Origin of the sequence: Nocardioides sp. TF02-7 (genome assembly GCF_022437945.1) — a bacterium.
Taxonomy (GTDB): domain Bacteria; phylum Actinomycetota; class Actinomycetes; order Propionibacteriales; family Nocardioidaceae; genus Nocardioides.
In genome coordinates this window covers 3,871,800-3,926,968 of the sequence record NZ_CP092535.1, presented here as the reverse complement: position 1 = coordinate 3,926,968, position 55,169 = coordinate 3,871,800, and the positions used below count along the sequence as shown (strand labels likewise).

Genomic DNA, 55,169 nt, shown 5'->3' with positions numbered 1-55,169 from the left:
GGCGGCTCTGCCGGTGGCGGTTCCGGCGGAACAGCGGCGGCAGGCGGCTCGAGCGGCGCAGCGGCCGCGGGCGGCGTCATCGCCGCGGGCGCAGTCGTGGCAAAGGAAGCGGCGGCGGCCGGGCCGCGTCTCGGAGGCTTCGTCGCGGCGCAGGCCAATGGTCAAGCCCAAGCCCACGAATCAGCGGCACCATCTGCAGTGCCGCCGCCGGTCGCGGACTCGACGCTTGCCGAGCCCGCAGGACGGAACTGACCGGCAGTGAGTACGTCGACCAGCGCCGAACCCTCGCTGACACCGATCAAGTTCTCGCGGCTCTCCAAGCGCGGGATCCTCCTCGGGTTGTCAGGTCCGCAACTCGTGATGGCGAGCCTCGCCGCCGCCGCCCTGATCCTGGGCCTTTACCTGGGTGCAGTCGTCATGACCTTCCCGATCATCCTCGTCTTCGCCGTACTCGGATTCGTCGGCGTCGGTGGCCGGAAGATCATCGAGTGGGCGCCGATCGGAGCGCAGTGGCTCTGGCGCTCCGCCGGAGGCCAGCTGCTGTACCGCCGCCGATTGGTCAAGCCGCGCCCGGCAGGAACGCTCGCCCTTCCGGGCGACTCCGCTCGGCTCAGGCAATGGATCGACCCCGAGACCAGCGCCGTCATGGTTCACGACCCGCACGCCGCGACCCTGACCGCGATCGTCGGCGTCTCCCCACCCCGCCTTCGTGCTCCTCGACCCGGCTGAGCAGGAGCGTCGGGTCGTCAGCTGGGGACGCGTGCTCGCGACCGCCTGCCGATCCGGACGCCTGGCCTCGGTCCAGGTCATGGAGCGCACTCTGCCGGACTCCGGCAAGGGCCTCGCGGACTGGTGGGAGCAGCACGGGAACCGGACCGAGTCCTGGGCGTCGAGGACTTACGGCGAACTCGTCGACCGCGCAGGCCCCGCTGGCGAGCGTCACGCGAGCACCATCTCGATCTCCCTCGACATCAAGACCGCTGGCCGCGCAATCCGTGCCGCAGGTGGGGGAACCGCGGTGCGGCCGCGGTACTGCGGCAGGAGATGGCGACGATGCTCGCGGCCCTTCGGTCCGCGGACCTCTCCCCCAGTGACTGGCTCACGCCCGGCGACCTCGCACTCGTCCTTCGATCGGCATACGACCCAGCTGTCGCCGGCGCCCTGGAGCGGCACGGGGCCGTAGGCCGCGACCTGGCCACTGCCGGCCCAGTCGCCGTCACCGAGTGCTGGGGCAGCCTCCGCAGCGACTCGGCACACCACTGTGTCCTCTGGATCAGCGAATGGCCGCGCTCACTGGTCTTCCCCGGGTTCCTCGCGCCGCTCCTCCTCTCCTCTGGGATCCGGCGGACGTTCTCGCTTCTCTACACGCCGATGCGTACCGACAGAGCGGCTCGGGACATCCGCAAGAAGAAGACGGAGTACATCTCCGACGCCGCCCAGCGACAGAAGATCGGGCAGATCGAGGACGCGCAGCAGACGGCGGAGTACCAGGACGTCCTCCAGCAGGAGGCGGACCTGACCGCCGGCCATGGCGTGCTCAGGGCCACCGGCTTCGTCACCGTCAGCGCGACCGATCCTGACGAGCTCGAGCGCGCTGTCGCCGCAATCGAGCAGGCGGCCATCCAGGCATCGTGTGAGACCCGCCGGCTCTGGGGACAGCAAGCTCAGGGTTTCGCCGTTGCTGCCTTGCCGCTCGGCCGCGTTGTGTAGCACGCAAGGCGGTGCAAGTGCCTTCAGCGGCACTGGCGATCACGGGCGCACTCGATCAACTCGGCGTTGGATCCGTCTCCTGGCGAACGAACGTGCGAGTAGTCACCTCACGCACTGCGCGGTGAGTACATGATCACGGCGACACCAACAAGACAGATGAGCGCTCCGGCGATGTCGTAGCGGTCGGGTTTGAATCCGTCGAGCGCCATGCCCCAGGCCAGCGAGCCGGCCACAAACACGCCACCGTAGGCGGCGAGGATCCGGCCGAAGTGCGCGTCGGGTTGCAGCGTAGCCACGAAACCGTAGATGCCGAGGGCGATGATGCCGGCGCCGATCCAGATCCAGCCCTTGTGCTCGCGGACGCCCTGCCAGACCAGCCAGGCACCGCCGATCTCGGCCACGGCAGCGGCGACGAACAGGGCTATCGACCTCAAAGTGTCCACCGAGCGATTGTGGCACCGCCGGTCCCCTGGGCCGTGCGGGTGCCAGCGGCACGGATCCGGCGCCAGGCTCGGCACCCCGGTGTGTTGTTCGAGTCCTCCGCGAGGGTGTCGCCACCGGCGGCGTCCCCCGGGTGTGCCGACTCTGGGGCTGACGAGCTCCACCCGATCCAGGCACAGCGCACGGTCAGCGGGGATCGCGCGAGGCGACCGTGATCCCTACATCGACGGGTCCTTCCTCGACGCACGAGGCCTCGGTGCCTTGACTGCGGCGGCGTGCCCAAACACCGAGGAGCGTGGCGGCCAGGACGACGGCGGCGAAGGTTAACCCGGCGAATACGGCGGTCGCCAGCGTCGCGGCAAGTCCGGCGCCCGCGATGCCTAAGAGCGCCAGGAGGGGTGGGGCGCAGCAGATAACGCAGGCGGCAGCGCCGGCACCGAGGAGGTGCCGGTCCTTGAGCTTCCGGTTCACGCGTCGGCCTTCCGGGTGGTGATCTCGACAAAGGGCAGGGGGCAGCAGTCGCTGGTGGCGCACTGATGGAGGTCGTTACACCCGGCATCAAGCGCGGCGCGAAGGTTGTCGCGGATCGCGGCCAGGTCAGCCATCCGTTCCTCCACCTCAACCAGCTTGGCGCGAGCGCGGGCCTGCAGCCCGGAGTCACGCCCCCGACGGCGGCCAACCTCGATCAGGTCGGCCACCTCGTCGAGAGTGAAGCCGAGACGTTGCGCGGCTTTGATGATCCGCAGCGTCTGCACTGCACGCTCGTCGTACAGCCGGTGGCCCCCAGGGCTACGGTCGGGCTGCTCAAGGAGACCCCGGCGCTCGTAGTAGCGCAGCGTCTCCCGGTTCACCCCAGCCGCCTGTGCGACCTCGTTGATCCGCAGGCTCACGACGAGAGCTCCTCAGCGCGAGCGGCCAGCGCGTCGAGGATCTCCTGCCGAGCCGGTGGCACCGAGATGTCGAGCACGAGGTCGACATCGGTGCCCTCAACCGTGAAGGTGAAGAACGAGCAGCACTCGGTCTCCCGTGCGGCGAGGTCGCGGACCCGGTCGGCCAGGCCCTCAGCGCCGGTCAGATGCATCCGAACACCGCCGTAGTGGCGATCGACGGCACGAACGGCGGTGGCGAACAGGTCGTCGAACTCCGAGAGCCGCAGCGGTCGCTTCGCGGTGGGCATCGTGCAGGCGTCGGTGTTCAGCAAGGTCTCCATGGGACGACGGTAAACCCGTACCCACGTACAAGTTGCAAGACCAGCGCAGCCAGGAGATAGCCACAGTTCTCGGATTTCCAGGACAAGCCATGGATGTGTGCATCAGGATTCTGCCCAGACCCCGCAGGTGACCCGAGACGCCTGCGGGGTCTTTCGCTCCCCTGAGGGTGTCGGACGTCCGGCGTAGCCTTCCTCCATGGCCCCGATCGCGCACCAACCCCGCCCTCCGTGGCGGGTGTTGTTCACGGATCGGAGTCGTCGACATGGCGAACTCGCCTCACCGGCAGCGCAAGGGCTGCCAGCTCTGTAAGCCTCACAAGAACCGTCGCCACGGTCGTGCTGTGCGCGAGCCTTGGCCCGTGCTTCGCAAGACCGGCAAGCGCCGCCGTGTCCGCCGCCGGGACATCGGCGACGCCGCCGACGAGTAGGCCGGCTCAGTTACACGGAGCACCCTCACAGCAGGGCCGGATGTAACCGCAGCCGTCGCAGCGCTCGTGAGAGGTCTCCCAGCGCATCAGGGTGTCGCAGTTCGGGCAAGGCTCCGTCAGATCGGCCACCGCCACAGGGTAGGTCGGCCGGCGAACGCCACCACGGCGACACGGCGGACTCACCCGCGCACCTCACCGATGAGAAGCCATCGACCGAGGAGCCAGCGATGCCTATCTTCGACGACCCGGTCGCCGACGCTGACGAACTCCGGGAAGCAGTCCGCGGCCTCGCCCACGCGACGCGCTCGATCGAGGACCCGACCGCGATCTATGCCGTACTCGGGTCCATCAGCTCCGCGCTCGCCTCGCTGAGCCAGTCCCTGCACCAGCTCGGCCAGTTCCACGATGGGCCGATTCGCAGGCAGGCGTGGATGAACGGCGATGTCGACGCCGGGCGAGCAGCGTCGTACAGGGGAGTCCTGGGAGCTTCACCGCGCCGCCGAGATGATTCACCAGGTTGGCGAATGCGTGAACCGGGCGCACGAGATCGAGGCGACGATCGCCTACGACACCCGCGACTATCCGTCGCTCGAGCTGGTCCAGCGCTCATCGCGTCAACCAGGGATGTCGCTGTGACCGGCTGGCAGGACGGTCGCCTCCACTCAGCCGTGCTTGTCTCCCCGGCCGGGAGCGTCGGCACGATCGCAAGGTCCGCAAGTCTGCCGCGCGAGAGCTCCTGTCCGCGGACCGGGCAGCCCGGCGTACCGCAGCGAAGCACAAGGTTGCGCAGGTCTCCGCGGAGAAGCGGGCCACCGTGACACTCCCCGCGCCGGCGAAGCCGGCCCGGCCGCCCTCCGCACGCCCGGACGATTCCGAGTCCCACGCCATCAGGACACCTCAGCAACCCTGGCGGGCGCGTACCCGTTCCTTGCCGAAGGCGGTCTGGGGAAGTGAGGGCGTCTTCGTCGGCCAGGACCTGTACTCCGGCAGTTCGTTCGTCTACGACCCCTGGATCCTCTACGCCCGCGGGCTCATCACCGCCCCGAACCTCGTCCTTGCCGGCATCGTCGGTTCCGGCAAGTCCTGCCTCGCCAAGAGTCTCTACACGCGATCCATCCCCTTCGGCCGGCGGGTGTACGTGCCCGGTGACCCCAAGGGCGAGCACACCGCTGTAGCGGAGGCCGTAGGTGGCCGAGCCATCGCGCTCGGCCACGGCATGCCCAACCGCCTCAACCCGCTCGATGAGGGCCACCGCCCCACCGGTCTCGACGACGCTCAATGGGGCAGTCAGATCGCCTCCCGCCGCCGCGACCTCGTCGGCGCGCTCGCCGAGACCGTGCTCGACCGCCGCCTCAGCCCGCTGGAGCACACCGCGGTGGACATCGCGATCGACCGAACGGTCCGTGGCACTGACGTACCCGTCCTACCGATGGTCGTCGACAGGCTGCTCACGCCCGACCGCACCGACGACCCAGACGGACGGCTGACCGAGGACGGGCGCCTCGTCGGGCACGCCCTTCGTCGGCTCGTCGCTGGCGACCTCGCGGGTCTCTTCGACGGGCCGTCCACGGTGACGTTCGACCCGACTCTCCCGATGATCTCGCTCGACCTCTCCCGCGTCACCGAGAACGCGACCCTCATCTCGGTCCTGATGACCTGCGCGTCGGCGTGGATGGAGTCAGCACTCCTGGACCCCGCCGGAGGCCAGCGCTGGGTGGTGTACGACGAGGCATGGCGGCTCATGTCGCACCCAGCGCTGTTGCGGCGGATGGATGCTCACTGGCGGCTCGCTCGCCACTACGGCATCGCGAACATGCTGATCTTCCACAAGCTCACCGACCTCGACAACGTCGGTGACCAGGGCTCGGCGATGCGCGCCCTCGCCTCCTCCCTGCTGGCCAACGCCGAGACCCGGATCGTCTACCGCCAGGAGTCCGACCAGCTCGGCGCCACCTCCGCGGCCCTCGGGCTCACCGGCACCGAGCAGTCCCTCATCCCCACGCTCGGCACCGGCCAGGGCTTGTGGCGGATCAAGCACCGGTCATTCGTCGTACAGCACCAGATGCACCCAGCGGAGCTCGAGGTCTTCGACACCACTGCGCGGATGACAGGAGCTCTTTAGAAGTTCGCGCGAATCTTGACGGTTCTGCGACGAACCTGAGCATACGCAACGTCCTCGAGTGTGTGCGGACACTCAGGTTCGGAGAAGCCGGGGACGTGGCATGTCGTGTGCCAGATCTGGAGCCGTCACCGAGAAGGAGTAGCGGCGATCGGGTCGGCCCCGCGGGTTCACCGTTGGCGGTTCCCTATGCGGTGATGGGGCCCTCACCTCCGAGGGCAGGCGTCCCCGCGAGTACGTCGTAGAGCGGAACCCAGATGCCGCGCCGCGACCGCGAGCATGTTGGGCGCGCTTGCACTGCACAGTGACCGGCCAAGTGTGCGGCGGAGGCCGCGACGCGGGCCCGGTCAGCCGGGGCCCGCGTCGTCGATCATGATTCCGGTTCTCGGTGAGACAGTGCTGTATGTCGTAGTTTGGACTGCCTGACCCACGCTGACCTACGGGTGGACCCCTTGTGCCAGCTTGGAACGAACGCACCCGGCCGTGGAGCTATGGCCACGAGGGTCACCGGACCGACCTCTACGCCAGATTGGCGAGGAGGTCGCGGCAGGCTTGTTCGCAGCGTCGGCAGGCTTCGGCGCAGATACGGCAGTGCTCGTGCATGTCGGCATGGCTTTCGCACTCGTCGCCGCATGCCTTGCAGGCGGTCGCGCAGGCTTCCAGGAACGCTCGGGTCACATTCGCGTCGTACCCGGTGTGGCGTGACAACGCGTTCCCGGTGGCGACGCAGATGTCGGCGCAGTCGAGATCAGTACGAATGCACTTGGTCAATTCGGCGACCATGTCCTCCGACAGACACGCGTCGGCACACGCGGTACAAATCTGTGCGCACTCGAAACAGGCCGCGATGCACTCGGCCAGCTTTTCCTTGTCGATGTTGCCCAAGTCCTTCGGGTAAGCCTCCAGCATCTTGGTGTGAGCCACGGTTCCTCCTCTAGTTACGGCGGCGAGGTCATCCCGGCATGGTGCTCTTGATCCGCCGCTCTCCTGACGTCTGTACCCAACCGGACGAGCATCATCCGCATAGCCGCACGGATATCGGGTACTTCCGCGGGGTGACTGACGACCATCCGGTCCGCGCTCGCGTAGACGCGCCCGACCAGAACACCGGTGGCGGCGACCGGCACCAGCACCCGGTCGATCCGAGACGGGTTGCCTTGGCCCGCGAGCGCCTGCCGTCGGCAGAGGAGGGAGACCGGCTCACCAGCGTGCTCTCGTTGATGGCCGATCCCACCCGGGCACGACTGTTGTACGCGCTTGACGTGGTCGAGGAGCTTTGTGTGGGCGACCTCGCCATTGCGTTGTCGGTGAGCGAGGACGCAGTCTCCTACGGACTTCGGGTGCTGCGTACCGCCGGGCTGGTGAGACGACGCAAGGAGGGCCGGATCGTGTACTACCGGCTCGCAGAGGGCTTTCCCGAGCCGCTTCGTCAGCACTGTCTACGTCAGCTCATCGAGATGTCTCGCGCTCCAATCGAGGACGACGACGTCTGACGCCGAGCTGAGCGACATCAACCACCGCAACTGACCCCCATCGGAAAGGGCAATCCCCATGTCATCGCCTCATACGCAGAAGCCGTCCGGTGCCAGCGAGCCCAGTGACCGGGAGAAGCCCGAGCAGCAGAAGGGGGACAAGGCCCATGAGCGGCGGATGTACGTACGTTTCGGACTGATGATCGCCACCTCCACGGTGGTGATGTTCGTCTTGATGTACTCCAACGTCTTCGCCTTTGACCACGTGCGGTGGAGCGAGGAGCGCTTCTACATGGCGCTGTTGATGGGCGGCGCCATGGCGCTGGTGATGTTCGCGTTCATGCGCAGCATGATGTACAAGAACCGCGCCTACAATCTCGTGCTCGTGGCGGTGGCGCTGCTGCTCGGTGCAGGTGGGCTGTACCTCTCGCGTTCCCAGGCGTTGGTCGACGACCAGGCGTACATGAAGGGCATGATCCCGCACCACTCGATCGCCATCTTGACCAGCGAGCGGGCCGACATCGATGACGTTCGCGTTCGAGAACTCGCCGACGAGATCATCAAGGCCCAGCGCAAGGAGATTAAGGAGATGGACTGGCTGATCGAGGATATCGAGAAGAACGGCCCGGCCACCACTCAGGAGGAAGCCGATCAGCGTCCCGTCCCGAGCTTCGAGGGAACCGCCGCCAGCAGCCTCGATGATGTCAGTGATGCCCTTGCCATGTTGGCCCTGTTCGGCGTCGAACTGCCTTGACCGTATACCCTAGGGGGGTATAGTGAAGTCATGAATGCGCACACCCATCGTCCCGACGCCGCCACGATGGACCAGGTCACCGACCCGGTGTGCGGCATGAAGGTCGATCCGTCCGTGGCCGAGCACGCGGTCGACCACCGCGGTGAGCAGTTCTACTTCTGCTCAGCCGGCTGCAAGGGCAAGTTCCTCGCCGACCCCGGCCAGTACACCGGCCATGGCTTCCCGGACCGTGCCGCAGGCGGCCGCGCCGGGCATGCAACCGAGCCAGGACATGGGCAGCCGACCCCGAGTGAGGGCGAGTCGGTCGAGTACACCTGCCCGATGCACCCCGAGATCCGCCAGGACGGCCCTGGCACCTGCCCCATCTGCGGGATGGCCCTCGAGCCCGTGATCGTCACCGCGGACACCGGCCCGTCCGAGGAACTGCGCGACATGACCCGCCGCTTCTGGGTTGGAGTCGTCCTGTCTATCCCGGTCGTGACCCTTGGCATGGGCCGCGATCTCGTCCCGTGGCTGCACGACAACATCTCCGCTACCGCGTCGGCGTGGACCCAGCTCGTGCTCGCGACCCCGGTGGTGCTGTGGGCCGGGTGGCCGTTCTTCGTCCGCGGCTGGGCGTCGGTGCGGACCCGGAACCTCAACATGTTCACGCTCATCGCGATGGGCACGGGCGTTGCGTGGCTGTTCTCCGTCGTCGCCACCGTCGCGCCGGGCATCTTCCCTGCCGCTTTCCGTGAGGACCGGGCCGTCGAGGTGTACTTCGAGGCCGCAGCCGTCATCACCACCCTCGTCCTGCTCGGGCAGGTCCTCGAGCTTCGCGCGCGCGAAGCGACCTCCGGCGCCATCAAGGCCCTCCTGGACCTGTCCCCCAAGACCGCGCGCCGCGTCGGTGAGGACGGCACCGAGGAGGAAGTCACTCTCGACCAGGTTGAGATCGGGGACATGCTGCGCGTCCGCCCCGGCGAGAAGGTCCCGGTCGACGGGCTCGTTGAGGACGGCAAGTCCGCTGTCGACGAGTCCCTCGTCACTGGCGAGTCCATGCCCATCACCAAGAACGTCGGCGACAACGCCATCGGCGGCACCCTCAACCAGACCGGCGCCTTGCTGGTGCGCGCCAACGCGGTCGGCCGCGACACCATGCTTGCCCGCATCGTGAACATGGTGGCCGAAGCCCAACGCTCCCGCGCACCCATCCAGCGCACCGTCGACCGAGTCTCAGCAGTCTTCGTACCCGCCGTCATCGGCGTCGCCGTGCTCGCATTCATCATCTGGGCGCTCCTAGGCCCCGATCCGAAGCTGGCTCACGCGCTCGTCGTCGCGGTCAGCGTCCTGATCATCGCCTGCCCGTGTGCCCTGGGCCTGGCCACACCCATGTCCATCATGGTCGGCGTCGGACGCGGCGCCCAGATGGGCGTCCTCATCAAGAACGCCGAAGCGCTCGAGCTGATGGAGAAGGTCGACACCGTGGTCGTCGACAAGACCGGCACCCTGACCGAGGGCAAACCCGCCGTCGTCGCCGTCGAGCTCGCCGAGGGCTTCCACACGCACACCGCCGACGAACTGCTGTGGCTCGCGGCCGCGGTCGAGAACGCCTCGGAGCACCCGCTGGCTCGCGCCATCGTCGACAAGGCCCAATCCTCCCTGGCAGCCGGGACCGAGTCCAGCGCAGGCAGGCTGCCCGAGGTCGCTGACTTCGACGCACCCGCCGGCAAGGGTGTCCTCGGCATTGTCGAGGGCCGCGAGGTGCTTATCGGGACCGCCGGGTTCCTCACGAGCCAGGACATCGACCCCGCGCCCCTGGCCGACAAGGCCGACAAGCTGCGCCGCACCGGCGCGACCGCCGTCCTCGTCGCCATCGACGGCACCCCAGCCGGCGTCATCGGCATCGCCGACCAGGTCAAGGACACCACCCCGGCCGCGCTCACGGCGCTGCGCAAGGAGGGCATCGAGGTCATCATGCTCACCGGTGACAACCAGGTCACCGCCGCCGCGGTCGCCGCCGACCTCGGCATCGACCGGGTCGAAGCCGAGGTGCTGCCCGACCACAAGGCCGACGTCGTCAACCGACTCCGTGCCGAGGGCCGCGTCGTCGCGTTCGCCGGAGACGGCGTCAACGACGCCCCTGCGCTCGCCGCAGCCGACGTCGGACTGGCGATGGGCACCGGCACCGACGTCGCCATCGAATCTGCCGGAGTCACCCTGCTCCGCGGCGACCTCAACGGCATAGCCCACGCCCGACAGCTCTCACATGCCGTCATGTCCAACGTCCGACGCGGTCTGGTCCTGGCGTTCGGGTACAACACCGCCGGCATCCCCATCGCCGCCGGAGTGCTGTACCCGGTGTTCGGGTGGCTGCTGTCCCCGGTCATCGCCGCGGCCGCGATGGCTCTCTCGTCGGTCAGCGTCATCATCAACGCCCTGAGGTTGCGAACCCAGCGGCTGCCCTGATTCCTGTGTTTCCGTACCATCGAAGCCGATGAGCCCCGTGCCCGCGACCAGCCGCCGCACCCGCAACTCCCTGTGGGCGCGGACGGCTGCGCGGCTGACCGGCCGCAGCGCAGTGGCCGCCCTCGTAGCGGCCCTGGTCGTCGGCATCCTCGGCATGCATGCCCTGGCCAGCCACGGCGCTTCGCCAGCCGCCACGGTCCCAACGCCCTCAAGCACGATGAGCATGACGAGTACGGCGGCCATGACTTCTGCCCATGAGGCGGCGATGGCCTCGGGGGACTCGCACGACGGACACGCGCACTCCGCCGCGACGCAGTCCTCGATGGCAGCCCCCGAGGCCAGCGTTGAGGTCAGTGCTGACGCTGGTTCCGGCTCGGGTCACGGCATGGCGAGCATGGTGATGCTGTGCGTCGTCATGCTCGCCGCTGCAGCGCTCACGCTGCTGGCGCTCCTCGCCAAGGGCTTCCTCCGGCCGCTGCAGTCGGAGGCGTTCATGCCCGCAGCCGTCCGCGTACGGGCGCTGCGGTGGGTGCGTTGCACCGGGCCACCCCATGAGTGGCAGTTCTCCGTCATCAGGTGCTGACAGGCCCTGCGACCGCCCGCCACCGCTGACCTCGACCGTCAGAGTTCGACACCAGCGTCCCGGCCGGGTGCCGCTTCCGCCTGCCCGCAACACCCCACCTGACTACCTGACTTCCAGGAGAACTCGCATGCAAATCAAGACCAAGACCCGTACGCGCGCCCTCGGCGCCGTCGCGCTCACCCTTGTCCTCGGCGCCGGCGTCACCGCCTGCGGCGACGACACCTCCGACGCGGGCGGCCAGTCCGAGGTCAGCGCCACCGAGCACAACGACGCCGACGTCGCGTTCGCGAGCGACATGATCGCCCACCACGCCCAGGCGCTGTCGATGGTTGACCTGACCATTAAGCGCGACCTCGACCCCGAGGTCCAGGCCCTCGCCGAGGACATCCGCGACGCCCAGGGCCCGGAGATTGAGACCATGGCCGACTGGCTCACCCAGTGGGGCGAAGACGTCCCCGAGACCATGCGCGACCACGTCAACTCCGGCCACGACATGGGCGACATGTCCGACAACATGGACGACATGGACCACGACGACATGCCCGGAATGATGACCTCCGAGGACATGGACGCCCTCGAGAACGCCTCCGACGCCGAGTTCCAGGACATGTGGCTCGAGATGATGATCGAGCACCACGAAGGCGCCATTGAGATGGCCGAGACTGAGCAGGAAGACGGCCAATTCAAGGACGCCGTCGACCTCGCCGGACAGATCATCGACGCCCAGCAGCAGGAGATCGACATCATGCGGGGCCTCCTCGACTCCTGAACCCGCAGCGCAGGTGGACGCCACCGTGGCGGTGGCGTCCGCCCTGTTCGTGTGCCCCACGTCCCGCACGCCGCCGGCGACCCAACCGAGGCACGCCACCACAGCAAAGGGAACACCTCCATGAAGACACCCACCCCCGCTCAGCTGGCGGCCGCCGCCGTCGCAGCAATCCTCACCCTCATCGCCGCCGGATGCGGCACGGACCCGGCGGCCACCGATGCCACTAGCGAGACCAGATCGAGTTCGTCGAGCTCCGCCGGCGTTGAGCCCGATGACATCTCGCTCCCGCCATGGCCAGCACCCGGCGACGTTCCTGCGCGGGTCGCCGCCGCCGGCCTCGACCTCGGCCCGATGGGCACCGCCGAGCACTACCACCCCACGCTGGCCATCACCATCAACGATCAGCCGGTCCCCGTCCCGCCCAACATCGGCGTCGACCCCGATACCGGCGCCATGTCCGCGGTCCACACCCACGAAGGTGACGGCACCATTCACATCGAAGCCCACACCGTCGGGGGAGAAGTTCACCCTCGGCCAGCTGTTCACCCAGTGGGGCGTCGCCCTGACGCCGACCCAGATCGGTGGCGTCAAGGCGAACGCCGGTGAGGAGGTGAGGGTGACCAGCAACGGTGCCCCCGTGACCGGCGACCCCGGCGACCTCGAGCTCGAACCCGAGCAGGAGATCGAGCTGACCCTTCCATGACCCGCGCCCACGCCGAAGTGGTCCGCGACCTCGCTGGAGGGACCGTTGAGGGTGGTTGTCCCCAGTGGCACCGCACGTACGCTCTCCGGCCTGGACGTTCCGAGAGCAGAACCGCCAGTGGCGATCTGGTCCGCTCGGATCTTCTGTGGCGAGGTCGTCCCGGCAGGGGATCCTGCTGGGCACGCTCCGCGAGTCGATTCGCTTGCGGCCACGGTGCACCACATCCGCTTGCCGTCAAGCGGACGTGACCACAGCCGGACCGTCGCTCGGAGCGTGCCACCACAAGGCCCTACTTCGGTGCCCCGGGCCGGAACGACGCACTCAAACCATGGATCCGAGATCGGACCCCACGGTCGGGTACGCAGCGGTGGTCGACTTGAGTTGACGGGTGGTGAGCCCGAGCTTGATGGCTAGGCCGAAAAATGTTGATGAGCTCCCCGTACTCGGGTCCCAGCAGATGGGCGCCCACGACCCGGTCCGTGGACCGGTCGATGAGTACCTTCGCGGCCGCGGTGGTCTCGCCGACGCGGTAGTTGGAGTACCAGCCGCTGGTGTCGTTATGACGGACGCTCAGGTCGATGCCTTGCTCGAGAGCCTCCGTTTCGAGCATGCCGACGCGGGCGAGCTCGGGGATGGTGAACACCGCCGCAGGGATGCCGCTGTAGTTGGGAGCGGCCGTGGTGCCCTTGATCATGTTGGAGGCGGCGACCTTGGCCTCGATGACCGCCACCGGTGTCAGCGGCATCCCCGCGGTGTCCGCGGAGTCCCCGGCAGCCCACACGGCTGCGTTCGTGGTGCTCTGGAGATGATCCGAGACGCTCACGCCACGCTCGCCCCATTCCACCCCGGCGGCGTCGAGGGCAAGACCGGCGAGGTCCGCGACACGACCCGCGCCGTGGACGACGAGGTCGGTCTCGATGCTCTCGCGGACTCCGGCCCGGTCCAGAGTGACGATGTAGCCGCGGCCGTTCGGCTCGACAGCCACTACTTCGGTGAAGCGTCGCAGGTCGACACCGACCTCGGCGCCACGGGCGACCAGCAGCTCGACGAGGTCGGGGTCGAATCCCTTCAAGGGTCGTTCGCCGCGGTCCACGATGACCGGTGACGCGCCGGCACGGGCGGCGATGTGGGCGAACTCGAAAGAGATGAAGCCGCCTCCGACGAACAGGATCCGTGGCGGCAGGTCGTCGAAGTCGAGGAAGCCGGTGCTGTCGATCAGGTGTTCGTGCCCCGGGAAGTCCAAGGGGCGGGGCCTGGCGCCGGTGGCGATCAGGAAGCGGTCGGCGTCGTAGCGGGTGCCGTCGACGTCGATCTGTCGCTCGGAGGTGAAGCGCGCCGGGCCGTGGAGGGTCTCGACGCCGTGGCGGCTCAGGCCGGCCTCCATGTTCTCCGGCACCGGGTCGGTGAAGCCGTGCTTGTGCTTCATCAGGTCGCCCCAGTTGATCGACAGGCCGCCCGCGTCGATGCCCTTGCCCTCCATCAAACGTGCGCTGTCGATGATCTCCGCGCCGCGGCGAAGGATCTTCTTCGGGTCGCACCCCCGCAGCGCGCACGTGCCGCCGTAGGGCAGCGGGTCGACGATCGCGACGCGCCACCCCTGGCTGGCGGACTTGTTCGCAGAGGCCACACCGGCCATCCCGGCGCCAAGGACGATCAGGTCATAACTTTCGCTCATCGGTGGTTCTCCTTCAGCGGGTTGTTGGTGGTCTCGTTGACGTCTGACGCGGGACATCTCCGGCGCCGCACCCGCGTCACCCATCCGAGGACGACGAGCACGAGGCCGACACCGATCAGGGCCCAGCTCTGGAGGGGACATGCCGGCCACCGCACCTAGCAGCCCCAGCGACAGCAGCACCGGCAGTCCGCAACAGATGCCGACTGCGCCGACGACGGCGACCACTGGTCCGACAGTGCCCATCCGGTCACGCATCGGCGAGCGCCCCGCGGAGCTGGTCGAGTGTCGGTGCGCCTTCGTGGCCACCGGGGACCGGGTATCTCCGGCAAGCCAGCCCGATGGGTGCGCCGGGCTCGGCGAACAGGTCGACGCCGTCGATTTGGATGCTGGGTGAGCCCAGGAATCCGACGCGCTCGGCGTCCTCCGGGGTCTCAACCAGCCGGTGGGTCACCGTCACGTCGCCGCGCTCGGCTGCGATCAGGGCCAGGCGCTCGTCCGCGACTTTCCAGTTCGGGCAGTCCTCGAAGTAGAGCAGCGTGATGTCCATGCCCCGACGCTAAACCTTGAACCGCGGTACAAGGTCAAGCGGTACAGTGAGATCATGCGCATCGGAGAAGTCGCCGAGGCCGTCGGGGTCCCGACCGCCACCATCCGCTTTTACGAGCGCAAGGGACTGCTGCCGCAGCCGCATCGAGGCCCCAACGGCTACCGCGAGTACGACAACTCGACACTCGCCACGCTCGCTTTCATCCGCAACGCTCAAGCCGCCGGTCTCACCCTGGTCGAGATCGCGACGATCCTCGACCTGCGCCGCGAAGGCGCCACTCCGTGCGGACACGTGCAGGACCTCCTCGCTGCGAAGTTGCTCGACGTGCAGCAGCGGCAACGCGAGCTGGTCACCCTCGAGGCGGAGCTCGGCCACTTGATCAGGCTCAGCCGTCGGCTGGACCCGGCCGACTGCTCTGACGAGGCGATCTGCCACATCATCGCCCATCCGCGCTCACCATCACGCGCGGGTGCCACCGTCCAGGAGTAGCGTCGCCGCATGAGTCGCCGCATCATCATCCCGGTCACGCTCTACCTCACTGCGGCCCTGGGGAGTCGGGCCGCCGAAGCAGCGGGCTTTCAACGGTGCCACTGCTCGGCGACGTGCTGGTGCCGCAAACCCCTGCTGAGCGCATTCCGCTGGGTTCTGCCTATCGGCCACCGCTAGCGCTCGACCGCTCGAATCGCACGAGGGGCCGAACGGCGTACAACTCGTGACCGCGGTCCCGGACGCAACGGCGCCGGCCGATGACCGCCAGCGGATCCGCTTGCGGGACTCCCACCCACCGTCCGAGTGACCGGGTCTCAGAACTTTCTTGAAATTCGGGGGGACGCTGTCTGACCTGCGCAAACGTGGCGCGGGCTGCTGCGTCCCCCGAGGTTGGACGGCCCGGGGGACGGATAGGGGGACGCTGAGCCGCCACGCTGCGGCCGTGACCAAAGTCAGTGGCGTCAGAGTGTCCGATTTGTGCGCGTCACGGTTGCTTATCCGTGGCGTGAGGATGTTGCGACGACTCTCGGCCCACGCCGCGCGGGACGCAACGACATGGTCATGTCCGGTTGCCGGGGTGGTCCTTGTTCCTCAGGTCGGGGTGCTCGATCGTCTTGAGGTAGCGGGTGGCGCCTTCGACGCTGAGTCCGAAGAGGTCGTAGATGCGGCGTACGTCGCCGCCGGTGGCGTGGATCTCGTGCAGGATGCGGTCCTCTCGCAGGGCGCGCGGGCGAACGCGGCTGTCCCCTCCAGGGAAAGGACGGACCGCCGGGGACGAGACGCGGCGCGGTGCGTCGGTTGATGAGCAGGTGCGGGTTCGCGGTGGCCGGCCAAGTGCGGTTGCGGTGATCGAGCCAGGCGCTCAGCCGTGTCCTCACGGGTGCGGCGAGCGGGATGTCGCGGCCGTCGAGGTGCAGCCGGCCGTCCACGATGTCGGACAACTGCAGCTCACGGACCTGCTTGCCGGTCAGGCCGTGGAAGGCCACCAGCGCGACGGCGAGAGCGAGGGCCGAATTGGGCGAGTCGAGCTCGGCGCGGATCAAAGCGGGGTCGAGCGGCAGCGGAAGGTTCGTGGCCATGCGGGTGAGGTCGAGATCCTTGATCGGGTTGGTGAAGACGAGTCGGCGACCCTTGAGGATCTTGAACAGCGACTTCAGTCCGATCTCGGCGAAGTGGCGGTGGCTGGTGCCGGCGGGCAGGGCCGTGAGGGCGGCCAGGATGTCGTCTGTGCTGATCTCGGCGAACGACTGGCGCCCGGCTTCGACCCATGCCTGCACGACGGGCGCGAGGCCCTGGATGTGGATCTCGACGGTCTCGGGTTCGCGGGGCACCTGGCGTGGTGCTTGTCGGGATCCGCCGAGCATGATCTGAAGCCACAACTGGAGGTGCCCCCGCATCGTGTCCGGGAGGGCTCCGGATTCGATGAACTTGGCGTTGAAGTACCGCTCGACCCGGGTTGGTACGTCCTCGATCAGGAGCCCGGCTTCTGCGAGGACGTCGAGGGTGGAGGTGATGGTGCCGTCGTATCGGCGCAACGCCACGACGTCACTGGCGCGGACCTTCGCGGTGGAAGTAGGCCGCAGGATCTGCAGCAGCCGCAGGGACTGGATCACGGCATTGCGCTGTCTGACGCTCCAGCCGTAGCGGCGGGCGTGGTCGGCGACGATGGCCGCGCAGTAACGGGTCAGTTCGCTGTCCTCGACCAGGAGGCGTTGGCGCAGCACCGCGGGGTCGGGGTCCATGTCGAACAGGGTCAGCTGTTCGAGCGCTTGGTCGTCGAAGCTGGTGCCGGGTTCGTAGGGCAGCTGGTTCTTGGTCTTCGTCGACCATCGGCGATCTCTGCGGACGTAGTCAGGCACCGGTGTCGCGCGCCGCTTAAAGACCATGTTGGCGAAGAACAGCTGCTGGCTGTGCTGGTTCGCCGCGGCGACATCGGGTGCTCGGCCGGGTTCTTGGTCGAGGCGGGCGTTCTCAAGGCACAGCCGACAGGCTTGCCGGTCGCTGACGTGGCTGGTGCGGCCGCAGGAGGCGCAGGTGCCCTTCGGGTGGTGGCTCTGCCACCAGCGACAGGACCAGCAGGTCCAGTTGTAGCGGGGGTAGACACCCCAGGCCAGACAGCCCTTGCACGATCCGACGTGTTCGGAGCTGCGGGGATGGCACCGACTGCACAGCCCCTGACTGAAGTAGTCCGTGCGGGAGCGGCAGCGGTTGCACGGTGGAGCCGCGAATGGGCCGCCGGGCAGGCACTGATAGCAGAAGTCGACCCGGGGGCGGGTCCACGCGACGCGGTTGCTCTGGCACGCGTTGCACTTGGGCGGCAACCGCAACGCCGCGTTGGGGCCGGGCGCAGGCATGCGGTGCTCGTCGTTTCGGTGGGCGATCGGGGTGCGGGCTACAGCGGTGGGGTCGAGCGGGGCTTGCCGAGCCGCGGTGTGACCGCCGGTGGCGCGCCGCCGCTGCCGTTCGAATCGTCGCCGCCATTTCCGCCGTTGTTGTTGGCGGCGTCGGTGTTGCGGGGACGGCGCGCGGCGACCTTGTCCGGCTCGGGTGTCATCAGGTCGTTCGGGGTGCATTCGAGCACGAAGCAGAGCACGTCGAGCTCTTCGAGGCGCATCGTCGGCGGGGTCCCGGCCCACCACGACGACATCTTTCCGGCGGAGATCTCGAGCCCGGCATCGGACAGCATCCTGCGCAACTGCGCGGACTTCCAGATCCCTCGTTCGGCGGCCCGCAGCCGCAGGCTCCACTGCATCTGGATCAGCTCCTTCGGTTCTTCGGTCTCGTTAGTCGGTACGGAGGCCCAGGCGGACTTCGATGCGGTCGCTCGCGCTGTTCCACGCGCGTTCGATGTGGTCACTGCGGACATGCAGATACCCCGAGGTCGTCGCCAGCCACTGGTGGCCGAGCAGTTCTTGGAGCGCCTTGATATCCATCCCGGCCGCGTACAGCGACGAGGCGCAGTAGTGCCGCAGCACGTGTGGCGTCATCCGACCCGACCACGCCGGCAACCACTCCTCGACCTGGATTCCCAGGGCGCGGCGCAGCGCGTTCGCGCCGACACGTCCGCACCGATCCAGATCACGATCGAACCGCTCGGATGGCAGCAGCGGCGCGTCCGGGTCGGCCCAGTCCTCGCCGTACTGCGGACGGACCTCGGCCAGCCACCAGTCGAGCAACTGGTTCGCGCCGTTGATCGCAGGCACCAACCGTGGCTTGGGTCCGCGGCCGCCCGAGCCCTTGCCGTGGCGGACGTGGAGTTTGCCGAACTCGCCCAGATCGGGGCGCCAATCGCGGATGTCGAGCATGACGGTCTCGTTGATCCGCAGCCCGAGTCGGCGCCACAACGAGGCAGCGAAGTAGTCGCGGGCCGCGGGAAGGTACTTGCGCGCCTGTGTGACCGACCCGCGCCAGGCAGTGAACAGCGAGTCGATCTCCTCATCCGACGGCGGCACCCGGACCTTGCCCAGCGATGCCCCCCGACTGGCGATTGAACTCATCGATCGGCTGCTCGACCAAGGCACCAGTCGCGCGGCGGATCGTGCCCCCGTAGCGGGTGATCACGAACTCGTAGAAGCCCGCCACCGCGCCGGCCTTCCCCGCCCGGGTCGACACGCTGAGCCCCATCCGCCGTTGCTGGGCCAAGAACGCGTCCGCGTCCGCACAGGTGGCCTCCCACAGCGGAGTCGACAGCGAGCGAGCGAACTCGATGACGATCGCCCGAGTCGCGCCGATATGGCGGTCAGTCAGACCGGCCGCCGACATCGCCAGCGCGTACTGGTCCACCAGCTCCTGCTCGAAGTCCTGGACCGCCTGCGCACCTATAAGTGCCGGATCAACAGCGCTGCCGCCCGGCAACGCCACCAGACCCATCAGTCACCGACTTCAGTGGAGGCGATCATGCGTCGATACTACAGCCAAACCGTCGTTCAGAGTGACGCTTCGTCAATGCGCGCCCTCCAGAGAGCTGAACCGACGCCACCTGCGCAAACGCAGATCGGGGCGCATGGACGTCCGATCGAACCTGAGTTCCTAGAGATTGGGCCGTCGTCATGACCACTCAGGCAGGCGCCCACGCAACTCGCGAGGCCAAGCTCGAGGCGCTCCAACAGCAGCTGACAGAGTCCGTCGCCGCCCTGGTCACTGGCGAAGACTGGAAGCGAGCGCTCACCTTCGCCGCGCAGTTCCGCTCCCGCAGCTTCAACAACACGATGCTGATCTACGCCCAGCACTACTCCGCCTTCAAGGAGGGGACGCGTGCCCGAGCCGACGCCGACGTACGTCGCCGGGTTCCACCAGTGGCTCTCCCTCGGGCGGCACGTCGTGAAGGGCCAGCACGGCTACGGGATTCTCGCGCCGGTCACTGCCAGGTTCGCCTCGGCGAACCCGTCGGACGCAGCGTCGTGGCGTCGTCTCTCGCACGGCGAGAAGCCAGGTTCCGGGGAGTCAGTGAGGTCGAAGCTCGTCGGCCTCAAGCCCGCCCACGTCTGGGACGTCTCACAGACGGCTGGCGATCCCGTTCCCGAGTTGCCCCATCCGTACCTGCTGCACGGCCAGGCGCCTGCCGGTCTCTGGGACGGTCTCGCCGATCAGATCACGGCTCTCGGATTTGAGCTCCGCCTGGTCTCCTCCGCCGCCGCGATCGGTGGCGCCAATGGGCTGACCGACTTCCTCGCCCGCGAGGTCTCGGTTCGCATCGACATGGATGACGCCGCTCAGGTGAAAACTCTGGCCCACGAGCTCGGACATGTACTTCTCCACGCTCCTCAGGAGAACGTCATCTCCACAGACCTCGCCGCTGACGCGACCCTGCACCGTGGGATCGCGGAGGTCGAAGCGGAATCGATCGCACTGATGGTCGGCGCAGCGCACGGGCTCGACACGTCGTCGTACACCGTCCCCTACGTGTCGACGTGGGCAGCGAGCGTCCCCGGCAAGACGCCGGTCGATGTCGTCCAGTCGACGGCCGAGCGGGTGAGGACCTCCGCGGTCGGGATCCTCGACAAGCTCGACACCCCCAAGGTCGGCGACGGCAATCCGCTCGGCCTCGATCGGAAGGCGCTTGACCAGCGTGGAACCGAGCCGGTCATTCGCCATGTACGACGCGACGGGGCGGCGCTCGGGCTGTGAAGATCCCAATCGTCCTCCCCACCGTTCGATTCGACATCGACACGGAGGGCCGGCTCGAGGTCAGCGTCGACGGTCAGCCGCACGTCGAAGGCCGACCCCTGACTCGCGACGACCTACGCTCGGTCCTCGACGAGATCACTGCGAGGCGACGCACTGCGGTGCGTGTCGAAGTCCACGAGGCTGACGGCACGACGTACTCGGACATCGAGACTCCCGCGGAGGGCAGTGCTCCGGACGCCATGGAGCCCGAGCCGGAGACGGCCACACCGGCCCTTGCCGGCGCCGGCTTCCGCCCAGGCGAACAGGTCGCTCTCGCCTACGTCGTGGCGCGCCAGGAAGCCGATGCCAACGGCAATGCCGCAATCAACCTCCCACCGGCGCTGCTGAGCGCAACACGCCAAGGGCTGATTCTCCTCGGTCTGACCTCGCTGACGGTCGCGCCAGTCGAGGCGCAGGCATGAACCCGAATGCTGGCAGCGCGAACGACGAGCTCGTCAACCTTGCTCTGGTGGGTCTGATCGCGCTCTTGGGCTTTGGGCTCGTCCTCGGAGTCGCCGGAGAGATCGCCGCCTTCCTGGCCGGCGTGCCGGGTCCCAGTGGCGGTAGTGCCAGCGGGCTTCGGGTCGTCACTGACCCAGGGCACCCCGGAACGGCACTCGGCACACCCGGCCTGTCGACCGAGGCGTACTGGCTTGTCGTCGCAGCCTTGCTCACGCCGATCGGCATCGTTGCGTGGCTTGCTTGGACCGTCATCGCGCGACTACGCCACCGCACCCAGCACGATCCTCACAAGATCGAGGGCATCGCCACCCGCCGCGATATCGACCTTGTCGCGTCGAAGCGAGCACTCGTACGCCGAGGCCAGACCCTCCGCCCCTCGCTCAGCCGTCCGCGTCCGGAGGATGTCGGGTACCTGATCGGGCGCAGCTGCGGCCGAGAGATCTGGGCTTCAGTGGAGGACTCGGTTCTGGTCATCGGACCGCCCCGCTCCGGCAAGGGCTTGCACCTCGTCATCAACGCGATCCTCGATGCCCCCGGAGCCGTCGTCACGACGTCCACGCGGCCGGACAACATCGTCGCCACCATCAACGCGCGTAAGGAACGCGGGCCCGTCGCGGTCTTCGACCCGCAGCACCTGACCGAGGGACTTCCGATCGTCGATGGGAGCGGGGTTCGCTGGTCCCCCCATCCGCGGCTGCGAGGAGCCACTCACCGCGATGATCCGAGCAGCCGGTCTCGCATCGACGACCGGGCTGTCGGCTGGCGGAGTCGAGTCTGGCGGCTTCTGGGAAGGCAAAGCCAGGTCAGCACTCCAGTCGCTCCTCCACGCGGCGGCGATCGAACGGCTACCCACCCGCGCACTCTTCGAGTGGTCACTGTCGCCCTCGGCTGCCACCGATGCGGTCGGCATCCTCGCCAGCCGACGCCAAGCAGCGCCAGGTTGGGCGGACGCTCTGGACGGGATGATCAACGCTGACCCGCGCACACGAGACTCGATCTGGATGGCGGTGAGCCAAGCTCTCGCGTGCCTGGCTGATCCGGCTGTGCTGGAAGCCGTGAGTCCCGACGCGGACGATGCCTTCGATCCGCGCGACTTCCTTGTGCAGAACGGGGCGCTGTACTTGCTGGCGACCGGCGCCGGCGCCGGCGCTTCGTGGCCCCTCGTGGCGGCCTTCGTGGAGGACCTCACCGAGGTAGCTCGGCACCTCGCCGCCGACTCCCCCGGCGCTCGGCTTGATCCCCCGCTCCTCTTGGCACTCGACGAGATCGGCAACCTCGCCCCGCTCCCCTCCCTGCCGGTTCTGATGGCGGAAGGCGGCGGCACCGGCATCACGACGATGCCCGTCCTGCAGTCGCTCTCGCAGGCGCGGAGCAAGTGGGGTGACCACGCGGCCAGCACGATCTGGGACGCCTCGATCGTGAAGGTCATCCTCGGCGGAACGTCAGCCTCAAAGGACCTCCAGGAACTCTCCGTCCTCATCGGCGAGCGCGACGAGCGATCAGACACCGTCACGATCGGCGACTACGGCACGCGGTCCCTCCAGCGGTCGATCAGACGCGCATCCGTGATGCCGCCAGAGCGGATCCGCATGCTCCCGTTCGGCACGGGCCTGGTGCTTCTCCGCAGCGCAGCGCCCATCGTGACGCGCCTGCGACGCTGGACCAATCGGTAAGGGGCCGGTTCACGCCAGTGCCAGGAAGAGCTTCTCCATCTTCTTGGCGTCGACGCTGTCGCGACCACCCTCGGCCAGGCACTTCTCCAAACCGGTGGCTACGAGTGCATAGCCGCCCCGGCTGATGGCCTTGTTGACGGCGGCGAGCTGGGTCAGTGCGTCCTCGCATTCGGAGCCGTCTTCGAGCATGCGGATCACCGATGCGAGATGTCCGTTCGCCCGCTTGAGGCGAGTGATGATCGCCTTGACCTCGTCAGCTTCGAGCTTCATCGCGTGGCCTCCGTTGCGCCCGTAAGGGCCGCCAGCATGCCGGTCAAACGCTGCCGGGCATCCTCGGCGACCTCGGCCACGCCATCGGTCGGGCTGAAGGAAATCATGGCGGCCGGGTCGAAGACCTCCACCCGGGTGGAGTGGCCCTCGTCGGCGACGACAACGTTGCAGGGCAGCATCGCAGCAAGGCGAGGGTCGGCCTCGAGCGCGCGGTGAGCGAGTTGGGGCCGGCAGGCGCCGAGGATCACCTGCGGCGGAATCTCGACACCCAGCTTCGCCTGCAGGGTTGCTGCGAGGTCGATCTCGGTGAGGACGCCGAACCCGGCGTCCCCGAGGAGGTCGCGGACGCGAGCCAAGGTGTCGCCGAACGGCTTCTGGACAGTGGCACTCATCGTGAAGTCGGTCATCTCTTCTCCTTCGTCACGTCGATTCTACATCCCCCCTGGGGGTTATGGTACGGTCCCTCGCGTTATCCCCCGGGGTTAGGTCGAGAGGAGTTCCGCGATGACAGAAACGCAGTACGAGCACGACGCGACGGCGTCCGTCGCGGTCAGGCGAGGGCCGCTGGGTCGGCTCGGCGTCTGGGCCACCGAACACCGGCGACTGGCCACCTGGACGTGGGTGCTGCTGGTCATCGGGCTCGGCATCTTCGCTCCGGCAGTGGAGAAGAACCTCTCCGGCGCCGGCTGGCAGGCCGATGGCTCGGAGTCGGTCGCCGTCCGCGAGCTGGCGCAGGACCACTTCGGCGGCAACGCCAGCCACGCCATCCAGGTGGTCGTGCACAGCACCGAGGGCTCGCTGGAGGAGGGAGACGGGCCGGAGGTTCTGGCCGACGTGACCCGGACTCTCGAGGACGAGCCCCGGCTGGCCGAGGTGATCGCCCCGATGCCCGGGGTCAGCATGTCCGACGACGGATCGACCGCGGTGGTGCTCGCCGGTGCCGGCGTCGACACCAACGAGATGGTCCGCGTCGCCACCGACCTCAAGGGCGACCTTCAGGACCTGTCGACGGACACCGTGCAGGTCAACCCCACGGGCTCCTCGCTGCTGTGGTCGGACTTCAACGAGGCCAACCTCGAGGCGATGCTGACCTCGGAGATGGTCTCCTGGCCGGTCACCCTTGCGATCCTCGTGCTGGCGTTCGGTGCCTTGGTCGCCGCTGGCCTCCCGCTGCTGCTCACGCTCGCCGGCCTGGTTGCGTCCGCGGGCTCCTTGGTGCTGATCAACGAGCTGGTGCCGGTCTCGATCTGGGCGATGAACTTCGCGATGATGTTCGCCCTCGCGCTCGGGATCGACTACGCGCTCTTCCTGGTCGTCCGCTACCGCGCCGCCCGCAAGTCAGGAGCCTCGCCTCGCGACGCGATCGCCGAGACGATGGACACTGCCGGGAAGGCGGTGCTCCTCTCGGGTGCGACGGTGCTCGTGTCGCTGTCCGCGGTGATGCTGGTGCCCTCGCCGTCGTTCCGTTCGATGGCCGGGGGGAATCATGCTCTCGGTCGTCTTCGTGCTCGCCGCGACCCTCACGCTGCTGCCGCTGGTGCTCTTCAAGCTCGACGACAGGATCAACAAGGTCGCCCTGCCTTGGGCGAAGGACAGCGAGCACCGCTCGCCCGCCTTCGCCGCCTGGGGCGAGCGACTGTGGCGCCGCCCGGTCGCGTGGGGCCTCGGCTCGCTGGTCGTGCTGGTGGTGCTGGCTGCCCCGATCCTCGGCCTCAAGACCGCCATGCCGTCGATCAGGGTCCTTCCCGGCGACGCCAGCGCCCGCGTCGGCTATGAGCAGGTCAAGGAGGCCTTCGGGCCCGGCGCTCCCGGAATGCTGCAGGTGGTCGTCGACGGTGACGACGCCAGCGCTGCCGCGCGCGCTCTCCAGGCCGACCCCGGCATCGGCACCGTGCTCCCGGCGATGCCGGCCGATGACGGCACCGACCACCGGATGATCCAGGCCGTACCGACCGTTGACCCGTCCGACGACCAGCTGGTGGAAACCGTCGAACGGCTCCGCGCCGCCCTGCCCGACTCCGCGCTCGTCGGCGGCGCCGCGGTGGAGAACATCGACCTCAAGGCCCAGCTCGACGAGTCGACACCCCTCGTGATCGGGGTCGTGCTCGTCCTCGGCTTCCCTGCTTCTGCTCGTCGCCCTGCAGGCGCCGCTGATCTCCCTGCTCGGCACGCTCGCGAGCCTGCTCTCGACCGCAGCCGCCTTTGGCGTCGCCAGACTGATCTTCCAGGACGGTCATGGCGCCGGGCTGCTCGGGTTCGAGAGCCAGGGCTTCCTCGATGCCTGGGCGCCGGTGTTCTTCTTCGCGATGATCTTCGCCATCGCGATGGACTACACCGTCTTCCTGCTCGCCTCCGCCAAGGAGCACTGGGAGAAGACCGGCGACCCGCGCGAGGCCATGGTCGGCGCGGTCGCGCATTCGGGTCGGGTCATCTTCGCCGCCGGGGGTGTCATGGTCGCGGTGTTCTTCACCTTCGCCCTGTCCGGCCCCCCTGCCGCCGAAGGAGATGGGCGTCATCCTCGGCGTCGCGGTCCTCCTCGACGCCTTCCTCGTCCGGCTCGTGCTGCTGCCGGTGATGCTCCGTCTCTCCGGCCGCGCCGCCTGGGCCACACCCGCATGGCTGTGCCGCGTCCTCCCGAAGATCACCTTCTCTCACGGCTGAAAGGGACCCCATGACCTCCACGAACGAGCACGGCTCATCGCACGGCAAGGCCGTCCTGCGCGAGATCGCGCCCCTCCACGGGGAGCTCCGGCGAGCGATCCCCGAGGTCTACAAGGGTTTCGGCGAGCTGTCGAAGGCGGCGTTCGCCGACGGCGCGCTCGACCGCAAGACCAAGGAGCTGATCGCCTTGGCGATCGGCGTCGTCGAGGGCTGCGACGGGTGCGTCGCGTCCCACGGCCAGGCCGCCGCCCGCGCCGGCGCCACCCCACAGGAGGCAGCCGAGGCCATCGGGGTGACTTTTCTGATGCACGGCGGCCCCGCCACCATCCACGGCGCCCGCGCCTTCGACGCCTTCTGCGAGTTCGTCGACGCCATCGACGCCGGCGAAGCCCCCGCCTGAACCGAAATCCCGAGAGGACCCACCATGTGCCACCCCAAGAAGTGCCGCGCCTGCGGCAAGACCACCTGGGCCGGCTGCGGTCAGCACATCGCCCAGGTCAAGGCCCAGGTCCCGAACGACCAGTGGTGCTCCGGCCACACCGCAGACCCCAAGGACCCCAACGGCGGCTGGCTCAGCCGCATCCTCGGCCGCTGACTCCACACGAAGGAAACCCCGATGAACATCGACCGCATCGTCCTGGCTTTCGCCGGCACCCTGACCCTGCTCAGCGCCGTCCTCGCCACACTCGTCTCCCCCTGGTGGCTCCTCCTCGCGGCGTTCGTCGGCCTCAACCAACTCCAGGCCAGCTTCACCGGCCTTTGTCCGGCCGCGACCATCCTTCGGAGGGCCGGCGTTCGTCCGGGAGCCGCGTTCGGCTGATCGGTGTGCGCCGTACGCTACGCGTCGCCTGCTTCACGCATTGATCGCTGGGCGACGTGACGCGCCGGGTCGGCCACAAGCGACGGCACGCAGTCCCGAGCAGAAGAGAAACCCCCTCGCCCTCGTATCCGAAATGGACCAACAGCATTGGGCTGATCCATGCGTATGGGCACACCCGATCAGGGTGTGTGCCTAGTCAGTAGTAGAACGAGTGAGACATCGACGAGTCCAACGGGCCCTCGTAGCGCGCAACCACAATGAACCCGAGCGATGTGGTTCGCCACACACGCGCTGTGCGCCGCCTGCGCGGTCATCTCCGTGCCCAGTACCCCGTTTTGGCACGGCGTTCCGTGCTGCGCTTCCGCGGTCGTTCCGAACACGCCATCCCGTAGCCGGCGAAGGGGCCGACCAGCGTCACCGTGGCGACGGTAGGGACGATGAATCCCGAGGTTGATCAATGTGATGGTGCGGCGCTCTGCCTGGGACACCGAAGCATGTTTTGGTCGATCAGCGGACCGGCGACAACCGCGCCTTCTGGCCCGGTGGCAAGCAGTGGGCCGGGTCGTGGTGCTCGCGAGAAGGTGTCGGCGAACGACTGGATGCTCGCGTACTATCCACCATAGTATTGAGGCAAGCGAACTAGGACGCTAATCCCGCGAGAGGCAGCCGAATGCAGCACGATCCCAAACTCCAGGGTCACGGCACAGGCCTCGCGCACGAGCAGTGGAGCATGGAGCGCGCCTCATGACGCGCAACGACGCTGGGGCGTGAGCCGAGCCGGTCGCGTGCGCCGTCGCTGATCGCCTTGGCGATCGGGTGCTCGGAGGCGTCCTCGAGGGCGCCGGCGTAGCGGAGCACCTCGTCCGCGTCCTCCCCCTTCTGCGGCGATGACCTCGCGGAGCGTCATCTGGCCGGTGGTGACGGTGCCGGTCTTGTCCAGCACGACGGTGTCGACGCGGCGGGTGGACTCGAGCACCTCAGGGCCCTTGATGAGGATGCCGAGCTGGGCGCCTCGGCCGGTGCCGACCATGAGGGCGGTCGGGGTGGCCAGGCCGAGCGCGCAGGGGCAGGCGATGATCAGGACCGCGACAGCCGCGGTGAACGCCGCCGCGAGCCCGTTGCCGGTGCCCACCCAGAACCCGAGGGTGGCCCGCGGCGAGCAGGATGACGATCGGCACGAAGATGCCGGAGATCCGGTCGGCCAGGCGCTGGACCTGGGCCTTGCCGTTCTGGGCGTCCTCCACGAGTCGCGCCATCTGGGCGAGCTGGGTGTCGGTGCCCACGCGGGTGGCCCGGACGACGAGGCGACCACCGGCGATGACGGTGGCACCGACGACCGCGTCCCCGGGCCTGACCTCGACCGGTACCGATTCCCCGGTGAGCATCGAGGCGTCCACCGCCGAGGTGCCGCGTTCGATCACTCCGTCGGTGGCGATCTTCTCGCCCCGGCGTACGACGAAGAGGTCGCCGACGGCGAGATTCTCCACCGGAATCCTGGTCTCGGTGACGCCGTCTGGCTCCAGTACGGCGACCTCCTTGGCGCCGAGCTCGAGCAGTGCCCTCAGGCCCAGCAGTGGCCTGCCGACCCGGAGTGGTTAGCCGAGTGAAGCAAGCAGGTCGCGGCACGCCTGCTCGCAGCGGCGGCATGCGTCGGCGCAGATGCGGCAGTGCTCATGCATGTCGGCGTGTCGGCCGCATTCATCTCCGCAGGCCTTGCAGGCGGCCGCACACGCTTCGAGGAACGCCCGGGTGATGTTGGCGTCGTAGCCGGTGTGCCGGGACAGGGTCTTGCCGGTCGTTTCGCAGATGTCGGCGCAATCGAGGTTCGTGCGGATGCACTTGGTCAGCTCGGCGACCATGTCCTCGCTGAGGCAGGCGTCGGCACATGCGGTGCAGGCCTGGGCGCATTCGAAACAGGCTTCGATGCATGCGGCGAGCTTGTCCTCGTCGATGTGGCCCAAGTCCTTGGGGTAGGCATTGAGCATCTCGGCGTGTGTCATGACGGGCTCCTCACGCTCTTCGCGGCGCGCCCGGCCACCCGGTGTGGTCGATCGTGGCAACGCGACCGCTATCACTGCCGTACCCCCGCGGCGGAAGAGATATCCGTGCAGCCACACGGATATCTCAGCTGCTTCGCGGGTACGGCAAGGGCCAAGCGAAGATCGCGTGTCGAGAGGTCGGCGTGACCGAGAGAGACAAGGAGCTGCCCGGCGCGGGCAAGGCGGATGACCCCCCACCCGGTGGACCCCGAGAGAGTCGCGCGGGCCCGTGACCGTCTCCCCAGCGCAGAGGAGGGAGACCGGCTCGCCAGCGTGTTGACGCTGATGGCGGACCCTACGCGTGCCCGACTGCTCTATGCCCTGGACGTCGCGGAAGAACTCTGCGTGGGCGACCTTGCCATGGCCCTGGGCGTGAGCGAGGACGCCGCCTCCTACGGCCTGCGGGTGCTGCGCACCGCCGGCCTGGTCACGCCCCGCAGGCAGGGACGGATGGTCTTCTACCGCCTCGCCGAGGGCTTTCCCGAGCCCCTCCGCGAGCACTGCCTGCGCCAGCTGATCGAGATGTCGCGCCGACCCATCGACGACGACCAGGACGACTAGGACACCCCGAGCACGACGAGGAAGGCCCGACATGGAATCCCAGCATGACGACACACAGCACCACGAGAGCACGAAGGGGCACGGTACGAAGCGGATGTACCTGCGGTTCGCGGCGATGATCCTGACGGGCATGGTCGTGATGTACGCGACGATGTTCGTCGGCACCTACGAGTGGAGCCACATCCGGCTCAGCGAAAGCCGCATCTTCATGGCCCTCACCATGGGCGGCGCCATGGGCCTGGTAATGCTCGCCTGGATGTGGAAGATGTACTCCAACACGAAGGTCAACATCGCCATCGTCGCGGCCAGCCTGCTGTTGTTGGGCGCCGGCGTGTTCCTGGACCGAAGCCAGGTCACCGTTGAGGACACCGGCTACATGAAGTCGATGATCCCGCATCACTCGCTGGCGATCACTCGCTCGGAACGCCCCGAGCTCCGCGACGTTCGGGTGTGCCGGCTGGCGGTGGAGATCAGCGAGGCACAGCGTCGGGAGATCCTGGAGATGGACTGGCTGATCGACGACATCGAACGCAACGGTCCCGCCGAGACAGTGGAAGAGGCGGAGTCGCGGCCGGTCCCCGAGTACGACGAGCGAGCGAAGCGTCGGTGCGCAACCCGATGAGTGGTGGCAGGCGGTCGACCGGATCCGCGTGAGCGCTCTTGCATCGCGTCGACGGCTGGTGAGGGGCAAGCCGACACCGGATCGCAGGCTGCCTAAGATCAGGACCATGCGGGACCTCCGAGCTGCGACCCGGGCACCCGGCGCGCGCCTTGCGCTCGCCGCCGTGGCGGTGGCCTTGTTCGGGCTCATGTCGATGCATGGCTGGGGCTCCCACACCGGCGCACACCTGGCGGCCCCGCTCCCAGGCCCGAGCGCCATCACGGCCGCGACGCACGCACACGGCGGTACCACCGATACCGGCGACGCGCGCCTCGTCATGGACGAGTCGAGCGAGCCGGCGTCCGGCCACCCGACCCAAGCCCCGGACGGCGACGGAGACGGCGGGCTCCTCGAGCTCTGCCTGGCGATCCTCGCCGGGATCCTCCTCGGCGTCGCACTGCTGCTGGGCCGACGCCGCATCCGCCTTGCTCGGGGCACGCTCCAGAAATGGTCGCTTCCGGTGTTCATCGGGCGGGACCGTGACCCGCCCGACCTGCGCAGACTCTGCGTGATCCGCTGCTGACAGGCACTCGCCACGAGACACCCACCGGGTGACTCGGACATTCGCCTGCCCAAACAACGATCACACAGATGGAGAAACACCCATGCGCAAGACCCTCACCGCCGCCCTCGTCGCGGCCTCCTTGCTCACCCTCGCGGGGTGCGGCAACGAAGATGACAGCGACTCCGCAGCCGCGCACAACGACGCCGACGTCACCTTCGCCCAACAGATGATCCCCCACCACCAGCAGGCCATCGAGATGGCCCAGCTCGCTGAGACCCGCGCCCAGAGCCCCGACGTCAAGGACCTGGCCGCCGACATCGAGGCGGCCCAGGACCCCGAGATCGAGACCATGACCGGGTGGCTGGACTCCTGGGGCGAAGAGGCACCCGGTGACGGTGAGCACGGCGGGCACGACATGTCCTCCGACGACATGGCCGGGATGATGACCGAGGAGGAGATGGCTGACCTCGAGGACTCTTCGGGATCCGCGTTCGACCAGATGTTCCTCACCATGATGATCGAGCACCACCAGGGCGCGATCGAGATGGCGCAGACCGAGCAGGCCGAGGGCGAGTTCCCCGACGCCCTCGCAATGGCCAAGCAGATCGAGAGCGCCCAGACCGAGGAGATCCAGACGATGCAGGAACTGCTCAAGCCCTGACGTCGTCCCGGTGTCGGGCAGGCGCGCCCGCGCGCGCCTGCCCGACACCCCTCACACCGGAGTCCACGCCATGAACCGAACCACCCTCGCCACCGCGACCCTCGCGCTCACCACGACCCTTCTGGCGGCCGGGTGCAGCAACAAAACCCCGACCCAGGTCCCCTCCCCCGACGCCACAGAGGTCGGCCACATCCACGGGCTCGGCATCGATCCCGCCGACGACACCCTCTACGTCGCCACCCACTTCGGACTCTTCCACGTCACGGACGACGAAGAGCCCACCCGGGTCGCCGACCGGTATCAGGACACCATGGCCTTCACCGTGGTGGGACCGGGCCACTTCCTGGGTAGCGGCCACCCCGACCTCCGCGAGGACCTGCCCCCCGCACCTCGGCCTCATCGAGTCCACCGATGCCGGCCAGACGTGGAAGCCGCTCGCCCTCCAGGGCGAGGCGGACTTCCATATCCTCGAGCCTGCCGGCGACGTGCTCTACGCCTACGACGCCACCTCCGGTCGCCTGCTGCGCACCGAGGACCGAGCAACCTTCGAAGAGGTGGTGACAGCGCCACTGCTCAGCGTCGCAGCCACGCAAGCCCGGGACCAGCTGATCGCGACCACAGACCAGGCACAGCTCGTCACCATCAATCCCGGGACCGGCGAGACGCGCAAGCTCGGCGGCCCGACCGCCATCTACCTCGACACCGCACCCGACGGCACCCTGGCCGGGATCGCTCCGGACGGGACTGTCCGCATCAGCTCCGATGACGGACAAACCTGGAAGGATGTCGGCTCGATCGATGGGCAGCCGGCCGCCTTCACGATCAGCGAGCAGGGTTGGTATGCCGCTACCGAGACCACCGTCTTCCGGTCCACCGATGCCGGTGCGACCTGGACCCGAGTTCTCTGATCCGGGGCGACAACGATGAGCAAGCACAGAGCAACGCCGCGTCACAACGGCGCCCATCGCGCACCCAGGCGACGGCCCCCGGCCTGGCTCGCCGGGCTGGCGGTGCTGCTGACATTCTCCGTGGTCGCGGTGCCCGCGCTGCTCATCGCGCAAGACGTCCCTGAGCTCGACGACGCCGATCGAGATACTGCTGTCTCACCGCCGTCCAACTTGGCGGCACCTTCCCCCGCCGCAGGCTAGCGGGCAGCCGGTCGGGGAGGTAGCGGTGGGCCGAGACCGTAGCCCGGCACCCCCCAAGCGCACTCCCCCGGCCCCACGAGTTCCCGAACAGGGCCCGGGCACCTTCCAGGTCGCGGCCGCGCCAGCCATCTCCACCGAGGGAGCCACCACCTACCGGGTCGAGGTCGAGGACGGACTGCCCTTCCCGGCGTCGCAGGTCGCGCAGTTCGTCGAAGAGACATTGACCGACCAGCGGGGCTGGGCAACCCGCCATCAGCTCGTCCGCGTCGACGGCCACGCCGACCTGCGCATCGTCGTCGCAACCCCGGAGACTGTGGACGAGCTGTGCGCCCCGCTCGACACCGGCGGCCGGCTCTCTTGCCGCAACGGCGACAACGTGGTCATCAACGCCTGGAGGTGGCAGTTCGGCGCGGAGAGCTACCCCCGGCGATTTGGAAGGGTATCGGCGCTACGTCGTCAACCACGAGACCGGCCACGCGCTCGGCTACGCCCACGTCGGCTGCCCCGGATCCGGAGAATTGGCGCCGGTCATGCTGCAACAGACCAAAGGGCTAGAGGGCTGCGAACCGAACCCGTGGCCCGCGCACGTAGACCTTGTCGGCCACTGACCACGCCGCGCGCACGACCCTCGCGGCGACGCACTTTCTCATGGGTGGCGCGCTCACCGACTGCGCATCTTGCGCGAGCCGGGAGTCATGCGGGGCGGGGCGAGTACATGATCACCGCGACTATCCGAACAGGCCCGCCGAGACATGTTTGGTCGATCAGCGGACCGGCGACAACCGCGCCTTCTGGGCCGGTGGCAATCAGTGGGCCGGGTCGTAGTGCTCACGTCAGGCGCCCGCGAGCAACTGGATACTCGCGTACTATCCGCCATAGTATTGAGGCAAGCGAGCTAGGACGCTCATCCCGCGAGAGGCAGCCGAATGCAGCACGATCCCAAACTCCAAGGTCACGGGAACAGGCCTCGTGAACGAGCAACGGAGCAGGGAGCGGCCGCCTCCATGGCGTCCAACAGCTATGGCGCCGATGCTGTACCAACTCGCGGACGTCCTTCGGTGAGTTGGGACCGGCGAGATGGGCATATCGCCGTCACCATCGTTGCCCTCGGTCTCACCGCCATCGCGGTTGGGATGGCGATCTTCGGGCTGCCGCCGTTCAGCCTCGGCTCGCCGATCCACGAGCTGGGTATCACGTGTCCGTTCTGTGGCGGCACGAGGTCCGCTCGATTGACGACTCAGGGGCACCTCGCGGAGGCCTGGCGTTACAACCCGTTGGGCATCCTCGTCGTCGCCGTCTCAGCGGTTGTCGTCGTGCGAGCAGCATTTGGAGCCGTTACGCGGCGGTGGCTCAACGTTGCTGTCCAACTTACGCCTCGAACGCGGCGGGTGCTGCTCGTCGCCGGCCTAGTGCTCTTGGTGCTTCTTGCGATCAGGCAGCAGATGCGGGCCGATCTCCTTCTGGGGGGCTGAGGCGGCCTCGGGGCCACTGGCACCATATCAGGAGGGGCGGCGGGCGATCTGCTGGATGGGGAAGCCCCGTTCGGGGATCGCGGGGAGCCTCCGGTAGTCGATGGGGGCGGCTGGCTGTCCGGGCTTGTACTCCATGTGCCTGGCCAGCTGATCCAGAGCGACGCCCATGAGGCGGGTTGAGATGGGCTCGCCCGGGCACCGATGGTGCACCGACGGATCGCCGCCACCCTGGGGCACGAACGCGAACGGGTCCGGGTCGGCTCCGAGGAACCGTTCGGGGTCGAAGCGCTCCGGGTGTTCCCACGCTCGGGGGTCCCGGTTTGTTCCGTACAGGTCGAGCAGGACCCGCCGGCCCTTGGGGAAGTGGTGACCTCGCCATTGGAAGTCATCGCGCACGATGGCGGTGACGGCCGGGAAGAACGGGTAGGTGCGCCGAACCTCCTCGATGAATGCCAAGTCTTCAGTGCCGTCGCCCTGCGCCAGGCGGTCCCGCCAAGCGCGGTGCACGTCGAGTGCGTGTGCGAGGAACGTGATGTAGACGGCCGTGGCGACGGTGGGTCGGAGGACGTTGAGCAGTTCCACGGCGGCGATCCGGAGCTCCATCGGCCGTCCGTCGGGTTCTTGGTGGCTCGCGATCACCGATGCAGCGGCTGAGTCGGGGACGGCCAGTTGATCGGAGCGGATCTGCTCGAGGACATTTGTCGTCCATCGTTCAGCTGCCTTCCGTTCCGCGCGTGACCGCAGGTGTCCCAGTCCGACGTCGCCGGCGGCGTCGAAGAGGGCGGTCAACTGCCGAGTCCGGACCTCGACCTCCGCCTCTGGAAGGGGGACGCCGGCCCATTCGCAGGCCGCTCGGGTCAGGCGCAGCTGCACCTGTGGGTACAGGTCGATCTGACCGGCCACCTCCCAGTCCCCGACCGCTCTCTGCCACTCTCGGGTGACGACCTCGGCCAAGGCTTCGACCCGGGCGGGCTGGTTGATGCGGAGGAACATTGCCTTGCGGCGTCGGTGGTGCTCCCCATCGAGGCCCTGTACTCCACCCTGGCCGAAGAGAGTCTTCTGCAGGGGTGGCGGTGCGGCTCCGGCCCGCTGGAACCGCGTCGGGTCGTAGAGGATCTCGGCGGCTTCGGCGCCGGTCATGCAGGTCGTACGGCGCAGCAGCAGCCGTGTCTCGAAGACGTCGTCGTCGAGTTCGGCGGCTCGGCGGGACACGAATCGATAGGGGTCTCGCAGGAGCGCGAGCGTGCTGTCGACGGACTTGATCGCAGAAGGTGTCACGGGTGCTCCTTCGTGGGCGGCGCTTCGACGCTATTGGCAGTTCCCGGCTCGGTGCAGCGCACACTGTTCCCATTGATCTCCCATTGTTCACGCCTCTGAGCGACGGCGACCCACGTAGTCACTTGCCAACGCAGGTGCGCCACCGGGTCCGCAGGAGCGAGTCGTGGCGGTTGTGGTGTGGCGGCCACGAGGGTCTTCACCTTCTTGAGCAGCACTGGTCAGCGCGCATTGTCGTCGGGGACGCTGGTCGCCTGCGGCGACTGCCGACCGTCCTCGATGTCAGGTGAGGGTTTCCCTGGAAGGAGCAAGCCCGTGAGTAGCGCGCTGACCCCTGCGGTGACGGCTGTCGCGATCAGAACTAGCGACATGCCGTGCAGGTAGGCGGCGTTCGCGCTTACGGCGAGGGATGGCTCACCGATCCGCGCGGCGGCGGTGAGCGCGCCGGCGATGAACTCACGTGCGGCGGCTGCCGCCTCGGCCGGCAGTCCCGCGGTGTCCACCCGGCCGGCGTAGCCCTCAGCCAGCAGGCTGCCGAGCAGTGCGACGCCGAGGGCGCCGCCGGTCTGGCGCAGAGTCATGGTGATCGCGGTGCCCGATCCGGCCTGCTCGGTCGGCAGCGCATCGAGCACGGCATCCATGGCAGGGGCGAGCGCCATCCCGATGCCGAGGCCCGCTATGGCGAGCCATGCTGCGACGAACCCGTATCCGGACGCCACGTCCGTTGTTGCACCCACTCCGGCACCCGCAGCAAGCACTGCCAGGCCAGCAGAGACCGGCACCCGGTAGCCGACACGCGCCGCGAGCCGCTCCCCCGTCGGTGCACCGACAACCAGTCCGCCGATCAGCGGTAGCAAGCGGACCCCCGTAGCGAGGGGGTCGTGACCGGCGACGAACTGCAGGTACTGCGGTACCGCGAATAGCAGGCCGAGCATGCCGAACGTCACGAGCACGCCCGCGACGCTGGCCCACAGGAACTGAGGTTGGGCGAACAGGCGCAGGTCGATCATCGGTTCGCGTACGCGCAACTCCCACGCGGTGAAGCCCGCCAGCAGTACCAGCCCGGCGCTGATGGGGCCCACGGTCACCGGATCGGACCAGCCGCGCGTGGGGGCCTCGATGACCCCATACACGAGTGAGGTCAGCCCGACGGTGGACAGGACCGCGCCGCCGATGTCAGGGCGACGGGGTGATGGGTCGCGCGATTCCGGGAGCAAGACCGCGATGGCGACGGCACCGACGAGCGCAACGGGGAGGTTGATGAGGAAAAATGGAGCCCCACCAGAAGTGCTCGAGCAGGTAGCCGCCGATGATCGGCCCCAGTGGGATGCCCACGCCGAGACCCATCACCAGGATGGAGACGGCCTTGCCGCGCTCGGAGGGTCCGAAGAGGGCGGCGAGGACAGCGAAGGCGACTGGCATCAAAATGGCGGCGCCCACACCCATCACTCCGCGAGCAGCGATCACCAGGGCGGCTGAATCTGCCCACGCTGCGATCGCGGAGGAGATCCCGAAGAGCCCCAGCCCGATCAGAAGCAGACGCCTGCGGCCATACCGGTCCCCGAGGGCCCCGCAGGTGAGCATGAGTCCGGCGATCACCAGGACGTAGGCATTGACCATCCACTGCAAGCCGTCGGTGCCGACATCCAGCTTGGTCGCGATGGTCGGGAGCGCGACGTTCATGATCGTGATGTCGAAGCCGAGCGTCAGGACAGCCAAGCCCAGGGCCGCGAGCGCCCACCATCTCCGCGGGTCGTCGTAGCTCGTCGTCACTATGCTCCTCCTTCCGGGTCGGGCGGTGGATCAGTCGGTGAGGCCGAGCCGGTTGTGCAGGCGACGCAGCGGCGCGGGGGCCCACCAGTTCGCCTCGCCGGCGAGCCGCATGATCGCGGGAACGAGCAGGCCGCGGATGATGGTGGCGTCGAGGACGACCGCCAATGTCAGACCGACGCCAATGACCTTCAGAGCGGTCAGGTTCGAGGCGGCCAGGGCCACGAAGACGGTGACGAGGATCGCGGCGGCGGCGGTGATCAGTCCACCGGTGCGTTGCAGGCCTTGGGCTACCGCGTCGGTGGTGCTGGCGCCGTTGCGATGAGCCTCGGTGATGCGCGACAGCAGGAAGACCTCGTAGTCCATCGACAACCCGAATGCGATGCAGAAGACCAGCACCGGCAAGGTGGTTTCCAGGGTGCCGGTTGGGGGTGAAGTCACCGACCAGCCAGCGCAGGTGTCCTTCCTGGAACACATACACTAGGGCGCCGAACGTGGCGCTCAGGCTGAGCAGGTTGGTCACGATCGCTTTCAGCGGGATGAGCAGCGACCCGGTGAACAGAAACAGCAGGACGAAGGTCGACAGCGCTATCACGGCCAGCGCCCACGGCAACCGGTCCGCGATCGTGTCGGTGGCATCGACGAGGGTGGCTGCGGAGCCGCCGACCAGCACGTATCCGGGCGCCGGCTGGTCGCGGATCTCGGACACGACATCGCGTGCGTCGGTGGGGTCCGCGGCAGAGGGTGTGACGGCTAGCCATGTTCCGGAGGGGGCGGTAAAGCGGGCACTCAGGCTTGCGTCGTCCTTGCCGGTGCTGGTGGTCGGTCGGCCTTCCGCGTACTGGCCGGTGGCGGTCTCGACACTCCTCACCCCGGGCAGGGTTGAGAGTTGTGCGGCGTAGTCCTCCAGCTCGTCAAGCCCGGAGCCGGCGGCGGCTTCCGATGGGAGTACCACCGCGATCTGGTCCTCGGCCGCCGCCGGGAAGTCGCGGGCCAGTTGTTCGGCGGCTTCGGCGACGGGGTGCTCTGCGGGCAGGGTGCGGTGGTCCAGCAGTCCGAACCGCACGCCAGCGAACGGCAGGAGCAGCAAGACGAGCACGGCGCTGACCGAGACGAGGATCAGGACGGGGCGGCGCATGACGAGGGCGGCGATCCGGTGCCAGGTCTGCCGCTCTTCTCCTACGCTGGCCCGGCGTCGGATGATCCGCCGGCGGATCGGGGCGAACAGGTCGGCCCGGTCGAGCCGGTGCCCGACCAGGGCGAGAAGCGCGGGGACGACGACCACCGCAGTCACCGCGGCGAGCGCGGTGACCGCGATCCCGGCGAACCCCAGCGACCGCAGGAAGGGCATCGGGAACAACAGGAGCGCCGACAGGGAGAGTGCCACCGTGACCGCGGAGAACACGACGGTGCGTCCGGCGGTCCGCATGGCGATCACCACCGCGGACTCGACCGAGCGCCCCCCTGCGGCGTTCCTCACGGAACCGGGTGACCAGGAACAGGCTGTAGTCCACCGCCAGTCCGAATCCCAGAGCGGTCGTCAGGTTGAGGGCGTAGCTCGACATGGTCGTGGCGTCGGCGATCAGGCCGAGCACTGCCAGCGTCCCGACGACCGCTCCAGCGCCAACGAGGAGGGGCAGGCCTGCCGCGATCGCCGATCCGAAGACCAGCAGCAATACGAGAAGGGTGATCGGCAAGGTCACCATCTCCGCAGAAACCAGGTCGCTCTCCGCCTGTTCGTCCACCGCCAGGCCCACCGCCGCCGGACCGGTCGGGCTCACGTGCAGGCCGCTCGACGCCCCCTCGAGGTCGTCGATGATCCTTCCCGCCGTCTCCTGCGCCGCGTGCTCGCCACCTGTCAGTTGCAAGGCAATCAGGGCTGCTCGGTGGTCGGCTGCGCGCAGTGACTGGTCCGGTGTGGTCCAGTAGGACTGCACGCCGGCGACTCCGGGCGTCTGGCTGAGTTGCTCGGTGAGTTCGCGTCCCGCTTGCGCGGCTTCCGGAGAGTCGATGGTGCCGGTGGTCGTCTCGACGATGAGGACCAGGTTTGGGGGGGCGCCGGGAAACTGGCGGGTCAGCAGCTCGGCTGCCTGTTGCGACTCTGCCGAGGGATCCAGGTAGGCGCCAGAGACGAGCTTGTCGCCTGCATCCCGTCCGGCCAGTCCAGCCAGGACCATGAGCAGCAACGCCGTCAGCAGTACCCAGCCGCGGCGACGGAGCAAGAGACCGACGAACCACCCAGGCTCCGCGTCCGGCTCTCGCGTCCCGCTCCCCCGGCTACGAACCGCTGTCTCTGTCATGGCGAACCCCTTATGCGCTACCCGCTAACAGCGGCGTTGGACGATCAATAGTTCGGACGCTATCATCGGCGTATGTCGATGACAACGGCCAATGACGACCCGGCTCTGCGGCGCGGAGCATCTCTGTTCCACGGCCTCGCCGATCGCAACCGGCTGGCGATCGTCCGCCAGCTGTCCGCGGGCGAGCGCCGGGTCGTGGACCTGACCGAAGCTCTCGGGCTGGCCCAAGGCACGGTGTCCGGGCACCTGGCCTGCCTGCGTGACTGCGGCCTGATCGTGGGTCGTCCTGAGGGGCGACAGATGTTCTACTCCATCGCCCACCCGGAACTGATGGAGCTGCTCGCGGCGGCCGAGCAGGTCCTGGCACTGACCGGTGACGCAGTCGTGCTCTGCCCCAACTTCGGCGCCGAAACGCTCACCGACACCACCCCTACGACGACTGAGGAAGTAGCACCGTGACGGACGCCTGCGGCTGCGGCCACGACGAGCCCCGCGACGACGACGGCGAGCTTGAGGAACACGAGCCTGAACGACTCTGGCAGGTCAGCGAGCTAAGGTTCGCCGCCCTCGCAGGAGTCTTCCTCCTCGCCGGATTCATCGCCGACCGATCCGGGGGCTCCGACTCGACAGTCACGGGCCTGAATGCCATTGCCCTGGCGCTCGGCGCCTGGACATTCGTTCCGAACACGTTGAGGCGACTGGCCAAGGGCAAGATCGGCGTCGGCACTCTGATGACGATCGCCGCGATCGGCGCGGTCTTCCTCGGCGAGGTCGCCGAAGCCGCGATGCTGGCCTTCCTGTACTCCATCAGCGAGGGCCTGGAGGAGTACGCCGTCGCCCGCACCCGCCGGGGGCTGCGCGCTCTGCTGTCCCTGGTCCCGGCCGAGGCCACCATTCTTCGCGCCGGCGCCCAGGTCGCCGTCGCCCCGGGCGACCTCGCGATCGGCGACCTGCTCCTGGTCCGCCCAGGTGAGCGCGTCGCCACCGACGGCGTCATCCGCAACGGTCGCACATCCCTGGACGTCTCCGCCCTCACCGGCGAGTCCGTGCCCGTCGAGGCCGGCGTCGGCGACACCGTGTACGCCGGTTCCATCAACGGCACCGGCGTCCTCGAGGTCGAGGTCACCACAACCGCCGAGGACAACTCCCTGGCTCGGATCGTCAACATCGTGGAGGCCGAGCAATCTCGTAAGGGCGACGCACAGCGCCTCGCCGACCGGATCGCCAAGCCGCTGGTGCCCGGGATCATGGTTCTGGCCGCCGTGATCGCGATCATCGGGAGCCTGCTGGGCGATCCGTCCACGTGGATCGAGCGCGCCCTGGTGGTTCTGGTCGCCGCATCGCCGTGTGCGCTGGCGATCTCCGTGCCGGTCACCGTGGTCGCCGCCATCGGCGCCGCGAGCCGTATCGGCGCGCTGGTCAAGGGCGGCGCCGCTCTCGAGGCCCTCGGCCGGATCCGGACGGTCGCCCTGGACAAGACCGGCACCCTGACCCGCAACCAGCCGGCCGTGGTCGACGTCGCCACCGCTCAGGGCCAGACCCGCGAGCTGGTCCTCGACATCGCGGCCGCGCTGGAGTCGCGCAGCGAGCATCCGCTGGCCCGCGCGATCCTCGCCGCGGTGCCCGAGCACCGCGACGCCGACGACGTCGAGGCCGTTACCGGGGCCGGCCTGACCGGAACGGTCGCCGGCCGGCCCGCCCGGTTGGGGCGGCCAGGCTGGATCGCCGCCGGCGAGCTCGCCGACCCGGTCAAGGCCATGCAGGAGGCCGGCGCGACGGCAGTGCTGGTGGAGTACGACGGAACCGTGATCGGTGCCGTCGCCGTCCGCGACGATCTCCGTGCCGAAGCCGCCGAGGTGGTCGCCCGCCTCCAGGCCGGAGGCTACGACGTCGCCATGCTCACCGGCGACAACGAACGGACGGCAAGCGCCCTGGCCGCGCAGGCCGGGATCAGCGACGTGCACGCCGAACTCCGGCCTGAGGACAAGTCCGCCATCATCGCGCGCCTGCGGGAGAGCCGGCCGACCGCGATGGTCGGGGACGGGGTCAACGACGCCCCGGCCCTGGCCACCGCCGACGTCGGGATCGCGATGGGCGCGATGGGCAGCGATGTAGCCATCGAGACCGCCGACGTCGCGCTGATGGGCGAGGACCTGCGCCACCTGCCGCACAGTCTGACCCACGCCCGCCGCGCACGGTCGATCATGCTGCAGAACGTCGGCCTCTCTCTCGGCCTGATCGCCATCCTGATCCCGCTCGCTGCCTTCGGTGTGCTCGGGCTCGCCGCGGTCGTCCTGGTCCACGAGATCGCGGAGATCTTCGTGATCGGCAACGGCGTCCGTGCCGGCCGGGCCCGCCCACTTCCCCCCGGCCCCGGCGGATGCGCCCGCGGCTCCCGCGGTGCCGACGGAAGTCGGGGCCAGGTGAGCTCCCGGCCGACCGCTGCGGCTCGCCGCGCGCGGACCGCTCGGGCCGCTCGGGCGGTGGTGTTCCTTGCCGCTGCCGCAGTCGCTGCCATCGACCTGAGCGCGAAGGCAGTCTCCGAGGCGCGGTTGACCGACTCGCCGGTCGACCTCGGACTGATCAAGCTGCAGTTGGCCTACAACCCCGGCGTGGCCTTCAGCATGGGCGACAGGTTGCCCGCTGGTGTCATCGTGGGTCTCACCGCCGCCATCTCCGTCGCGTTCGCTGTCTACGCCTGGTTTCGCGCTCCGCGCGCCGGGCGGCTCGAGCGGGTAGCCGGGGGCGCCGTCATCGGCGGCGCGGTTGCCAATGTGGTAGACCGCGCGGGCGACGGAGTGGTCACCGACTACCTGCACACCGGCTGGTGGCCCACGTTCAACCTCGCCGACACCTTCCTCGTCATCGGGTGCATCGGGATCGCACTGCTGCACGCGCGCCCAGAAGGTCGCACCGACGATGCTGACGCGCCACTGAAGGACCAGCCACTGTCCCCGATGACCACGGAGAACCCATGAGCGCCGACACCGCCGCGCTGACCCGACGCGGCTTGCGACTGGCCTGGCTGATCGTCGTCTGGGACCTCATCGAGGGTGCCGTCGCGATCACCGCTGGCCTGGCAGCCGGCTCCATCGCCTTGCTCGGCTTCGGCATCGACTCGGGCATCGAGGTCTTCGCCGCATCGGTGGTCATCTGGCAGCTCCGCGGCGGCGCGGCTGCACGCCAGCGCCCCGCCCTCAAGGCCATTGCGGCCACGTTCTTCGTGCTGGCCGCCTATGTCTCCTTCGAGGCCGTACGGGACCTGATCACGACCGACAAGGCGGGAGAGTCGCTGATCGGCATCATCCTCAACGTGGTCGCACTGGCCGTGATGGTCCCGGTAGCGCTCGCCCAAGGTCGCACCGGACGAGCACTCGCTAACCCGGTCCTGGTCGCGCAATCCAAGGAGACTTGGCTCTCCAACTACCTCTCCATCACCGTGCTCGCCGGCCTCGCGCTGAACAGCACCGTCGGCTGGTGGTGGGCCGACCCCGTCGCTGCACTTGCCATCGCAGCCGTTGCCGTGCGCGAAGGCACCGAAGCCTGGCAGGAGGCCTTGGAGAAGACTCCCCCGACGGCCAGGGACAGTTCGACCCACTGACCCGGGCGAAGCCCTTTATGCACCCGCTACTGACGCCCGGGCAGATGACGGGATTGCATGCCAATCTCGGTCGGCTGGCGACCTGGGTGCACCTGGATTCCTGAAGGTCCCTATCCAGCAGCGACGCGGCAACCACGAAGGAGTCCCGATGTCGATTCCGACCCAAATGAGCCTCGTCGGCTTCATCGCCTCAGCACCCGAACTGCACTTCACCAAGGCCGGCGCCGAGTGCTGCCGCATGCGCGTCGGCATCGAGCAGTGGCGCAAGGGGGTCGACGGCAGCTTCACGAAGCTCGACCCGACCTTCCACGACATGGTCGCCTTCGAGAGCACCGCCCGCGAGACTTACGCCCGCTTCCGCAAGGGCGACTCGTTCGTCGCGAGCGGCTACGTCCACGAGTACGAGATCGACGGCCGCGAGGGCAATGTCATCAAGGAGGAGTTCGTCGCCCGCAAGATCGGCCACAACGTCAACAAGACCGACTACGTCGTCCAGCGCGGCCGGCACGCTGCTGACCGGTCCCTGACCCCTGTGCCCCAGCCGCCCGCCGTTGGCCTCTGATCGGACTCGCCATGAGTCCGTACCCGGACGATCCCGACGACGCGGACGGCTGCCGCAGCGTGACCGACATCCTGGAGCGACCGCCGGTTCCGATCAACTGGAACCTCCTGGACGCGGAGCAGGCCGAGATCGAGTGGCACGACCTGGACCAATGGGTCAAGTGGCTCAAGGGCACGTTCGGCCTCCCGCCGAACATCGTGCCGCCGTACTGGCACCGCCACGACGAGCTCGTCTGGGAGCTGTCGGCACTGCACTGCCACTGGCTCAGCTGTTACCACGAGTCGGCGTCGCCGTCGGCACCCATCAGTTGGATGCGGGAGTTCGCCGAAGCTCGCGGCCGGCTGCGGGACTGGGTCTCGATCTGCGGCACACGGCTCGACCGCGACCGCCCGACCAGGCGGACCACCTGGCCCGGCGAGCTACCTGCTGACGCCGGCGGTGAGATCGAGATCCGCGACCGCGACAAGGACTTCGCCGACTTCGTTCGCGAGGACGTTCTGCGCCGTCGCCGGATCGAGGCGATCGCGAACCAGCAACTCATCGGGTGAGCCGGATTCGTTCCATAGCCAAGTCGCGCCCACGTTCGTCCACAGCATTCGCGCCGCCAGACGCCTGGTGGCGATCGTCGTCGCACGGTCGATCCCCGACCCCTGAAGGAGGGAACCATGCTCCTCCCACACGCACAGACCCTCGCGCAAGCCAGGTCGTACGTCGCTGCACTGGCCGACCGGGCACTGACCGTCGAGTCGTCGTCCGCGTATGAGCGGGTGCTGCTGGAACTGGACCGCGTACACGGCGACGACTGCCCGGCACTCGACACCGACGATCTCACAGACGACCGCGACCTCCCTGCTCGCCGTCGCCAGCAGCGCCGTAGAGGGGCTCGAGAACTACGGAGTCGACCCGCTTTCGGTCGAGCTGATCCTCGCGATGCTCGTCGACGCGCAAGATCTGGACATCGGCTGATGTACGGCGAGAACGGTGCTCAGATGCGGACGGAGTTGGCGGGGCTTCTGCGTCAGCACCGAGTGATGCACCGCCTCGCCGCGAACTCGCCGACCGAGCGGGCTGAGGTCGGGCAACAGATCCTGCGCTACCGGCGCACGCTCCTCACCTGGTGCGCGCAAGCCATCCGTGTGGCACAGCCGCTCACGTTCCCGAACATCCCGCATAAACCGGCAGACCCCTTCCGCGCCACGAGCGAGCATGGCGCAGCAGTGGGCGAGCTGGCTAGGGGCCCTGGAGCTCGCTCGCGACCAGGCAACGAGGCCGGCCGCATCTAGTACGGATATCGGGACGCCGAGCCCGAACGAGGTTGTCGAACACTGGCGCTTGGCGGCAAGGGCCGCGGCACTCGCCGAGCACGACACCGCGCCCGACCTTGCAGTGCATCTGACGGCAGCCCAAGCCCGAACTGTCGCAGGCGACGTCGCGGCGATCAGTCAGGCACTGGTTGTGCTCGATCGTCGCTACCGGAACACGCCCGAGTGGGAGCCGCTCGCTGGATGCGACCGGCTCGGGTGGGCCGCGCTTGCTACGGCGCTCGACGTCAACCTCGGACAGCCCGACTACAGCGTCGACCAGACCGGATGGCGACCGCGGACCAAGCCGATCCGTGGCCCCGCCAAGCCGGGGGTCCTCGGAGTGCTCCAGGCCGAGCACAACCTCCTGGTCCGACTGAACTCGCTCCCGAACGCCATGAACCTGCGCCTGATCGTCGACTCTCAGCGCCTGCTCACCTCCCAGCTCATCCCATACGCAGAGCGGGTCGATCCCGAGCTGGCCGAGCAATGGCGAGCCCGCACGGCGACGTACACGCGGATCCAACGCGAGCTCCGCAACGTCGGGGGAAGACTCGGCAACGGCGCCGGCGCCACAGCAGAGGCCGCGAACGCGGTCAGCCGGATGAAGGCGTTGCCATCCGGCACCGTGATCGAGCCGCGGATGCTCGGAGGCTTCCAGACGCTCTTCCGCGGCATCGACGAACGCATCAGCGATGTCCTCGAAGCCGGTGTCGATCGCGGGGCATTCGTCCAGCGGGTGTCCGTCCCTCGGCTGGTGAGCGGCGACGGACGGCTGGTCCATCCGGTTCGAGAGCGCTTCGTGCCGGTCACCCGCGCCGCCGACCTCGAGGTCATCAGAACGGCCCGTGAGTACCTGCGGCCCCGGCCAGAGCCGGCCGTGGCGTCGCCGGGCGCGAGCCGCGTCGATCTTCATGCCGCCCCTCATCCACCGACCGCATGACAAGAGAGCGCGTCCCGATGTCCCCCTATCTCTGAGGCCATCGGTCGTGCGCTGGCGAAGCTCGTCCACCTCATGAGTGAGCCCGAGCAAAGGAGAGCAGATGTCCGCCGACATGAACAGTTCGGACGCCGTCGTCTCGATGGTCCACGACCCGTTTCTGAACACTGACGACGCCTGCGGGTATCTGGGCGTGCCGAAGGCGACGCTGTTGACGTGGCGCGTGCGCCGCCCCGGCTACGGCCCCCGCGCCGTCAAGGCCGGCGGCCGGCTCAAGTACCGCCTTTCCGAGCTCGACCGGTGGCTGGAAGCACATGAGGAGTCCTTCACTGAGGAGCAGGTGGAGGCCGCCCAGGCGATTGAGGAGAAGCCCAGTGCGCCGGCGCGCAAGGTCGTCCGGACCCGTACTCGAGCAGCCAGAGGAAGAGAGACGTGGCCAGGCAGAGACTGATTGTCGGCACCTACGGCGAGATCAACTGCACCCAGCGGCCGAACGGAACCTGGTTGGCCCGCGCCCGCTACTGCGACATCGACGGCGTGGTGCGGGAATACCGCAAGAGTGGCGAGACCAAGACAAAGGCGAAGAACAACCTGAAAGCATTCTTTGTCGAACACACCGGCACATTCGGCGACGGTGCCCTCGCCCCGGACGACAACGTGCAGCGCCTTCTCGACCTCTGGTTCGAGAAGATGGAGCAGGCCGATGGCGGCCCCCAGCAAGGAGACGCTCGGGTACTACCGATCTCACGCCCGCTGGGTCCTGGACAAGGACAAGACGGATCACCCACTCGGCGCTTATCAGTTGCGCCACGTCCGCCCGGTCATTATCCAGGCCGCGTTGGACAGCTCCGGCGTGTCGGCCGACATGCGCAAGCGGATCCGCAGCGTCCTCGTTCGGGCCTTCGACCTGGCGATCTTCCACGAAGCCATCAATGGCAACCCGGCCACCGCGGTGCCCTCGGTTCCGGTGCCGCGACGGAAGAAGAAGCCAGTCCCCGTGACGGATCTGGATGCCGTACGTGCAGCCATCCGTGAGTGGGCGAACGCGGAGAAGCGAAACGGCCCCAAGAGCGTCGACCTACCCGACATCGTCGAGATGCTGGTCGCCACCGGAATGCGCATCGGTGAACTACTCGCCCTGCGCTGGTCCGACATCGAACTGAGCCCTCCGCCCTCACGCCGGGGCGACGACGACTGGTTTCCGTGGCTGATGGTCAACGGGCAGATCACCTCCAAAGGCAAGCGGGTCGACTACGGCAAGACCGACGCCGCCATCCGCCCCATCGCGCTCCCCGACTGGGCGGCGGCGCTGCTGCGCCGTAGGAGGCTTGCCCAGACGCCCAATGACCTCGACGCCGTCTTCGTCACGCGCAACGGCACCTGGCACTACCCCACCAACATCCAGGGCCGATTGCGCCATATCCGCCTGCTCGAGGACTATGCCGACCTCGAGGTTCTTCAGGGCGTCACGCCTCACTCCTTTCGCCGGACGGTGGCAACTGAGATCGACGAGGTCTACGACGCAGAGGCGGCCAAGAATCAGCTCGGACACACGTCAACGACGATCACCGAGCGGCACTACATCAACCGCAAACTCGTAGTGCCGGACTACCGGGCCGCCACCGAGCGCCTCGCTCCAGGCGCTGGAGCGCGCGATGGGAATGAAATCGACAGATAGGGCCCATCCCCGGCACGGCCCTGCCGGCCTGAGAACGCTGCGCTGACGACCGACCAGGCTCGCGGTCGGCCGGGAAGCCCATCCGTGCGCTCCGCGGCCGTCTGCGGCGACTCTGCAGATCCTCGCTAGTCCCGCTACGCCCAATGTCCCGCTTGCGAGAGCCCGAAGAGGGTGCTCTGGACGAAAGTGCGCCCAAAGTGCGCCCAAAGTGCGCCCTAAGGCGGACGCGTGAGCGTGAGCCCGCGCATCGGGGATTACGTCACCGCAGGTCAGAGCCGGCTTTCTCCAGCAGCGCCACGCATTCGACGTGATGCGTCATCGGGAACAGGTCGAACGCGCGCAGGCTCGCGAGTCGGTAGCCGTGCTCGGCGAAGACCGCCAGGTCCCGGGCCAGCGCTGCGGGATCGCAGGCGACGTACGCCACGGCCCGCGGCCCGCGGGCGACGACCTGCTCGACGACGGGCCGCCGGGCGCCGGCGCGTGGTGGGTCGAGGACGGCGACGTCGAACGGCTCGTCGTGGTCCGCTTCCAGCACGGCCCCGACGTCACCCGCGGTGGCGGTGATGCCGGGGCAGTTCTCGAGCGACAGCGCGGACGCGCCGGGTGCGCCCTCGACGGCGACGACCCGGCCGGCGGGCCCGACCGCGTCGAGGAGGAACCGGCTGAACAGGCCGACGCCCGCGTAGAGGTCGAGGGCCGACTCGCCCGGCCGGGGTGCGAGCGCCTCGAGCACGGCCGTCACCAGCGCCTGCGGCGCCCCGGGGTGCACCTGCCAGAACCCGCCGGCGGCGACGCGGAACGTGTGGCCGCCGACCTCGTACGACGGCCCGCCCGGCGCCGCGATCAGGCAGTCGTCGACCGGCACCACGTCGTGCGACCGGTGCTTGCGCATGCCGAACCCGCCGCCGGGCAGCGGGACGAAGCGCTGGCGGGTGCGCCAGCGCAGGCCGTCGACGTCGCCGGGCACCGCCTCGACCTCCACGTCGACGTCGAGACCGGCCAGCCGGCGCAGCTGCTCGCGCACCACCTCGGCCTTCAGCTCCCGCTGCCGGGGCAGGGCCACGTGCTGGAAGTCGCAGCCGCCGCAGCGGTCCGGGCCGGAGAACGGGCAGGGCGGCGGCACCCGGTCGGGTGAGGCGGCCAGCACCTCGACCGCGTCGCCGCGCCAGAACCGGTCGCCCTCGGTGCCCTCGGTGAGCTCGACGACGACCCGCTCCCCCGGGATCGCGTGCCGGACGAAGACCACCCGGGTGCCGCCGTCGCCGGCGGGCACGCGGGCGACGCAGTGGCCGCCGTGCGCCACCGGTCCGACCTCGACCTCGAACCGCTCGCCGACGACCGACCGTCCGCGGGGCCGGCGGGCGCGCGGCCGACGGGGGCCGGGGCGTCGGGACCGGCCGGTCACCGGCGTCCCGGCCCGCGGACGACCTGGCGGCCCCGGACGCCCCGCGCCTCGTCGCGCTCCTCGCGCTCGCGGGCGACCTGCGACGACCGCAGCTGGTAGGGCACCGACGTCACCATCACGCCCGGCGTGAACAGCAGCCGGCCCTTGAGCCGCAGCGCCGTCTGGTTGTGGAGCAGCTGCTCCCACCAGCGACCGACGACGTACTCCGGGATGTAGACCGCGACCACCCCCGCGGGTTCGCGCGGCGGATCGCCGTCGCGTACTCGACGACCGGCTTGACGATCTCGCGGTAGGGCGAGTGGAGCACCTTCAGCGGCACGCCGGTGTTGCGGTCGTCCCACTCCTCCAACAGCCGCGCCGTGTCGGCCTGGTCGACCGAGACGTAGACCCCTCGAGGGTGTTGGGGCGCGTCGCCTTCGCGAACGCGAGGGCACGCAGCGTCGGCTTGTGCAGCTTGGAGACGAGGACGATCGCGTGCACCCGGGTCGGGAGCGCCTTGTCCTCCTCGTCGGCCGCGAGCTCGAGCGCCACGCTGTCGTAGTGGCGCTTGATGGCGACCATGATCGCGATGAACGACCCCATCGCCAGGATCGTGATCCAGGCACCGGCGATGAACTTCGTGACCATCACGACCACGAGCACCGCCGCGGTGATCGCGAACCCGGTGCCGTTGACCACCCGGGCCCGCTGCATCCGCAGCCGCTCCGCCGGGTCGCGCTCGGCGCCGAGGAGCCGCGTCCAGTGCTTGACCATCCCGAGCTGGCTGAGCGTGAACGACACGAAGACGCCGACGATGTAGAGCTGGATCAGCCGGGTCACCTCGGCGTCGAACGCCACGATCAGCGCGACCGCCATGCCGGTGAGGATGAGGATGCCGTTGCTGTAGGCCAGCCGGTCGCCGCGGGCAGCGAGCTGGCGCGGCAGGAAGCCGTCCTTGGCGAGGATCGAGCCGAGCACGGGGAAGCCGTTGAACGCCGTGTTGGACGCCAGCACGAGGATGATGCCGGTGGCCACCACCACGAGGTAGAACCCCGGCGAGAAGTTGTCGAAGACCCCGTGGGCGATCTGGGCGATCAGCGTGTCCTGGTGGTAGTCGCTCGCCACCGGGTCGCCGTTGCCGTCGACGAGACGCTCCAGGTGGTGCGGGTCGACGTACTTGACGTCCATCGCGTTGGCGAGCGACACGACGCTCAGCATCAGCGTGACCGCGATCAGGCCCAGCAGCAGCAGCGTCGTCGCGGCGTTGCGGCTCTTGGGCCGGCGGAACGCCGGGGACGCCGTTGGAGATCGCCTCGACCCCCGTCAGCGCCGCGCACCCGGAGGAGAAGGCGCGTGCCACCAGGAACACGAGGGCGATCGTCGTGATGTCGTCCTCGTAGCCCGGCGCCGGGAGGATCTCGAGCCCGGCGCTCGGCGCGTCGGGGAGGGTGCCGTTGACGAACCGCACCGCGCCCCACAGGCACATGCCGCCCAGAGCCACCATGAACAGGTACGCCGGCACGGCGAACGAGGTGCCCGACTCCCGGACGCCGCGCAGGTTGACGAGGGCGAGCGCCACGACCAGGACCACCGCCACGAGCACCCGGTGGTCCTCGACGAAGTCGATCGCGGCGGCGGCGTACTGCGCGGCCGACGACAGCGACACCGCCACGACGAGCACGTAGTCGACGATCAGCGCGCTGGCGACGGTGACCCCGGCGCGGGGGCCGAGGTTGGCCGTGGCGATCTCGTAGTCGCCGCCGCCCGAGGGGTAGGCGTGCACGTTCTGGCGGTAGGACGCCACCACGATGAGCAGCACGACGGCGACGGCGACGCCGACCCACAGCGACAGCGAGTAGAACGCGACGCCGGCCAGGGCCAGGATGATGAAGATCTCGTCCGGGGCGTAGGCCACGGACGACAGGGCGTCGCTGGCGAACACCGGGAACGCGATCCGCTTGGGGAGCAGGGTCTCGCCGAGCTGAGCGCTCCGGAGCTTGCGTCCGAGCAGGATCCGCTTCGAGACGTCGCCGACACCCACGGGAGGAACGTTAGGCCATGCCGGGTGCTATAGCGTTCTCGACGTGCATGTCGTGATCATGGGCTGCGGCCGCGTCGGATCGACCCTCGCGCGCAGCCTCGAGGACCGGAACCACACGGTGGCCGTGATCGACAGCGAGCCCGACGCCTTCCGGCGGCTCGGGCCGGGGTTCAACGGCGACAAGGTGGCCGGCATGGGCTTCGACCAGCAGGTGCTGGAGAAGGCCGGGATCCGGCGGGCCGACGCGTTCGCCGCCGTGTCGAGCGGCGACAACTCCAACATCATCGCCGCACGGGTCGCCCGCGAGACCTTCGGCATCCAGCGGGTCGTGGCCCGGATCTACGACCCCGGCCGCGCCGAGGTCTACCAGCGGCTCGGCATCACCACGGTGGCCACGGTGAAGTGGACCGCCGACCAGGTGCTGCGCCGGCTGCTGCCCGCGGGCGCCGAGCCCGACTTCCGCGACCCCTCCGGCACGATCCGGATGGACCACATGATGGTGCCGGAGTCGTGGGTCGGCCACCGGATCGGCGCCTTCCAGGAGCAGGCGCAGGCGCGCGTGGCGTGGATCGACCGGCTCGGCGAGGGCATGCTGCCGACCGGCGAGAGCGTCATCCAGGAGGGCGACGTGCTCCACGTCGTCGTCCGTGAGGACAAGGCCGACCGGGCCTACGACGTCCTGAAGCACGGACCGGACCCCGAGGCCTGAGGAGGACACGATGCGGGTCGCGATCGCCGGCGCCGGCGCCGTGGGGCGCTCCATCGCCCAGGAGCTCATCCAGAACGGCCACGAGGTGCTGCTCATCGACAAGTCCGCCACCGCCATCCGTCCCGAGCGGGTGCCCAACGCGGAGTGGCTGCTCGCCGACAGCTGCGAGCTGTCCTCGCTCGAGGAGGCGCGGCTCGACAAGTGCGACGTCGTCATCGCCGCCACCGGCGACGACAAGGCCAACCTGGTGACCGCGCTGCTCGCCAAGACCGAGTTCGGCGTGCCGCGGACGGTCGGGCGGGTCAACCACCCCAACAACGAGTGGCTGTTCACCGAGGCGTGGGGGGTCGACGTCAACGTGTCGACGCCCCGGATCATGTCCGCGCTGGTCGAGGAGGCGGTCACGGTCGGCGACCTGGTGCGGCTGTTCACGTTCCGCCAGGGTGGTGCCAACCTGGTGGAGATGACCCTGCCGGCGGACTCGCCGTACGTCGGCAAGCCCTCGGGCCTGATCCCGCTCCCGGAGAACTGCGCGCTCGTCACCATCCTCCGCGACGGCCAGGTCTACGTGCCCACCCCGGAGCAGCCGGTCGAGTCCGGCGACGAGCTGCTCTTCGTCGTGCCGGCCGAGGCCGAGGACGAGCTCGAGCGGCTGCTCGCGCCGACCGCGCACCCCGGCTGATCAGCCGGCGGGCTCTGCCTCTGCCTCGTCGAGCGGCGTCGCGTTGCGGGCCAGCAGCCAGACCATCAGCGACCAGGAGCCGACCCGCAGCACCCAGCCCAGCCCGGTGCGGAGGATCGCGATCGCCGCGACGGCGACGTCGGGGTCGATGACGTCGTAGTGCCCCATCAGCCACACCGGCCCCCTGCAGCAGCACGCCGACCGCCCCGGGCATCAGCATCACCCAGGTGAGCCGGTTGCACAGGCGCACGACCTGCTTGTTGTCGTGCCACCCGAGCGGGTCGTCGGTCGCCGCGCCCAGCATGAAGCCCAGGACCGGCCACCCGGCCAGGCAGGACGCACCCATCAGCACGGTGTAGCCGAGGCTGAACAGGATCCCCGGCAGGAAGAAGGCCAGCGCCTGGTCGGTCTCCGACCCGCCCTGGCTCTCGGCCCACCGCACGAAGACCCAGCCGATGCCGATGCCGAAGATCGCGTTGAAGACGTACTGCACCGAGCTGCGCTGCAGGAGCCGCAGGAGCAGCGCCGCGCCGGCGACGACCAGGCTGCCCACGAGCGCCCACTCGAGCTCCTTGGTCGGCAGCCACACCGCCGTGAACACCAGGCCCGGCACGCCGGCCTCGAGCATGCCGCGCCGGCCACCCAGCGACGAGGCGAGCTGGTGCCGCACCAGCGCCTCGACGGTCGCCACGCCGATCTGGCGTGCGGCCTCGGTGCCGAGCGGGTGCTCCTCGGCTGCCGTCCCCTCCCCGTCCGCGGCGTTCACAGCAGCTCGTACCGCGGGTTGAACAACACCCGCTCGCCGTCGTGCGCACCGATGCGCCCCCAGACCTCGATCGACCGGCCGGGGTCGATGCCGGCGATCCGCCGCCGTCCGAGCCAGACCAGCGTCAGGGTGCCGGTGCCGTCGTAGAGCTCGGCCTCGAGGGCCGGCACCCCGCCGCGCGGCTGCAGCGTCACGGTGCGCAGCGAACCGCGGAGCCGGACCGGGGTCCGGTCGGGCGCGTCCGCGATCGGCTGCACGTCGCTGGTGACGAACGTGCGACGCAGGTCGCGCGCCTCGGCCTCGGACGAGCTCGCCCACCGGCTGATCGTCCGCCGCAGGCGGCCCTTGGTCGCCACGTCCGCTCCCCTCGTCCTCAGGAGCCGTCCACGCCGTCGCCGGCCGGGCGCTCCGCCTGGGCAGCCCCCCTTCTCGCGGGCCTGCCGGACCGCCTCGGGGAGCGTCAGCGGCAGCTGCTCGCCGACCGGCATCGCCTGGGTGCCGCGACGCACGGCCACCGAGGTGAGCGTGCTCGTCCACTCCTCCGCCGCCGCCTGGTCGCGGGCCGGGCGGCCGAGGAACGTGGCCCGCAGCAGCCACCGGGGACCGTTGATCCCCACCACGCGGGACACCTGCTTGCCGACCTGGCCCTCCTGGGTGCGGACCTGCACCTCGCAGACCAGCTCGGTGCCGAACCGGCCCTCCTCCTCGGTCGCGGTGCCTCCCTTGCGGGCGGCGTCGGCGGCGATCTGCGGTCGTACCTCGTCCCACAGGTCGCCGTTGCGCGGGGCGGCGTAGACGCGCAGCTCCATCGCGCCGTCCTGTCCCGCGAGCACCACCGAGCGCACGCTGCCGGACCGCTCGTCCACCTGCACCCGCAGGTCGCGGCCCGGGCCGGGCGCCACCAGCAGCGACCCCAGGTCGATGCGCTCGACCCCGTCGTCGGGCAGCTCGTCGGCGTCGTAGGGGCCCGCCGGCGCCGGCCGGTCGGCCTCGGCGTCCGTCGTGCGGGGCGATCCCGGCGCGGCCTCCTCGGCCGTCCCGGTGTCGTCCGTGCCGGGCTTGCGCCGGAACCTCACGTCTGTCTCCTCCAGGTCGTCCCCGGCACCGCGCCGCTGGTCGGCGGAGGCGTGCCGAAGCCTCCGGTAGAACCGTAACCTCCGGTGCCACGGACGCTCTCGGGAAGGTCGTCGACCGGCACGAACCGGGCCCGCTCGAACCGCTGGACGACCAGCTGGGCGATCCGGTCGCCGCGGCGCAGGCTGATCGCCTCGCGCGGGTCGTGGTTGATCAGCAGCACCTTGATCTCGCCGCGGTAGCCGGCGTCCACGGTGCCGGGGGTGTTGACGATCGACAGCCCGTGGCGGGCCGCCAGACCCGAGCGGGGGGTGCACCAGCGCGACGTACCCCTCGGGCAGGGCGATCGCGACGCCGGTCGGCACCAGCGCCCGCTCGCCGGGCTCGAGCGTGACGTCGACCGCGGTCACCAGGTCGGCGCCGGCGTCGCCGGGGGTGGGCGTACGCCGGCAGCGGCAGCTCCGCGTCGAGACGGCGGACCGCGACCTCGAGGTCCGCGGGGTCCACGCCGGTCGGGTCGTCCCTGTCATCCGTGTCGTCGTGGTCGTCGCGGAGCACGAGTCAGACCCTACTGACGCCGGCGCCCGTGCCGGATGGGATCCTTCCTCCTGTGAACAGGGGGCCCGACTACGAGGAGCGGCTGACCGTTCCGCTGCGGTGGTGGGCCCAGGGGACGATGCTCGTCGCGATCGTCTGGCTCACCGTCGTGGTCGCGGTCCCGGGCCCGACGGCGTGGGTGGTGACCGGCGTGGCGCTGGCCCTCGTCGCCCTCGGCCTGTTCTGGTACGGCGACGCCCGCGTCGTCGTGCGCGACGGCTGGTTCCAGGCGGGCCGGGCGCGAATCGAGGCCGAGCACCTCGGCGCGGTCGCCGCCCTCGACGTCGAGCAGACCCGCCGGGTCGCCGGGCCGCAGGCCGACGTCCGGGCCTACCTGCTGCTGCGGCCCCTACATCAACCGCGCGGTGCGCGTGGAGGTGGCCGACCCGGCCGACCCCGCGCCGTACTGGTTGGTCAGCTCGCGCCACCCCCGAGGCGCTCGCCGACGCCCTCTCCTCGCTGCCGCGTCGCGGCTGAGACACCCGCACCCGCACCCGGCGACCGGGTGGGCGGGGCGGATAGGGTCGTCCCATGGCGAACGCAAAGGGCGACAGCTCGAAGGTGTGGTCGGTCTTCTCGCTGGTGGCCGCGCTCGGCGGCGCCGCCGTGGCGCGCAAGGTCCTCGACAAGGGCTGGCAGGTCGGCACCGGCAAGAAGCCCCCGGAGAACCCGGCCGACCCCGACGTCCAGGTGTGGGAGGCGGTCGCCTGGGCCGCGCTCACCGGCGCCGTGGTCGCCATCGCCCGGATGTTCGCCCAGCGCCGCGCCGCGCACTACTACCAGAAGTCCACCGGCGCCCTGCCGCCCCCGCTCCGCAAGGACGGCCAGTAGCGGTCAGCCGCGCTCCGCGACACGCTCGGCCCATCCAAAGCGACCGTCGGCCGCCAAGCAGCCTCTCGCCGCGCCTACCTCGACCGCGCGGCCGGCAGCGTGGCGCACGCGGCGAAGCCGCACGGCGCGAAGCCCCCGGGCCAGGGGGCACCGCACTGCCTGCCGAAGAGCACTTCCGGCCCGGGCGGCGAGCGCCGTCTGCGACACGCTC

Annotated in this window: 59 protein-coding genes and 8 pseudogenes; 41 read left to right on the top strand and 26 right to left on the bottom strand. The window is 69.1% G+C overall.

Going from position 1 to position 55,169, the window contains the following annotated elements:
- Positions 1-258 precede the first annotated feature (258 nt).
- Positions 259-1,710 (top strand): annotated as a pseudogene (locus MF408_RS27220) (SCO6880 family protein).
- 107 nt (positions 1,711-1,817) lie between these two features.
- Here the strand turns inward: MF408_RS27220 and MF408_RS20300 are convergent.
- The 4 genes from MF408_RS20300 to MF408_RS20285 form a co-directional block, all read right to left on the bottom strand.
- The gene (locus MF408_RS20300) at positions 1,818-2,153 is read right to left on the bottom strand and encodes a YnfA family protein (protein ID WP_240249163.1); all 336 of its coding nucleotides are present in this window, start codon (positions 2,151-2,153) and stop codon (positions 1,818-1,820) included.
- 184 nt (positions 2,154-2,337) lie between these two features.
- Positions 2,338-2,622 carry a hypothetical protein gene (locus tag MF408_RS20295; RefSeq protein ID WP_240249162.1) on the bottom strand — a complete coding sequence of 95 codons (285 nt, stop codon included), beginning with the start codon at positions 2,620-2,622 and terminating at the stop codon, positions 2,338-2,340.
- Complete coding sequence (locus tag MF408_RS20290) at positions 2,619-3,041, bottom strand: MerR family transcriptional regulator (RefSeq protein WP_240249161.1); 423 nt, start codon at positions 3,039-3,041, stop codon at positions 2,619-2,621. The genes MF408_RS20295 and MF408_RS20290 overlap by 4 nt, the downstream gene beginning before the upstream one ends.
- Positions 3,038-3,361, bottom strand: a complete 324-nt coding sequence (locus MF408_RS20285; RefSeq protein ID WP_240249160.1) for a hypothetical protein — start codon at positions 3,359-3,361, stop codon at positions 3,038-3,040. Before MF408_RS20285 ends, MF408_RS20290 begins: the two co-directional genes overlap by 4 nt.
- 869 nt (positions 3,362-4,230) lie before the next feature.
- On the opposite strand from MF408_RS20285, the gene MF408_RS20280 reads away from it, so the two are divergent.
- The gene (locus tag MF408_RS20280) at positions 4,231-4,425 is read left to right on the top strand and encodes a hypothetical protein (protein WP_240249159.1); all 195 of its coding nucleotides are present in this window, start codon (positions 4,231-4,233) and stop codon (positions 4,423-4,425) included.
- 292 nt (positions 4,426-4,717) lie between these two features.
- Positions 4,718-5,911 carry an ATP-binding protein gene (locus MF408_RS20275; protein WP_240249158.1) on the top strand — a complete coding sequence of 398 codons (1,194 nt, stop codon included), beginning with the start codon at positions 4,718-4,720 and terminating at the stop codon, positions 5,909-5,911.
- A 516-nt stretch (positions 5,912-6,427) separates the two neighbouring features.
- On the opposite strand, the gene MF408_RS20270 is transcribed toward MF408_RS20275, so the two are convergent.
- Entirely contained in the window at positions 6,428-6,832 is a 405-nt protein-coding gene (locus MF408_RS20270; protein ID WP_224126684.1) for a four-helix bundle copper-binding protein, read from the bottom strand.
- Between the two features lie 38 nt (positions 6,833-6,870).
- Here MF408_RS20270 and MF408_RS20265 point away from each other — a divergent pair, with 38 nt between their 5' ends.
- The 6 genes from MF408_RS20265 (at position 6,871) to MF408_RS20240 (ending at position 12,637) form a co-directional block, all read left to right on the top strand.
- Positions 6,871-7,401 carry a metalloregulator ArsR/SmtB family transcription factor gene (locus MF408_RS20265; RefSeq protein WP_224126685.1) on the top strand — a complete coding sequence of 177 codons (531 nt, stop codon included), beginning with the start codon at positions 6,871-6,873 and terminating at the stop codon, positions 7,399-7,401.
- A gap of 178 nt (positions 7,402-7,579) precedes the next feature.
- Positions 7,580-8,134 carry a DUF305 domain-containing protein gene (locus MF408_RS20260; protein ID WP_240249157.1) on the top strand — a complete coding sequence of 185 codons (555 nt, stop codon included), beginning with the start codon at positions 7,580-7,582 and terminating at the stop codon, positions 8,132-8,134.
- A 66-nt stretch (positions 8,135-8,200) separates the two neighbouring features.
- The gene (locus MF408_RS20255; RefSeq protein WP_275693249.1) at positions 8,201-10,582 is read left to right on the top strand and encodes a heavy metal translocating P-type ATPase; all 2,382 of its coding nucleotides are present in this window, start codon (positions 8,201-8,203) and stop codon (positions 10,580-10,582) included.
- 385 nt (positions 10,583-10,967) lie between these two features.
- Positions 10,968-11,165: a hypothetical protein gene (locus MF408_RS20250; RefSeq protein ID WP_240249155.1), complete on the top strand. Its 198-nt coding sequence runs from the start codon at positions 10,968-10,970 to the stop codon at positions 11,163-11,165.
- Between the two features lie 67 nt (positions 11,166-11,232).
- Positions 11,233-11,934, top strand: a complete 702-nt coding sequence (locus tag MF408_RS20245) for a DUF305 domain-containing protein (RefSeq protein WP_240249154.1) — start codon at positions 11,233-11,235, stop codon at positions 11,932-11,934.
- A gap of 478 nt (positions 11,935-12,412) precedes the next feature.
- Entirely contained in the window at positions 12,413-12,637 is a 225-nt protein-coding gene (locus MF408_RS20240) for a hypothetical protein (RefSeq protein WP_240249153.1), read from the top strand.
- Positions 12,638-12,926: 289 nt separating this feature from the next.
- Here the strand turns inward: MF408_RS20240 and MF408_RS20235 are convergent, their stop codons facing one another.
- A complete protein-coding gene (locus MF408_RS20235; protein ID WP_240249152.1) occupies positions 12,927-14,312 on the bottom strand; it encodes an NAD(P)/FAD-dependent oxidoreductase in 1,386 nt (461 codons plus the stop codon).
- A gap of 247 nt (positions 14,313-14,559) precedes the next feature.
- Positions 14,560-14,859 carry a thioredoxin family protein gene (locus MF408_RS20230; protein ID WP_151578560.1) on the bottom strand — a complete coding sequence of 100 codons (300 nt, stop codon included), beginning with the start codon at positions 14,857-14,859 and terminating at the stop codon, positions 14,560-14,562.
- 54 nt (positions 14,860-14,913) lie between these two features.
- On the opposite strand from MF408_RS20230, the gene MF408_RS20225 reads away from it, so the two are divergent.
- Positions 14,914-15,348, top strand: coding sequence for a heavy metal-responsive transcriptional regulator (locus MF408_RS20225; RefSeq protein WP_151578561.1), 435 nt, complete (start codon positions 14,914-14,916; stop codon positions 15,346-15,348).
- 494 nt (positions 15,349-15,842) lie between these two features.
- On the opposite strand, the gene MF408_RS20220 is transcribed toward MF408_RS20225, so the two are convergent.
- From MF408_RS20220 to MF408_RS20205, 4 genes are read right to left on the bottom strand one after another with little or no spacing between them, the layout of a single operon-like run.
- The gene (locus MF408_RS20220) at positions 15,843-17,702 is read right to left on the bottom strand and encodes a hypothetical protein (protein ID WP_240249151.1); all 1,860 of its coding nucleotides are present in this window, start codon (positions 17,700-17,702) and stop codon (positions 15,843-15,845) included.
- Between the two features lie 38 nt (positions 17,703-17,740).
- Positions 17,741-18,100: a helix-turn-helix transcriptional regulator gene (locus MF408_RS20215; RefSeq protein WP_151578563.1), complete on the bottom strand. Its 360-nt coding sequence runs from the start codon at positions 18,098-18,100 to the stop codon at positions 17,741-17,743.
- Positions 18,101-18,131: 31 nt separating this feature from the next.
- A complete protein-coding gene (locus MF408_RS20210; protein ID WP_240249150.1) occupies positions 18,132-18,845 on the bottom strand; it encodes a tyrosine-type recombinase/integrase in 714 nt (237 codons plus the stop codon).
- Positions 18,784-19,218: a hypothetical protein gene (locus tag MF408_RS20205; RefSeq protein WP_240249149.1), complete on the bottom strand. Its 435-nt coding sequence runs from the start codon at positions 19,216-19,218 to the stop codon at positions 18,784-18,786. The genes MF408_RS20210 and MF408_RS20205 overlap by 62 nt, the downstream gene beginning before the upstream one ends.
- A 384-nt stretch (positions 19,219-19,602) precedes the next feature.
- Between MF408_RS20205 and MF408_RS20200 the strand changes: the two genes are divergently transcribed.
- From MF408_RS20200 to MF408_RS20185, 4 genes are read left to right on the top strand one after another with little or no spacing between them, the layout of a single operon-like run.
- The gene (locus MF408_RS20200) at positions 19,603-20,475 is read left to right on the top strand and encodes a serine/arginine repetitive matrix protein 2 (RefSeq protein WP_240249148.1); all 873 of its coding nucleotides are present in this window, start codon (positions 19,603-19,605) and stop codon (positions 20,473-20,475) included.
- The gene (locus tag MF408_RS20195) at positions 20,472-20,936 is read left to right on the top strand and encodes a hypothetical protein (protein ID WP_240249147.1); all 465 of its coding nucleotides are present in this window, start codon (positions 20,472-20,474) and stop codon (positions 20,934-20,936) included. Before MF408_RS20200 ends, MF408_RS20195 begins: the two co-directional genes overlap by 4 nt.
- Positions 20,933-21,952 (top strand): type IV secretory system conjugative DNA transfer family protein, encoded by a 1,020-nt coding sequence (locus tag MF408_RS20190; protein ID WP_240249146.1) that lies wholly within the window; start codon positions 20,933-20,935, stop codon positions 21,950-21,952. The genes MF408_RS20195 and MF408_RS20190 overlap by 4 nt, the downstream gene beginning before the upstream one ends.
- Positions 21,939-22,649: a type IV secretory system conjugative DNA transfer family protein gene (locus tag MF408_RS20185; RefSeq protein WP_240249145.1), complete on the top strand. Its 711-nt coding sequence runs from the start codon at positions 21,939-21,941 to the stop codon at positions 22,647-22,649. The genes MF408_RS20190 and MF408_RS20185 overlap by 14 nt, the downstream gene beginning before the upstream one ends.
- A 9-nt stretch (positions 22,650-22,658) precedes the next feature.
- On the opposite strand, the gene MF408_RS20180 is transcribed toward MF408_RS20185, so the two are convergent.
- Both MF408_RS20180 and MF408_RS20175 read right to left on the bottom strand, forming a co-directional pair.
- Positions 22,659-22,919 (bottom strand): metal-sensitive transcriptional regulator, encoded by a 261-nt coding sequence (locus tag MF408_RS20180; RefSeq protein ID WP_240249144.1) that lies wholly within the window; start codon positions 22,917-22,919, stop codon positions 22,659-22,661.
- On the bottom strand, positions 22,916-23,326 hold the full coding sequence (locus MF408_RS20175; protein WP_240249143.1) for a DUF302 domain-containing protein: 411 nt from the start codon (positions 23,324-23,326) through the stop codon (positions 22,916-22,918). The genes MF408_RS20180 and MF408_RS20175 overlap by 4 nt, the downstream gene beginning before the upstream one ends.
- 97 nt (positions 23,327-23,423) lie before the next feature.
- Between MF408_RS20175 and MF408_RS20170 the strand changes: the two genes are divergently transcribed.
- The 5 genes from MF408_RS20170 (at position 23,424) to MF408_RS20150 (ending at position 26,400) form a co-directional block, all read left to right on the top strand.
- Positions 23,424-24,695 carry an MMPL family transporter gene (locus MF408_RS20170; protein WP_240249142.1) on the top strand — a complete coding sequence of 424 codons (1,272 nt, stop codon included), beginning with the start codon at positions 23,424-23,426 and terminating at the stop codon, positions 24,693-24,695.
- Between the two features lie 344 nt (positions 24,696-25,039).
- Complete coding sequence (locus tag MF408_RS20165; RefSeq protein ID WP_345893963.1) at positions 25,040-25,594, top strand: MMPL family transporter; 555 nt, start codon at positions 25,040-25,042, stop codon at positions 25,592-25,594.
- Entirely contained in the window at positions 25,591-25,980 is a 390-nt protein-coding gene (locus MF408_RS20160; protein WP_240249141.1) for a carboxymuconolactone decarboxylase family protein, read from the top strand. Before MF408_RS20165 ends, MF408_RS20160 begins: the two co-directional genes overlap by 4 nt.
- 24 nt (positions 25,981-26,004) lie before the next feature.
- Positions 26,005-26,175: a hypothetical protein gene (locus tag MF408_RS20155; RefSeq protein ID WP_240249140.1), complete on the top strand. Its 171-nt coding sequence runs from the start codon at positions 26,005-26,007 to the stop codon at positions 26,173-26,175.
- Between the two features lie 21 nt (positions 26,176-26,196).
- Complete coding sequence (locus tag MF408_RS20150) at positions 26,197-26,400, top strand: DUF2892 domain-containing protein (protein WP_240249139.1); 204 nt, start codon at positions 26,197-26,199, stop codon at positions 26,398-26,400.
- Between the two features lie 759 nt (positions 26,401-27,159).
- On the opposite strand, the pseudogene MF408_RS20145 reads toward MF408_RS20150, so the two are convergent.
- Positions 27,160-27,965 (bottom strand): annotated as a pseudogene (locus MF408_RS20145) (HAD-IC family P-type ATPase); the annotation flags it as partial.
- A gap of 30 nt (positions 27,966-27,995) precedes the next feature.
- Positions 27,996-28,400 carry a four-helix bundle copper-binding protein gene (locus MF408_RS20140; RefSeq protein WP_240249138.1) on the bottom strand — a complete coding sequence of 135 codons (405 nt, stop codon included), beginning with the start codon at positions 28,398-28,400 and terminating at the stop codon, positions 27,996-27,998.
- A gap of 315 nt (positions 28,401-28,715) precedes the next feature.
- Here MF408_RS20140 and MF408_RS20135 point away from each other — a divergent pair, with 315 nt between their 5' ends.
- The 4 genes from MF408_RS20135 (at position 28,716) to MF408_RS20120 (ending at position 30,827) form a co-directional block, all read left to right on the top strand.
- A complete protein-coding gene (locus tag MF408_RS20135) occupies positions 28,716-29,000 on the top strand; it encodes a metalloregulator ArsR/SmtB family transcription factor (RefSeq protein WP_275693248.1) in 285 nt (94 codons plus the stop codon).
- A gap of 94 nt (positions 29,001-29,094) precedes the next feature.
- Positions 29,095-29,622, top strand: coding sequence for a DUF305 domain-containing protein (locus MF408_RS20130; protein WP_240249137.1), 528 nt, complete (start codon positions 29,095-29,097; stop codon positions 29,620-29,622).
- Positions 29,623-29,728: 106 nt separating this feature from the next.
- Entirely contained in the window at positions 29,729-30,184 is a 456-nt protein-coding gene (locus MF408_RS20125) for a DUF6153 family protein (protein ID WP_240249136.1), read from the top strand.
- A gap of 82 nt (positions 30,185-30,266) precedes the next feature.
- The gene (locus tag MF408_RS20120; protein ID WP_240249135.1) at positions 30,267-30,827 is read left to right on the top strand and encodes a DUF305 domain-containing protein; all 561 of its coding nucleotides are present in this window, start codon (positions 30,267-30,269) and stop codon (positions 30,825-30,827) included.
- Here MF408_RS20120 and MF408_RS20115 read toward each other — a convergent pair.
- Positions 30,817-31,236, bottom strand: a complete 420-nt coding sequence (locus MF408_RS20115; protein WP_240249134.1) for a hypothetical protein — start codon at positions 31,234-31,236, stop codon at positions 30,817-30,819. The genes MF408_RS20120 and MF408_RS20115 overlap by 11 nt on opposite strands.
- 76 nt (positions 31,237-31,312) lie before the next feature.
- Between MF408_RS20115 and MF408_RS20110 the strand changes: the two genes are divergently transcribed.
- Together MF408_RS20110 and MF408_RS20105 are read left to right on the top strand one after the other, a co-directional pair.
- Positions 31,313-31,735, top strand: a complete 423-nt coding sequence (locus tag MF408_RS20110) for a hypothetical protein (RefSeq protein WP_240249133.1) — start codon at positions 31,313-31,315, stop codon at positions 31,733-31,735.
- 1,244 nt (positions 31,736-32,979) lie between these two features.
- Positions 32,980-33,447 (top strand): DUF2752 domain-containing protein, encoded by a 468-nt coding sequence (locus tag MF408_RS20105; RefSeq protein ID WP_240249132.1) that lies wholly within the window; start codon positions 32,980-32,982, stop codon positions 33,445-33,447.
- A 27-nt stretch (positions 33,448-33,474) separates the two neighbouring features.
- Here the strand turns inward: MF408_RS20105 and MF408_RS20100 are convergent, their stop codons facing one another.
- The 4 genes from MF408_RS20100 to MF408_RS25965 form a co-directional block, all read right to left on the bottom strand.
- Entirely contained in the window at positions 33,475-34,725 is a 1,251-nt protein-coding gene (locus MF408_RS20100) for a cytochrome P450 (RefSeq protein ID WP_240249131.1), read from the bottom strand.
- A 218-nt stretch (positions 34,726-34,943) separates the two neighbouring features.
- Entirely contained in the window at positions 34,944-35,939 is a 996-nt protein-coding gene (locus MF408_RS20095) for an MFS transporter (protein WP_345893778.1), read from the bottom strand.
- Entirely contained in the window at positions 35,899-36,495 is a 597-nt protein-coding gene (locus MF408_RS25970) for an MFS transporter (RefSeq protein WP_275693247.1), read from the bottom strand. Before MF408_RS25970 ends, MF408_RS20095 begins: the two co-directional genes overlap by 41 nt.
- A gap of 30 nt (positions 36,496-36,525) precedes the next feature.
- Complete coding sequence (locus MF408_RS25965; RefSeq protein ID WP_275693246.1) at positions 36,526-36,969, bottom strand: MMPL family transporter; 444 nt, start codon at positions 36,967-36,969, stop codon at positions 36,526-36,528.
- 17 nt (positions 36,970-36,986) lie between these two features.
- On the opposite strand from MF408_RS25965, the gene MF408_RS25960 reads away from it, so the two are divergent.
- The 12 genes and pseudogenes from MF408_RS25960 (at position 36,987) to MF408_RS20035 (ending at position 46,874) form a co-directional block, all read left to right on the top strand.
- Positions 36,987-37,394: a hypothetical protein gene (locus tag MF408_RS25960; RefSeq protein ID WP_275693245.1), complete on the top strand. Its 408-nt coding sequence runs from the start codon at positions 36,987-36,989 to the stop codon at positions 37,392-37,394.
- 405 nt (positions 37,395-37,799) lie between these two features.
- Positions 37,800-38,399: a hypothetical protein gene (locus MF408_RS20085; protein ID WP_240252194.1), complete on the top strand. Its 600-nt coding sequence runs from the start codon at positions 37,800-37,802 to the stop codon at positions 38,397-38,399.
- A gap of 465 nt (positions 38,400-38,864) precedes the next feature.
- Positions 38,865-39,251: a metalloregulator ArsR/SmtB family transcription factor gene (locus MF408_RS20080; RefSeq protein ID WP_240249130.1), complete on the top strand. Its 387-nt coding sequence runs from the start codon at positions 38,865-38,867 to the stop codon at positions 39,249-39,251.
- A pseudogene (locus MF408_RS20075) lies at positions 39,248-41,149 on the top strand (cation-translocating P-type ATPase); the annotation flags it as partial. The gene MF408_RS20080 and the pseudogene MF408_RS20075, both read left to right, overlap by 4 nt.
- Positions 41,150-41,215: 66 nt before the next feature.
- Positions 41,216-41,770, top strand: a complete 555-nt coding sequence (gene lspA, locus MF408_RS27215; RefSeq protein ID WP_240252079.1) for a signal peptidase II — start codon at positions 41,216-41,218, stop codon at positions 41,768-41,770.
- Positions 41,767-42,393: a cation transporter gene (locus MF408_RS20065; protein WP_240249129.1), complete on the top strand. Its 627-nt coding sequence runs from the start codon at positions 41,767-41,769 to the stop codon at positions 42,391-42,393. The genes lspA and MF408_RS20065 overlap by 4 nt, the downstream gene beginning before the upstream one ends.
- Before the next feature lie 148 nt (positions 42,394-42,541).
- Positions 42,542-42,955 (top strand): single-stranded DNA-binding protein, encoded by a 414-nt coding sequence (locus MF408_RS20060; RefSeq protein ID WP_240249128.1) that lies wholly within the window; start codon positions 42,542-42,544, stop codon positions 42,953-42,955.
- Between the two features lie 11 nt (positions 42,956-42,966).
- On the top strand, positions 42,967-43,503 hold the full coding sequence (locus tag MF408_RS20055; RefSeq protein ID WP_240249127.1) for a hypothetical protein: 537 nt from the start codon (positions 42,967-42,969) through the stop codon (positions 43,501-43,503).
- Between the two features lie 211 nt (positions 43,504-43,714).
- The gene (locus MF408_RS20050; protein ID WP_240249126.1) at positions 43,715-43,921 is read left to right on the top strand and encodes a hypothetical protein; all 207 of its coding nucleotides are present in this window, start codon (positions 43,715-43,717) and stop codon (positions 43,919-43,921) included.
- Positions 43,922-44,161: 240 nt separating this feature from the next.
- Positions 44,162-45,199, top strand: a complete 1,038-nt coding sequence (locus tag MF408_RS20045; protein ID WP_240249125.1) for a hypothetical protein — start codon at positions 44,162-44,164, stop codon at positions 45,197-45,199.
- Between the two features lie 100 nt (positions 45,200-45,299).
- Complete coding sequence (locus MF408_RS20040; protein ID WP_240249124.1) at positions 45,300-45,647, top strand: helix-turn-helix domain-containing protein; 348 nt, start codon at positions 45,300-45,302, stop codon at positions 45,645-45,647.
- A 252-nt stretch (positions 45,648-45,899) separates the two neighbouring features.
- Positions 45,900-46,874 (top strand): tyrosine-type recombinase/integrase, encoded by a 975-nt coding sequence (locus tag MF408_RS20035; RefSeq protein WP_240249123.1) that lies wholly within the window; start codon positions 45,900-45,902, stop codon positions 46,872-46,874.
- Between the two features lie 259 nt (positions 46,875-47,133).
- Here the strand turns inward: MF408_RS20035 and MF408_RS20030 are convergent, their stop codons facing one another.
- Complete coding sequence (locus MF408_RS20030; protein ID WP_345893777.1) at positions 47,134-48,279, bottom strand: TRAM domain-containing protein; 1,146 nt, start codon at positions 48,277-48,279, stop codon at positions 47,134-47,136.
- Positions 48,276-50,299 (bottom strand): annotated as a pseudogene (locus MF408_RS20025) (APC family permease). The gene MF408_RS20030 and the pseudogene MF408_RS20025 overlap by 4 nt, the downstream one beginning before the upstream one ends.
- A 43-nt stretch (positions 50,300-50,342) precedes the next feature.
- On the opposite strand from MF408_RS20025, the gene MF408_RS20020 reads away from it, so the two are divergent.
- Both MF408_RS20020 and MF408_RS20015 read left to right on the top strand, forming a co-directional pair.
- Positions 50,343-51,008, top strand: a complete 666-nt coding sequence (locus tag MF408_RS20020; RefSeq protein ID WP_240249121.1) for a TrkA family potassium uptake protein — start codon at positions 50,343-50,345, stop codon at positions 51,006-51,008.
- A gap of 10 nt (positions 51,009-51,018) precedes the next feature.
- The gene (locus MF408_RS20015; protein ID WP_240249120.1) at positions 51,019-51,690 is read left to right on the top strand and encodes a TrkA family potassium uptake protein; all 672 of its coding nucleotides are present in this window, start codon (positions 51,019-51,021) and stop codon (positions 51,688-51,690) included.
- A 250-nt stretch (positions 51,691-51,940) separates the two neighbouring features.
- Here MF408_RS20015 and MF408_RS20010 read toward each other — a convergent pair.
- The 4 genes and pseudogenes from MF408_RS20010 to dut all read right to left on the bottom strand — a co-directional run.
- Positions 51,941-52,318: pseudogene (locus tag MF408_RS20010) on the bottom strand (DUF3159 domain-containing protein); the annotation flags it as partial.
- 134 nt (positions 52,319-52,452) lie between these two features.
- The gene (locus tag MF408_RS20005; RefSeq protein ID WP_240252078.1) at positions 52,453-52,812 is read right to left on the bottom strand and encodes an OB-fold nucleic acid binding domain-containing protein; all 360 of its coding nucleotides are present in this window, start codon (positions 52,810-52,812) and stop codon (positions 52,453-52,455) included.
- A gap of 93 nt (positions 52,813-52,905) precedes the next feature.
- Positions 52,906-53,412: pseudogene (locus tag MF408_RS20000) on the bottom strand (DUF3710 domain-containing protein); the annotation flags it as partial.
- A gap of 116 nt (positions 53,413-53,528) precedes the next feature.
- Positions 53,529-53,983, bottom strand: a pseudogene (gene dut, locus MF408_RS19995) (dUTP diphosphatase).
- Between the two features lie 223 nt (positions 53,984-54,206).
- Between dut and MF408_RS19990 the strand changes: the two are divergent.
- A pseudogene (locus MF408_RS19990) lies at positions 54,207-54,416 on the top strand (DUF3093 family protein); the annotation flags it as partial.
- Between the two features lie 242 nt (positions 54,417-54,658).
- On the top strand, positions 54,659-54,958 hold the full coding sequence (locus MF408_RS19980) for a DUF4235 domain-containing protein (protein WP_240249119.1): 300 nt from the start codon (positions 54,659-54,661) through the stop codon (positions 54,956-54,958).
- The last annotated feature ends 211 nt before the right edge of the window (positions 54,959-55,169 follow it).

Excerpts from the sequence above, each read along its gene's own strand:
- MF408_RS20285 (WP_240249160.1), bottom strand. The coding sequence starts at position 3,361 with ATGGAGACCTTGCTGAACACCGACGCCTGCACGATGCCCACCGCGAAG.
- MF408_RS20280 (WP_240249159.1), top strand. The coding sequence starts at position 4,231 with ATGTCGACGCCGGGCGAGCAGCGTCGTACAGGGGAGTCCTGGGAGCTT.
- MF408_RS20265 (WP_224126685.1), top strand. The coding sequence starts at position 6,871 with ATGGTGCTCTTGATCCGCCGCTCTCCTGACGTCTGTACCCAACCGGAC.
- MF408_RS20260 (WP_240249157.1), top strand. The coding sequence starts at position 7,580 with ATGATCGCCACCTCCACGGTGGTGATGTTCGTCTTGATGTACTCCAAC.
- MF408_RS20255 (WP_275693249.1), top strand. The coding sequence starts at position 8,201 with ATGGACCAGGTCACCGACCCGGTGTGCGGCATGAAGGTCGATCCGTCC.
- MF408_RS20250 (WP_240249155.1), top strand. The coding sequence starts at position 10,968 with ATGGCGAGCATGGTGATGCTGTGCGTCGTCATGCTCGCCGCTGCAGCG.
- MF408_RS20235 (WP_240249152.1), bottom strand. The coding sequence starts at position 14,312 with ATGAGCGAAAGTTATGACCTGATCGTCCTTGGCGCCGGGATGGCCGGT.
- MF408_RS20230 (WP_151578560.1), bottom strand. The coding sequence starts at position 14,859 with ATGGACATCACGCTGCTCTACTTCGAGGACTGCCCGAACTGGAAAGTC.
- MF408_RS20225 (WP_151578561.1), top strand. The coding sequence starts at position 14,914 with ATGCGCATCGGAGAAGTCGCCGAGGCCGTCGGGGTCCCGACCGCCACC.
- MF408_RS20220 (WP_240249151.1), bottom strand. The coding sequence starts at position 17,702 with ATGCCTGCGCCCGGCCCCAACGCGGCGTTGCGGTTGCCGCCCAAGTGC.
- MF408_RS20215 (WP_151578563.1), bottom strand. The coding sequence starts at position 18,100 with ATGCAGTGGAGCCTGCGGCTGCGGGCCGCCGAACGAGGGATCTGGAAG.
- MF408_RS20210 (WP_240249150.1), bottom strand. The coding sequence starts at position 18,845 with ATGAGTTCAATCGCCAGTCGGGGGGCATCGCTGGGCAAGGTCCGGGTG.
- MF408_RS20205 (WP_240249149.1), bottom strand. The coding sequence starts at position 19,218 with ATGGGTCTGGTGGCGTTGCCGGGCGGCAGCGCTGTTGATCCGGCACTT.
- MF408_RS20190 (WP_240249146.1), top strand. The coding sequence starts at position 20,933 with ATGAACCCGAATGCTGGCAGCGCGAACGACGAGCTCGTCAACCTTGCT.
- MF408_RS20185 (WP_240249145.1), top strand. The coding sequence starts at position 21,939 with ATGATCAACGCTGACCCGCGCACACGAGACTCGATCTGGATGGCGGTG.
- MF408_RS20180 (WP_240249144.1), bottom strand. The coding sequence starts at position 22,919 with ATGAAGCTCGAAGCTGACGAGGTCAAGGCGATCATCACTCGCCTCAAG.
- MF408_RS20175 (WP_240249143.1), bottom strand. The coding sequence starts at position 23,326 with ATGACCGACTTCACGATGAGTGCCACTGTCCAGAAGCCGTTCGGCGAC.
- MF408_RS20170 (WP_240249142.1), top strand. The coding sequence starts at position 23,424 with ATGACAGAAACGCAGTACGAGCACGACGCGACGGCGTCCGTCGCGGTC.
- MF408_RS20160 (WP_240249141.1), top strand. The coding sequence starts at position 25,591 with ATGACCTCCACGAACGAGCACGGCTCATCGCACGGCAAGGCCGTCCTG.
- MF408_RS20155 (WP_240249140.1), top strand. The coding sequence starts at position 26,005 with ATGTGCCACCCCAAGAAGTGCCGCGCCTGCGGCAAGACCACCTGGGCC.
- MF408_RS20150 (WP_240249139.1), top strand. The coding sequence starts at position 26,197 with ATGAACATCGACCGCATCGTCCTGGCTTTCGCCGGCACCCTGACCCTG.
- MF408_RS20140 (WP_240249138.1), bottom strand. The coding sequence starts at position 28,400 with ATGACACACGCCGAGATGCTCAATGCCTACCCCAAGGACTTGGGCCAC.
- MF408_RS20130 (WP_240249137.1), top strand. The coding sequence starts at position 29,095 with ATGTACCTGCGGTTCGCGGCGATGATCCTGACGGGCATGGTCGTGATG.
- MF408_RS20125 (WP_240249136.1), top strand. The coding sequence starts at position 29,729 with ATGCGGGACCTCCGAGCTGCGACCCGGGCACCCGGCGCGCGCCTTGCG.
- MF408_RS20120 (WP_240249135.1), top strand. The coding sequence starts at position 30,267 with ATGCGCAAGACCCTCACCGCCGCCCTCGTCGCGGCCTCCTTGCTCACC.
- MF408_RS20105 (WP_240249132.1), top strand. The coding sequence starts at position 32,980 with ATGGCGTCCAACAGCTATGGCGCCGATGCTGTACCAACTCGCGGACGT.
- MF408_RS25965 (WP_275693246.1), bottom strand. The coding sequence starts at position 36,969 with ATGTGTTCCAGGAAGGACACCTGCGCTGGCTGGTCGGTGACTTCACCC.
- MF408_RS20080 (WP_240249130.1), top strand. The coding sequence starts at position 38,865 with ATGTCGATGACAACGGCCAATGACGACCCGGCTCTGCGGCGCGGAGCA.
- MF408_RS20065 (WP_240249129.1), top strand. The coding sequence starts at position 41,767 with ATGAGCGCCGACACCGCCGCGCTGACCCGACGCGGCTTGCGACTGGCC.
- MF408_RS20060 (WP_240249128.1), top strand. The coding sequence starts at position 42,542 with ATGTCGATTCCGACCCAAATGAGCCTCGTCGGCTTCATCGCCTCAGCA.
- MF408_RS20055 (WP_240249127.1), top strand. The coding sequence starts at position 42,967 with ATGAGTCCGTACCCGGACGATCCCGACGACGCGGACGGCTGCCGCAGC.
- MF408_RS20050 (WP_240249126.1), top strand. The coding sequence starts at position 43,715 with ATGAGCGGGTGCTGCTGGAACTGGACCGCGTACACGGCGACGACTGCC.
- MF408_RS20045 (WP_240249125.1), top strand. The coding sequence starts at position 44,162 with ATGGCGCAGCAGTGGGCGAGCTGGCTAGGGGCCCTGGAGCTCGCTCGC.
- MF408_RS20040 (WP_240249124.1), top strand. The coding sequence starts at position 45,300 with ATGTCCGCCGACATGAACAGTTCGGACGCCGTCGTCTCGATGGTCCAC.
- MF408_RS20035 (WP_240249123.1), top strand. The coding sequence starts at position 45,900 with ATGGCGGCCCCCAGCAAGGAGACGCTCGGGTACTACCGATCTCACGCC.
- MF408_RS20015 (WP_240249120.1), top strand. The coding sequence starts at position 51,019 with ATGCGGGTCGCGATCGCCGGCGCCGGCGCCGTGGGGCGCTCCATCGCC.
- MF408_RS19980 (WP_240249119.1), top strand. The coding sequence starts at position 54,659 with ATGGCGAACGCAAAGGGCGACAGCTCGAAGGTGTGGTCGGTCTTCTCG.